Annotated in this window: 42 protein-coding genes (1 of these 42 only partly in view); 23 read left to right on the top strand and 19 right to left on the bottom strand. The window is 70.8% G+C overall.

Annotated features, from left to right (window positions below; genetic code table 11):
- From K8625_RS34290 to K8625_RS34275, 4 genes are all read left to right on the top strand, one after another.
- Positions 1 to 279, top strand: partial view of an aldehyde dehydrogenase family protein gene (locus tag K8625_RS34290; protein ID WP_223785058.1) — the 3' portion only. The gene continues 1,254 nt to the left of window position 1, outside the view; the window shows 279 of its 1,533 coding nt (coding positions 1,255-1,533); its start codon lies beyond the left edge, outside the window; the stop codon is at positions 277 to 279.
- 64 nt (positions 280 to 343) lie between these two features.
- Positions 344 to 958 (top strand): PH domain-containing protein, encoded by a 615-nt coding sequence (locus tag K8625_RS34285; RefSeq protein WP_223751539.1) that lies wholly within the window; start codon positions 344 to 346, stop codon positions 956 to 958.
- A gap of 210 nt (positions 959 to 1,168) precedes the next feature.
- Positions 1,169 to 1,447, top strand: a complete 279-nt coding sequence (locus K8625_RS34280; RefSeq protein WP_223785057.1) for a hypothetical protein — start codon at positions 1,169 to 1,171, stop codon at positions 1,445 to 1,447.
- A complete protein-coding gene (locus tag K8625_RS34275; RefSeq protein WP_223751538.1) occupies positions 1,444 to 2,322 on the top strand; it encodes a hypothetical protein in 879 nt (292 codons plus the stop codon). The genes K8625_RS34280 and K8625_RS34275 overlap by 4 nt, the downstream gene beginning before the upstream one ends.
- A gap of 49 nt (positions 2,323 to 2,371) precedes the next feature.
- Here K8625_RS34275 and K8625_RS34270 read toward each other — a convergent pair whose 3' ends face one another.
- The 4 genes from K8625_RS34270 to K8625_RS34255 form a co-directional block, all read right to left on the bottom strand.
- On the bottom strand, positions 2,372 to 3,808 hold the full coding sequence (locus tag K8625_RS34270; protein WP_223785056.1) for a glycoside hydrolase family 43 protein: 1,437 nt from the start codon (positions 3,806 to 3,808) through the stop codon (positions 2,372 to 2,374).
- Positions 3,809 to 3,905: 97 nt separating this feature from the next.
- Positions 3,906 to 4,178, bottom strand: a complete 273-nt coding sequence (locus tag K8625_RS34265) for a DUF2277 domain-containing protein (protein WP_046717748.1) — start codon at positions 4,176 to 4,178, stop codon at positions 3,906 to 3,908.
- Between the two features lie 149 nt (positions 4,179 to 4,327).
- Positions 4,328 to 5,599, bottom strand: a complete 1,272-nt coding sequence (locus tag K8625_RS34260) for an RNA polymerase sigma factor (protein WP_223785055.1) — start codon at positions 5,597 to 5,599, stop codon at positions 4,328 to 4,330.
- A 117-nt stretch (positions 5,600 to 5,716) separates the two neighbouring features.
- Entirely contained in the window at positions 5,717 to 7,051 is a 1,335-nt protein-coding gene (locus tag K8625_RS34255; RefSeq protein ID WP_223785054.1) for a replication-associated recombination protein A, read from the bottom strand.
- Positions 7,052 to 7,285: 234 nt separating this feature from the next.
- Here K8625_RS34255 and K8625_RS34250 point away from each other — a divergent pair, with 234 nt between their 5' ends.
- Both K8625_RS34250 and K8625_RS34245 read left to right on the top strand, forming a co-directional pair.
- The gene (locus K8625_RS34250) at positions 7,286 to 7,642 is read left to right on the top strand and encodes a YciI family protein (RefSeq protein WP_223751534.1); all 357 of its coding nucleotides are present in this window, start codon (positions 7,286 to 7,288) and stop codon (positions 7,640 to 7,642) included.
- Between the two features lie 115 nt (positions 7,643 to 7,757).
- Entirely contained in the window at positions 7,758 to 9,485 is a 1,728-nt protein-coding gene (locus K8625_RS34245; RefSeq protein WP_223785053.1) for a pyruvate dehydrogenase, read from the top strand.
- Positions 9,486 to 9,497: 12 nt separating this feature from the next.
- Here K8625_RS34245 and K8625_RS34240 read toward each other — a convergent pair whose 3' ends face one another.
- Positions 9,498 to 9,962 (bottom strand): cupin domain-containing protein, encoded by a 465-nt coding sequence (locus tag K8625_RS34240; protein ID WP_223785052.1) that lies wholly within the window; start codon positions 9,960 to 9,962, stop codon positions 9,498 to 9,500.
- Positions 9,963 to 10,065: 103 nt separating this feature from the next.
- Here K8625_RS34240 and K8625_RS34235 point away from each other — a divergent pair, with 103 nt between their 5' ends.
- Complete coding sequence (locus K8625_RS34235; RefSeq protein ID WP_223785051.1) at positions 10,066 to 11,493, top strand: PLP-dependent aminotransferase family protein; 1,428 nt, start codon at positions 10,066 to 10,068, stop codon at positions 11,491 to 11,493.
- Positions 11,494 to 11,499: 6 nt separating this feature from the next.
- On the opposite strand, the gene K8625_RS34230 is transcribed toward K8625_RS34235, so the two are convergent.
- Entirely contained in the window at positions 11,500 to 11,748 is a 249-nt protein-coding gene (locus K8625_RS34230; protein WP_223785050.1) for a VOC family protein, read from the bottom strand.
- A 240-nt stretch (positions 11,749 to 11,988) separates the two neighbouring features.
- Here K8625_RS34230 and K8625_RS34225 point away from each other — a divergent pair, with 240 nt between their 5' ends.
- The 4 genes from K8625_RS34225 to K8625_RS34210 all read left to right on the top strand — a co-directional run bounded on the left by K8625_RS34225 (position 11,989) and on the right by K8625_RS34210 (position 17,526).
- Positions 11,989 to 12,588 (top strand): DUF998 domain-containing protein, encoded by a 600-nt coding sequence (locus K8625_RS34225; RefSeq protein ID WP_223785049.1) that lies wholly within the window; start codon positions 11,989 to 11,991, stop codon positions 12,586 to 12,588.
- Between the two features lie 173 nt (positions 12,589 to 12,761).
- The gene (locus tag K8625_RS34220) at positions 12,762 to 14,102 is read left to right on the top strand and encodes a hydroxymethylglutaryl-CoA reductase, degradative (protein ID WP_223751528.1); all 1,341 of its coding nucleotides are present in this window, start codon (positions 12,762 to 12,764) and stop codon (positions 14,100 to 14,102) included.
- The gene (locus K8625_RS34215) at positions 14,099 to 16,330 is read left to right on the top strand and encodes an MMPL family transporter (RefSeq protein ID WP_223785048.1); all 2,232 of its coding nucleotides are present in this window, start codon (positions 14,099 to 14,101) and stop codon (positions 16,328 to 16,330) included. Before K8625_RS34220 ends, K8625_RS34215 begins: the two co-directional genes overlap by 4 nt.
- Positions 16,327 to 17,526 carry a glycosyltransferase family 2 protein gene (locus tag K8625_RS34210; protein ID WP_223751526.1) on the top strand — a complete coding sequence of 400 codons (1,200 nt, stop codon included), beginning with the start codon at positions 16,327 to 16,329 and terminating at the stop codon, positions 17,524 to 17,526. Before K8625_RS34215 ends, K8625_RS34210 begins: the two co-directional genes overlap by 4 nt.
- Here K8625_RS34210 and K8625_RS34205 read toward each other — a convergent pair.
- Positions 17,523 to 18,884 carry an NAD(P)/FAD-dependent oxidoreductase gene (locus tag K8625_RS34205; protein ID WP_223785047.1) on the bottom strand — a complete coding sequence of 454 codons (1,362 nt, stop codon included), beginning with the start codon at positions 18,882 to 18,884 and terminating at the stop codon, positions 17,523 to 17,525. The two genes, K8625_RS34210 and K8625_RS34205, sit on opposite strands and share 4 nt — an antisense overlap.
- A gap of 46 nt (positions 18,885 to 18,930) precedes the next feature.
- Between K8625_RS34205 and K8625_RS34200 the strand changes: the two genes are divergently transcribed.
- Together K8625_RS34200 and K8625_RS34195 are read left to right on the top strand one after the other, a co-directional pair.
- Complete coding sequence (locus K8625_RS34200; RefSeq protein ID WP_223785046.1) at positions 18,931 to 19,977, top strand: squalene/phytoene synthase family protein; 1,047 nt, start codon at positions 18,931 to 18,933, stop codon at positions 19,975 to 19,977.
- A complete protein-coding gene (locus tag K8625_RS34195) occupies positions 19,974 to 21,944 on the top strand; it encodes a 2,3-oxidosqualene cyclase (RefSeq protein ID WP_223785045.1) in 1,971 nt (656 codons plus the stop codon). The genes K8625_RS34200 and K8625_RS34195 overlap by 4 nt, the downstream gene beginning before the upstream one ends.
- A gap of 1 nt (position 21,945) precedes the next feature.
- Here K8625_RS34195 and K8625_RS34190 read toward each other — a convergent pair whose 3' ends face one another.
- The gene (locus K8625_RS34190) at positions 21,946 to 22,320 is read right to left on the bottom strand and encodes a hypothetical protein (RefSeq protein ID WP_223785044.1); all 375 of its coding nucleotides are present in this window, start codon (positions 22,318 to 22,320) and stop codon (positions 21,946 to 21,948) included.
- A gap of 182 nt (positions 22,321 to 22,502) precedes the next feature.
- On the opposite strand from K8625_RS34190, the gene K8625_RS34185 reads away from it, so the two are divergent.
- Positions 22,503 to 29,528 (top strand): RHS repeat-associated core domain-containing protein, encoded by a 7,026-nt coding sequence (locus K8625_RS34185; RefSeq protein WP_223785043.1) that lies wholly within the window; start codon positions 22,503 to 22,505, stop codon positions 29,526 to 29,528.
- Between the two features lie 33 nt (positions 29,529 to 29,561).
- On the opposite strand, the gene K8625_RS34180 is transcribed toward K8625_RS34185, so the two are convergent.
- On the bottom strand, positions 29,562 to 31,604 hold the full coding sequence (locus K8625_RS34180; protein WP_223785042.1) for a transthyretin-like family protein: 2,043 nt from the start codon (positions 31,602 to 31,604) through the stop codon (positions 29,562 to 29,564).
- Positions 31,605 to 31,834: 230 nt separating this feature from the next.
- Between K8625_RS34180 and K8625_RS34175 the strand changes: the two genes are divergently transcribed.
- The 4 genes from K8625_RS34175 (at position 31,835) to mxcH (ending at position 38,911) form a co-directional block, all read left to right on the top strand.
- A complete protein-coding gene (locus K8625_RS34175; protein ID WP_223785041.1) occupies positions 31,835 to 33,865 on the top strand; it encodes a lipoxygenase family protein in 2,031 nt (676 codons plus the stop codon).
- Positions 33,866 to 33,880: 15 nt separating this feature from the next.
- Positions 33,881 to 35,323 carry a cytochrome P450 gene (locus K8625_RS34170; protein ID WP_223751519.1) on the top strand — a complete coding sequence of 481 codons (1,443 nt, stop codon included), beginning with the start codon at positions 33,881 to 33,883 and terminating at the stop codon, positions 35,321 to 35,323.
- Complete coding sequence (locus K8625_RS34165; protein WP_223751518.1) at positions 35,320 to 36,165, top strand: fatty acid desaturase; 846 nt, start codon at positions 35,320 to 35,322, stop codon at positions 36,163 to 36,165. The genes K8625_RS34170 and K8625_RS34165 overlap by 4 nt, the downstream gene beginning before the upstream one ends.
- Positions 36,166 to 36,394: 229 nt before the next feature.
- Positions 36,395 to 38,911, top strand: coding sequence for a TonB-dependent siderophore myxochelin receptor MxcH (mxcH, locus tag K8625_RS34160; RefSeq protein WP_223785040.1), 2,517 nt, complete (start codon positions 36,395 to 36,397; stop codon positions 38,909 to 38,911).
- Positions 38,912 to 38,964: 53 nt separating this feature from the next.
- On the opposite strand, the gene K8625_RS34155 is transcribed toward mxcH, so the two are convergent.
- The 10 genes from K8625_RS34155 to K8625_RS34110 form a co-directional block, all read right to left on the bottom strand.
- Positions 38,965 to 40,194, bottom strand: coding sequence for an MxcI (locus K8625_RS34155; RefSeq protein ID WP_223751516.1), 1,230 nt, complete (start codon positions 40,192 to 40,194; stop codon positions 38,965 to 38,967).
- 36 nt (positions 40,195 to 40,230) lie between these two features.
- On the bottom strand, positions 40,231 to 41,781 hold the full coding sequence (locus K8625_RS34150) for a PepSY-associated TM helix domain-containing protein (protein WP_223785039.1): 1,551 nt from the start codon (positions 41,779 to 41,781) through the stop codon (positions 40,231 to 40,233).
- Positions 41,778 to 42,035, bottom strand: a complete 258-nt coding sequence (locus K8625_RS34145) for a hypothetical protein (protein WP_223751514.1) — start codon at positions 42,033 to 42,035, stop codon at positions 41,778 to 41,780. The genes K8625_RS34150 and K8625_RS34145 overlap by 4 nt, the downstream gene beginning before the upstream one ends.
- 2 nt (positions 42,036 to 42,037) lie before the next feature.
- Entirely contained in the window at positions 42,038 to 42,334 is a 297-nt protein-coding gene (locus K8625_RS34140) for a DUF3325 family protein (protein ID WP_141326279.1), read from the bottom strand.
- Between the two features lie 413 nt (positions 42,335 to 42,747).
- The gene (locus K8625_RS34135; RefSeq protein ID WP_223751513.1) at positions 42,748 to 44,034 is read right to left on the bottom strand and encodes a hypothetical protein; all 1,287 of its coding nucleotides are present in this window, start codon (positions 44,032 to 44,034) and stop codon (positions 42,748 to 42,750) included.
- A gap of 95 nt (positions 44,035 to 44,129) precedes the next feature.
- The gene (locus tag K8625_RS34130) at positions 44,130 to 46,220 is read right to left on the bottom strand and encodes an FUSC family protein (RefSeq protein ID WP_223785038.1); all 2,091 of its coding nucleotides are present in this window, start codon (positions 46,218 to 46,220) and stop codon (positions 44,130 to 44,132) included.
- A 156-nt stretch (positions 46,221 to 46,376) separates the two neighbouring features.
- Positions 46,377 to 47,057 (bottom strand): leucine-rich repeat domain-containing protein, encoded by a 681-nt coding sequence (locus K8625_RS34125; protein WP_223785037.1) that lies wholly within the window; start codon positions 47,055 to 47,057, stop codon positions 46,377 to 46,379.
- A gap of 48 nt (positions 47,058 to 47,105) precedes the next feature.
- On the bottom strand, positions 47,106 to 47,678 hold the full coding sequence (locus tag K8625_RS34120) for a hypothetical protein (protein ID WP_141332636.1): 573 nt from the start codon (positions 47,676 to 47,678) through the stop codon (positions 47,106 to 47,108).
- Positions 47,679 to 47,768: 90 nt separating this feature from the next.
- Entirely contained in the window at positions 47,769 to 49,583 is a 1,815-nt protein-coding gene (locus K8625_RS34115) for a hypothetical protein (protein ID WP_223785036.1), read from the bottom strand.
- A 96-nt stretch (positions 49,584 to 49,679) separates the two neighbouring features.
- A complete protein-coding gene (locus tag K8625_RS34110; RefSeq protein WP_223785035.1) occupies positions 49,680 to 51,221 on the bottom strand; it encodes an ELWxxDGT repeat protein in 1,542 nt (513 codons plus the stop codon).
- A 211-nt stretch (positions 51,222 to 51,432) separates the two neighbouring features.
- Between K8625_RS34110 and K8625_RS34105 the strand changes: the two genes are divergently transcribed.
- The 5 genes from K8625_RS34105 to K8625_RS34085 all read left to right on the top strand — a co-directional run bounded on the left by K8625_RS34105 (position 51,433) and on the right by K8625_RS34085 (position 57,518).
- Positions 51,433 to 52,923 (top strand): hypothetical protein, encoded by a 1,491-nt coding sequence (locus tag K8625_RS34105; RefSeq protein WP_223751508.1) that lies wholly within the window; start codon positions 51,433 to 51,435, stop codon positions 52,921 to 52,923.
- A gap of 436 nt (positions 52,924 to 53,359) precedes the next feature.
- Entirely contained in the window at positions 53,360 to 54,889 is a 1,530-nt protein-coding gene (locus tag K8625_RS34100; RefSeq protein ID WP_223785034.1) for a phage tail sheath subtilisin-like domain-containing protein, read from the top strand.
- Between the two features lie 15 nt (positions 54,890 to 54,904).
- A complete protein-coding gene (locus K8625_RS34095) occupies positions 54,905 to 55,432 on the top strand; it encodes a phage tail protein (RefSeq protein ID WP_046712457.1) in 528 nt (175 codons plus the stop codon).
- A gap of 14 nt (positions 55,433 to 55,446) precedes the next feature.
- Positions 55,447 to 56,175, top strand: coding sequence for a hypothetical protein (locus K8625_RS34090; RefSeq protein ID WP_223785033.1), 729 nt, complete (start codon positions 55,447 to 55,449; stop codon positions 56,173 to 56,175).
- A gap of 926 nt (positions 56,176 to 57,101) precedes the next feature.
- Complete coding sequence (locus tag K8625_RS34085; RefSeq protein ID WP_223751505.1) at positions 57,102 to 57,518, top strand: hypothetical protein; 417 nt, start codon at positions 57,102 to 57,104, stop codon at positions 57,516 to 57,518.
- The last annotated feature ends 153 nt before the right edge of the window (positions 57,519 to 57,671 follow it).

Here is a 57,671-nt window from a genome sequence, read left to right as displayed (position 1 = left end):
AACGGCGTGCCCCAGGGCCTGTCGTCATCGGTGTTCACCAAGGACCTGCAGGTCGCCGAGCGCTTCCTGTCCGCCTCCGGCTCCGACTGCGGCATCGCCAACGTCAACATCGGCACGTCCGGCGCGGAGATTGGCGGCGCCTTCGGGGGTGAAAAGGACACCGGCGGCGGCCGCGAGTCCGGCTCCGACGCGTGGAAGGCCTATATGCGGCGGCAGACCAACACGCTGAACTACTCGGACGCGCTGCCGCTGGCGCAAGGGATTCGCTTCGACCTGTGAGGGGCTCTCCCCTATGCTCCCGCCGGGCCTTGGGGGCCCGGCGGTACACACAGGGAGACACAGCATGTTCGGGAAGCTCGCCGCGGACGCACTCGGCCTCAGTGACGTCGGCTCGGTCATCGCTCCGGCCGACTACGACAAGGTCGACGCGGATGACTATGTGAATCACGAGGACCAGGAGAAGATCTACTTCCTCATCAAGTCCAAGTCCGACGAGTACTGTTTCACGAACCGGGCGCTCATCCACCTGGACGGCACCAGCGCCGCCAGCAAGAAGCGCATGCTGCGTCGCTTCACGTACGCCGCCAATCCCATCTCCAACGTCATGCTGGAGACGGCCGGCACCATCGACATGGACGTGGAGATCAAGTTCCGCCTGGGCAACCGCGACTACTCCATCGACGTGCACAAGAAGCAGCTGGAGCAGGTGAAGGACCTCTACAAGGCCCTGTTCCGCATCTCGGAGATGCAGCACGAGAACGAGCTGTCGCTCGCCCACGCCAAGACGAGCCTGGACGTCGCCTCCACCACGCTCGGCCGCGGCTCGTCCGGCGGCGCGCCCGTCGTCGAGTCCTTCAAGGAGCTCAACCAGGCCGCCTTCGCCTGGCTCACCGGCGCCCAGCAGAAGTACTGGGTGAAGGACTTCGGCGCCGTGTTCGAGCGCTACATCAAGGCCTGATACCCGTTGGATGAAGCCCGCCGCCGGCGCACCTGCTCGCCCGGCGGCCGGGCATGCTGCACGCCGCGTCAGCGGCCCCTACACCTGTCGTGGCGACAAAGACAGGGCCTCCCGGAATTCCTTGCGGAACGAGCGGCAATCGACGCGGGGGACGGACGGGCCTCTCGTATGTCTTGAGAAATCGCTCTAGCGTGTACCTCCCCAACAGGAGTGTTCGCGATTCTGAACCCGTCCTCCCAGACCGCCCCCGCCGGCTGGCACGACATCCTCGTGCGTCACCTCGAACCCCTGCTCGGAGGCTTCACCGCCAAGATGGCCATCCATACGGCCGCGTTGCGCGCCCTCAAGCGTCCGCCCGAGCAGGTCACCCCCCAGGACCTCCCGCAACTGCTCGAAGGCCTCAAGCCGATGCTCAACACCTTCATTGGCGCGCTGCACGCCAAGGTCATCCTCGCGGAAATCGCCACGTCGCTGGAGAAGGCGCGATGACGGCGTCCTCGCGTTCCTCGTCCGTGGCGCCCTGGTTCGGCGCCGTCGTGGTGCTCCAGGCCGCGCACCTGTTCGCGGTGGCCAGCTCCGAGCCCGCGAAGCTGGGGCTGGTGCACGACGTGGCCGGCTGGTTGAGCGGGCTGCTCGCCGTGGGCGGCACGCTCGCGGCGGCCAGCGCGTTCGTCTCCGGCGACTACCTGCGCAAGGTCTGGGGCGGGCTCACGGCGGGGGCCGTGCTGTCGCTGGTCAGCGCGGCGATGCGCAGCTACTGGCTGCACACCGTGCCGGACGTCCCCTTCACGGCGTCCCCCCTGCTGCCGTACCGGATGGTCGTCGTCGTGCTGGCCAACATCGCCACCACGTACGCGCTCGTGCTCCTGGCCATGACCTATCAGCAGTCCGGGCTGCAGCCTCCGTCCAGCCCGCGCTCGCGCGCGCTGTGGGCGGTGACGGCGCTGGCGGCGCTGGCCGTCGGCGTGCCGTCGCTGGTCACCGAGGTGCGCAACCTGCTGTCCGGCCAGAGCCCGGCGCCGTCGGTCGTCATCAGCCTGGCCTCCACGCTGGCGGACATGACGACCATCTTCCTGGTCGCCCCCATCCTGCGCGTCGCGTACATGCTGCGCGGCGGCAGGCTCGCCTGGGTGTGGTGGGCCATGGGCCTGTCGGGCGCCACGTGGCTGCTCTACGACGCGCGCGTGTGGCTGGCGGCGCTCCTGCCCGGTGACGAGGCGCTGGGCGCGGAGCTCTTGCGCACGCTGCGCACGTCCGGGCTCGTGTTGCTGGGGCTCGCCGGCTGGTTCCAGCGCTCCGCCCTGGGGCCGCAGAAGTTCGAGGCGCCGGAGCCCTCGCTCCAGGCGTCCACCGGAACGCCCTGACGTCCCCCGGGGGCACGGACAGACCCCGTGCCCCCGAGGACCTCACGCGCTACGGCCGGGGACGCGAGCCGGCCGAGGGCGCCTCCGGCACCGCGGGCCAGCCGTTGGGCCACGTGATGGCGTCCACCAGCATGACCCGCGCGGTGTGGGCGCTGTTCCAGGCGTGGTAGACCATGTACGTGTCTCCGCCCGGCCCGTTGACCACCGAGTTGTGGCCCGGCCCCACCCAGCCTCCGCCCGTCGCGAGAATCGGCGCGCCCGCCTTGGTGTACGGCCCCAGGGGGCTCGTGGCCCGCGCCACTCCGACAGCGTAGGTGCTGTTGTAGTACGCGTTACCACTGTAGAAGAGGTAGTAGTAGCCGCCGCGCGCGACGACCCACGGCGCCTCCACCACGCCGCCCTCCCAGCCCAGGTTGTTGGTGATGAGCGTGCGGCGCGTGCCCACCAGCGACAGGCCGTCCGCGGAGAGCGCCTGCCCGTAGATGGGCGTGGGCTGGCCCACCGCGTTGCCGTCCGCCTTCCACACCAGGTAGCCCGTCCCCGCGGCGTCCGCGAAGAACGTCGCGTCGATCATCCCCATGCCCGAATCCAGGATGAGGGGGCGGCCCAGGTCGGTGAAGGGACCGAGCGCGCTCGTGGCCGTGGCGGCGCCGATGGCCAGCTTCCCGCTGGAGTGCCGCGCCGTGTAGTACGCGACGAAGCGGCCGCCCACGCGGTGGATTTCGGGCGCCCAGAAGTCACCGGTGGCCCAGGACGGTCGCGTACCGGAGGGGAAGATGGAGCCGGCGCTCGTCCACGTCACCAGGTCCGTGGAGACTCGCAGCGGGAAGGCGCTGGCCGCGCCGCCGGAGGTGCACGCCGCCACGTAGCGCGTGCCGTCGTGGATGACGCCCGGGTCCGCGCAGTCCGTGGGGACGACGGGGTTCTGGTAGAGCCCGCCGCAGCCCGTGTAGCGGAAGGACATGCCGCAGGCGTTGGTGCCCGTGAAGTACGGCCCCCACCCGTTCGACAGCACCGCGTACGAGTTGGGCGACGCATTCACACAGGCGCGGTCCCAGAACACGCGCCCGCCGGTGTCATCGTGCTGGGCGGGGTGGTTCGCGGGGTGGATCCACGCCGGGCCGTAGGTGACGCGCGTCGCGCACGCGGAGGCGCCGGGACAGTCCGTGTCCAGCGCGAGCACGCAGGCGTTGTTGCCGGTGAAGTACGGCTTCCAGCCGTTGGAGAGCAGGGCGTAGGAGTTGGAGCCCTCGTTGATGCAGGCGCCGTCCCACGTCACCAGGTCCGAGGCCACGTCGTATTGGTTGGGATGGTTGGCGGGGTGGATCCACCGGTCGCCGTAGGTGATGCGCGTGGAGCAGGCCAGGGCCGCGCGGGATTGCTCCGGGGCCTGGGGGTCCTGGGGCGCTTCGGCGCCACAGCCCGCGCCGAGGGACAGGACCAAGGAGAGACAGCCAACGACGGACCACCACGGGGACCGCTTCATCGGACGACCTCCAGGGCACGACGGGCCACCTCGGCACCGCGCGCCGTGTGTGCACTGCGTGGGAACAGTCGGTCAGCGCTTCGGGGCGCCCGGGGCCTCAGCCCGCGTCGGCGGCCTTCTTGTAGCGCAGGCGCTTGAGTGCCTCGAACCGCACCCTGTCTCTGGGGGGCGTCGTGGCCACCAGCCCGTCCAGCATCCGCTTCGAGCTCTGGTAGATCTCCTCGACGGCGACGTCGAACGCGTCCGTGTTCTGCTTCGACGGCTTGCGGGTCCCGGCGATCTTCCGGACGAACTGGAGCGCCGCCGCGCGGATGTCGTCATCCGTGGCGGGCGGGGTGAAGTTGAAGAGGGGCTTGATGTTCCGGCACATGCGCCCAGGGTAGACCATCCCGGTGCGGGTCCACCCCGCACGCGTGCTCCAGGACGGCCTCCATCCCTCGCGGCGAGCACGGACGCTCGCTGGTCGACGCTTGCGCTGCATGGAGCGCGGAAGATTCCCGCGGGACTGCCGCCCCACGCTCACGCCCTGCGGCGGGAGCAGTCCTGGGCGCGCTCCAGGAGCAGCGCCTGCTCGCGGGCATTCCGGGTCAGCGAGGCCGCCCGCTCGAACTCCTTGCGTGCCTCGTCGAAGCGCCCCAGCTTGCGCAGCAGGTCTCCGCGCACGCTCGGCAGCAGGTGGTAGTTCGCGAGCGTGGGCTCCGACGTCAGCGTGTCGACCACCGCCAGGCCCGCCGCGGGGCCATAGGCCATGGACAGGGCCACCGCGCGGTTGAGCTCCACCACCGGCGAGGGCGACAGCCGCACCAGCACGCCATACAGCGACGCGATGCGCGCCCAGTCCGTCTCCTCCGCCGTGCGTGCCCGCGCGTGGCAGGCGGCGAGCGCGGCCTGCAGCGCGTACCGGCCCTGCGCGCCGCCCAGCTTCTCCGCCCGCTCCAGCGCCGCGAGCCCGCGGCGAATCAGCAGCTGGTCCCACAGGCCCCGGTTCTGCTCGAGCAGCAGCACCGGCTCCCCGGAGGGGCCCACGCGCGCCCGCGAGCGCGACGCCTGGATCTCCATCAGCGCGACCAGGCCGTGCACCTCCGGCTCCAGGGGCGCCAGCTCGGCGAGGATGCGCCCCAGCCGCAGCGCGTCCGCGCACAGCTCCGGCCGCATCCAGTCATCGCCCGCCGTCGCCGAGTAGCCCTCGTTGAAGATGAGGTAGATGACCTCCAGGACCGACGACAGCCGCGCCGCGAGCGCCTCGCCGTGGGGCAGCTCGAAGGGCACCTTCTCCTCGGACAGCGTGCGCTTGGCGCGCACGATGCGCTGCGCGACGGTGGGCCCGGGCACCAGGAACGCGCGGGCGATCTCCTCCGTCGTCAACCCACCGAGCAGCCGGAGCGTGAGCGCGACGCGCGCCTCCGTGGAGAGGATGGGGTGGCAGGCGATGAACATCAGCCGCAGCAGGTCATCGCCCACGTCGTTGTCGAGCGCCGTGTCCAGGTCCGGCTGCCCGTGGGCCTGGTCGGACTCGAGCTCGTGTCCCAGCTCCTCGTGCTTGCGCTCGACGCGCTTGCCCCGGCGCAGCTCGTCGATGGCGCGGCGCTTGGCGGTCGCCATCAGCCACGCGCCCGGGTTGTCCGGGATGCCGCTGTCGGGCCAGCGCTCCATCGCCGCGACCAGGGCATCCTGCGCGAGCTCCTCCGCGAGCCCGACGTCGCGCACCATGCGCGTCAGGCCCGCGATGAGGCGCGCGGATTCAATCCGCCACACGGCTTCGATGGCGCGGTGTCTCTCGGGGGACGTCACGGCGCCGGACTAGAGCACCCCCGCTTCACGATGCAAGGTCGATGCGCACGTCGCGTGTCGGCCGACGACGAGGATGTCGCCTGGGTGGAGGGGGAGGCCCACATGGGCCGGAGCGCCCTACTCGCCCTTGCTCGCCTTGTCCTCGCGCCACCAGTGCGTCATGCGCTCGTGGACCTCCGCCTCGTAGCCCTCCTTGCTCGGGCGGTAGAACACGGCGCGCTCCAGCGGCGGGGGCAGGTACGTCTGTCCCGGCGCGTAGTGGTCCTTGAAGTCCCACGGCGGCTGGTAGCCCTTGCCGTGCCCCAGCTCCTTGAGCAGGTCCGTGGGCGCGTTGCGCAGGTTCAACGGCGGCCCGACGTTGGGGTTCGCCTCCAGCGCCTCCAGCGCCGCGTTCATGGCGGCATAGGCGCGGTTGCTCTTGCGCGCCGTGGCCAGGGTGATGACGGCGTGCGCGACGAACAGCCGGCCCTCCGGCATGCCCGTGGAGTGGAAGCCCTCCTCGCACGCGCGGACGATGGTGATGGCCTCCGGCATGGCCATGCCCACGTCCTCCACCGCGATGACCTTGAGCCTGCGCCACAGCGACACCACGTCGCCGGTCTGCAAGAGCTTCGCCGCCCAGAAGATGGCGCCCTGCGCGTTGGAGCCCCGACAGGACTTCTGCAGCGCGCTGAGCAGGTCGAAGTGCTGGTCCCCGTCCTTGTCGTGGCGCGACAGGCCCACGCCCACCGACTCGCGCGCGACGTCCACGGTGATTTCGCCGCCGTCGGCCGTCAGCCCCGCCGCCATCTCCAGCGCGCCCAGCGCCTTGCGCACGTCCCCCGCGCCGCCCCGCGCGAGCAGCGCCAGGGCCTCCTCCCCCACCGTCAGCCGGCGCTTGCCCAGCCCGCGCTTCTCGTCGGTGAGCGCCCGGCGCAGCGCGCCCTGGATGTCCGCGAGCGTCAGCTCCTGGAGCTGGAAGACGCGACACCGGCTGACGAGCGCGGGCCGCACCTCGAAGCTGACGTTCTCCGTCGTGGCGCCCAGCAGGATGAACAGCCCGCTCTCCACGTGGGGCAGCGCCTGCTCCTGGACGTTCTTCGCCCAGCGGTGGATTTCGTCCACGAAGAGCACCGTGCGGCGCGAGTACTGGTTGCGCGCGCGCTCGGCCTCGGCCACCACCTCGCGGATGCGCGGGATTCCGTCCGACACGGCCGACAGGATGACCAGCTCCGCGTCGACGTTGGCCGCCAGCATCCGCGCCAGCGTCGTCTTGCCCACCCCGGGCGGCCCCCAGAAGAGGGAGGACACCAGCTGCTTGCGCTCCATCAGCCCGCGCAGCGGACCTCCGGGGCCCAGCAGGTGCGCCTGCCCGATGAACTCGTCGGGCGTGCGCGGCCGCATCCGCTCGGCGAGCGGCGCGAAGCGGTTCACATCCACGGAGGCGGAGAACAGGTCGGGGCCGGCGCTCATCGCACCGCAAGCTCCCCTCTCCGAAGCGCGCGGTCAACCCTCACCCATGGTGCGGAGCGCATTCCACAGCCGTCGGAAAGCGGACACGCCGCGCGCGCCCGTCCATCCGCGCGGAAATCACACCGTGGCGTTGGCTCGCGAGCGACCAGGACCGAGCAACTCCCACCCGGGCCCCCTCGACGGCGTGTCACGGCCGCGTCGTAGTATCGCCGTCCCCAAAAAGGAGGGAGCGCGATGTCTTTCATGCTGCTGATGATGGAGGCACCCGGGAAGCGACAGGAGCGGCCGCTCGAGGAGGGCCAGAAGGCCTACGCACGGATGATGGCCTTCCAGAAGACGCTCCAGGACAAGGGCGTGCTCGTCGCCGGAGAGGCCCTCAAGCCGGACGACAACGCCATCCGCATCGAGAGCATCAATGGGCGGCGGACCGTGAGCGATGGCCCCTTCACCGAGTCGAAGGAGATCATCGGCGGCTTCTTCCTGCTCAACTGCAAGAGCCGCGACGAGGCGCTCGAATATGCCCACATGTGTCCCATGAGCGACTGGGGCATCGTCGAGCTGCGCGAGATCGCGAACAGCTGTTTCGAGTAGCCCCCCGCGTCACCGGCGAGAGGGAGCACGCTCCCACGCCCCACACCCACGGGAGCGCCCGTCACCCCGCTCCCCTGGGTTGTCCCCCGCTGTCACCCCGCCCAGCTTTGAGCCCATGAGCTCTCTCACCGTGGCGGAAGCGCTCGTTCGTGTGCTCATCGAGGCGGGGGCCGAGCGCATCTACGGCGTCGTGGGCGACAGCCTCAACCCCATCACCGACGCCGTGCGGCGCAGCGACGGGAAGCTGCGGTGGGTCCACGTGCGCCACGAGGAGGCGGGGGCCTTCGCCGCGTCCGCCGAGGCGCAGCTGAGCGGCAAGCTGGCGGTGTGCGCGGGCAGCTGCGGCCCGGGCCACCTGCACCTCATCAATGGCCTCTACGACGCGCACCGCAGCTACGCGCCCGTGCTCGCGCTCGTCTCGCACATCCCCAGCGAGCAGATCGGCACGTCCTACTTCCAGGAGACGCACCCGGAGCTGCTCTTCCGCGAGTGCAGCCACTTCTGCGAGATGGTGGCCAACCCCAAGCAGGCCCCGCGCCTGTTCCGGCTCGCCGCGCAGACGGCGCTCGCGAAGGGCGGCGTGTCCGCGGTGGTGGTGCCCGGGGACGTGGCCGCGCTCGAGGCCGGCGAGGACGTGCCCTCCACCTTCGCCACCGAGCGCCCCGTGGTGCGCCCGGCCGACGCGGAGCTGGACCGGCTCGCCGAGCTGCTCAACTCCGCCTCGCGCGTGACGGTGTTCTGCGGCAGCGGCTGCCGGGGCGCCCACGCGGAGGTGCTCGCGCTGGCGAAGCGGCTCCAGTCGCCCGTGGGCCACGCGTACCGGGGCAAGGAGTGGGTGGCCTACGACAACCCCTACGACGTGGGCATGACGGGCCTGCTCGGCTTCGGCGCCGCGTACGAGGCCATGCACGCCTGCGACGTCCTGCTGCTGCTGGGCACCGACTTCCCCTACGACGCGTTCATGCCCGTCAAACCCCAGATTGCCCAGGTCGACGTGCGGCCGGAGCACCTGGGGCGCCGCTCGCGGTTGGACCTGGGCGTCTGCGGCGACGTGCGCGAGACGCTGCGCGCGCTGCTGCCCCGCCTGGAGCAGAAGGAGGACCGGCGGCATCTCGAGAGCGCGCTGGAGGAGCTGGCCAAGGCGCGGCGCAAGCTGGACACGCACGTGCGCAACGTCGGCTCGCACCGCCCGCTGCATCCGGAGCTGGTGGCGTCGGTGCTGGACGAGGTGGCCGCCGAGGACGCCGTCTTCACCGTGGACACGGGCATGTGCAACGTGTGGTCGGCGCGCTACCTCCACGCCACGGCCGAGCGGCGCATCATCGGCTCCTTCACCCACGGCTCCATGGCCAACGCGCTGCCCCAGGCCATCGGCGCGCAGCTCCTGTACCCGGGCCGGCAGGTCATCTCCATGTCCGGCGACGGCGGCTTCGCGATGCTGATGGGGGACTTCCTCACGCTGGCGCAGTACGAGCTGCCGGTGAAGGTCGTCATCTTCAACAACAGCTCGCTGGGCATGGTGAAGCTGGAGATGCAGGTGTCGGGCTACCCGGACACGCAGACGGACCTGGTGAACCCCAACTTCGCGAAGCTGGCGGAGGCGGTGGGCGTCATGGGCCAGCGCGTGGAGGCGCCCGAGGACCTCCGGGGCGCCTTCGAGCGCGCGCTCGCCCACCCGGGGCCAGCGCTGGTCGACGTGGTCACGGACCCGCACGCGCTCTCGCTCCCGCCTCGCGTCACCATCAAGCAGGCGGCGGGCTTCGCGCTGGCCATGACGAAGCTCGTCTTCAACGGCGACGGCGGCGAGGTGGTGGACACGGTGCAGGCCCACCTGCGGCACTGACAGGGCCCCCAGTCACTCCAGGGTGGCCAGGAACGGCTGGCCGTTCGCCTCGCACCACTGGCGGTAGGACTCCAGCCGGTCCGCGGGCGTGACGTGCCGCGAGACCTGGCCGTCCGCCGTCAGGTACTCCACGCCGCCGCGCGTGTGGATGAGCAGCACGAGCGGCTCGGGGCCCGTCACCCGCCAGCTGTCGACGTTGCCGGCCGGCTCGTAGACGTAGCCCCCCGGGCCAATCACCTCGCCCGTGTCCAGCAGCTCGCGGGAGCCGGAGAGGTTGAAGGCGTGCGACTCGCCGGTGTGGCGGTGCGGGGGGATGACGGTGCCGGGCTCCAGGCGAAAGAGGTACATCCAGCCCGCGCCGTCCTTGAAGAAGCGCAGCGGCTTGAAGGAGAGGCCCGGGGAGGTCATGGGAATCCAGGGCATGCGCTCGGCGTGGACCGGCTGCGAGGCGTACGAGGACGAAGGCGTGGGGCTCATGCGGTCTCCTTGAGGAAGTGCCGACAGGGTGCCCCGTCCCTGGCCCTCTCACGGTGCCAGGACCGACGAATCTCGTTGGGCCAATCCGTGGTAGGTCTGGGCCATGGACCTGCATGTCGACCTGACGGAGCGCAGGGACCTCGCGGGGCAGGTCTACCGGGGCCTGCGAGCGCGGGTCCTCGACGGACGGCTGCGGGACGGTGAGCAGGTGCCCCCCTCGCGGGAGCTGGCCCGGCGGCTGGGCATCTCCCGCAACACGGTGAGCGTGGCCTACGAGTGGTTGATGGCGGAGGGCCTGCTCGTGAGCCGGGGTCGCGCCGGGAGCTTCATCCAGAACGCACCTCGGGAGCGCGGCGCGCGCGCGAGGGCCTCCCAAGGCGTGGAGTTGCGGCCTCGCGCGGTCTGGCGCGGACTGCCCGCGCCCCCCGTGCCCGTCCCCGAGACGCCGTACGACTTCCGGGTGGGCTATCCGGATGCGTCGCTGTTCCCCTTCGACGCCTGGCGCCGGCTCATGGCCCGACAGTGGCGCGCCTCCGCGGCGGGCCCCGCGTACGCGGACCCGGCCGGCCATCCGGAGCTGCGCGAGGCGGTGGCCCGCCACGTGGGTGTCTCGCGAGGCGTCACCGCGGACGCGTCCGACGTGCTCATCACCCACGGCGCGCAGCAGGCCCTGGACCTGGTCGGCCGGGTGCTGCTCGAGCCCGGGGATTGCGTCGCCATGGAGGAGCCCGGCTATCCGCCCGCGCGCGCGTTGTTCCAGTCGCTCGGCGCGAGCGTGGTGCCGGTACCCGTGGACGCGGAGGGGCTCGACGTGAGCCGCCTGCCGGACGACACGCGCGCCGTCTACGTCACCCCGTCCCACCAGTTCCCGCTGGGCATCGTCATGTCCCCGGCGCGGCGCAAGGCGCTGCTCGACTGGGCCCGGCGCCGCGACGCGGTGGTCATCGAGGATGACTACGACAGCGAGTTCCGCTTCGGCGGCCGTCCGCTGGAGACGCTCCACGGCCTGGACCGCTCGGGCCGGGTGCTCTACGTCGGCTCGTTCTCCAAGGTGCTGCTGCCCTCGCTGCGGCTGGGCTTCCTCGTCGCGCCGCCCTCGCTCCGGCGGGAGCTGCGGCTGGCCAAGCAGGTGACGGACTGGCACAGCCAGCTCCCCGCGCAGGGGGCGCTCGCGCGCTTCATCGACACGGGCGCGCTGGCAAGGCACCTGCGCAAGACGCGGCGCGAGTACGAGCAGCGACACACCCGACTGGCCGAGGGCCTCGCGCGCCACTTCGCGGACACGCTCGAGCTGCTCCCCTCCGTCGCCGGTCTGCACCTGTGCGCCACCTTCACGCGGGGCGGCGCGCGGCTGGAGAAGGAGCTCACCGCCAGGGCTCACGCGGCGGGCGTCGGCGTGGAGTCGCTCTCGCGCTACTTCATGGGAGCCCCCACCCGCCATGGCTGGGTGCTGGGCTACGGCGGCGTGACGGTGGAGCGCATCGACGAGGGGCTCCGGCGCCTCCGGGCGCGGCTCCACGAAGGACGCTAGCCCGCCTCACGTCCAGGCGTTCGGCGGCGGACCTTCGTCGGGTTTGTCCATCTTCACGATGCAGAAGCGATGGCCCGTGGGCGCCTCCATGACCCACCAGCGCTTCACCCAGCCGATGCGCTTCGCTCCCAAGGCCTCCAGGCGCGCGGCCTCGGCGTCCTGGTCATCCGCCTCGATGTCCAGGTGGACACGGGAGGGGTGGGTGACCCGCTGCAGCCCGACGCTCAGCCCCGCGGCAGTGCCCTCGAGGCCCACGTACTCGGAGGTCTCCCCGACTTCGTGCCCCCCACCGGGAGCCCCAGCGCCTGGCTCCAGAAGGTGGCGGCGGAGAGCAGCTCCCCCGTCTCGCAATCGATGATGAGGCCCGAGAGACGACTGCGGTGCGCCATGACGCCCTCCGCTCGATGAGGTTCCCGCGCAATCTGACAACGCCCCAGGCACCGGTCTACCCCCGCCGGCTTTCGTCCGGGACGCCGCCGCCTTGATACTCCTTCAATGGTCCCGTGGATTCTCCCCAGCGCGTTGCTCGTCGTGGCTCTCGGCGTCCTGCCGCCCTTCTGGTTCGCGCGGAACAGGCCCGGCTACAGCCACGTGAGGAACACCATCAGCGAGCTGGGTGAGACGGGCGCCCCGGGGGCCGCCCGCGCGGGGTGGCTCGGCTTCGCGCCCGCGGGCCTGGCCGTCCTGGGTTTCTGCGCCCTGCTCCACGCGTACCTCACCGCCCAGGGCGAGGGGGGCACCGGGGCCGTGCTGCTGTCGCTGCTGGGCGTCAGCTACGTGGGCGCCGCCGTGTTCCCTTGTGACGCGGGCGCGCCGTTCTGGGGCACGTGGAAGAACCAGATGCACAACCTGGTAGCGGGCCTGGGCTACTTCGGCGCGGGCGGCGGCCTCATCGAAATGGAGCGCGTGTTCGAGGACGTGCCGGCGCTCACCTCGCTCTCCCCGGTGACGGGCGCGCTGGGCAAGCTCGTGCTGCTCGGCATGGTGGGCCTGTCCTTCGACTCCCCGGTGCGAGGGCTCCTCCAGCGCGCGGTGGAGGCGCTCGTGTTCGGATGGATGGTGGCCGTGGGAGTGTGGCTGATGCTCGCCCACTGAGCACGGCCATCGCCCCATGAGGAGGGGCAGGCGGGCGACGGGCGCGGCATCGCCCTCGCCACGCAAGTCCACTGCCGGATTCCACGCGGCCCCAAGGACTGGGTGCCCTGCCCAACCGCTCCGGTCGTCACCAGTTCCCATGGTGCTCGATGGCCGGAGCCACAGGGGGGGGCATGGGGGAAGTCAACGACGAGTCGGTGCAGGTGCCATCGGCGACGCGGTCTTCTCGCCTGCCGGGCTTCCACCAACGCAGCATGGAGGAGCGCTGGCGCGAGCTGGCGCTGCGCGGAGACCTCACGCCCGAGGAGCTGCGCGTGCTGTGCGCGCTGGACGCGCCGCACCTCGACGTCGTCAACCAGATGATCGAGAACGCCGTCGGCGTGTTCGCCCTGCCCCTGGGCCTGGGGCTGAACCTCACCGTCAACGGGCGCGACCACCTGGTGCCCATGGTCGTGGAGGAGCCGTCCGTCATCGCCGCGGTATCCCTCGCCTCGAAGCTGGTGCGCGACGCAGGCGGGTTCCTCGCCGAGGCGAACACCTCGATGATGATTGGCCAGGTGCAGCTGACCGGCTACGGCGACCCGGAGCTCGCTCGTGCCCGGCTGCTCGCGGGGAGGGAGCAGCTGCTCGCGCTCGCCAACAGCTTCCATCCCTCGCTCGTGAAGCGCGGCGGTGGCGCGTGTGACCTGCAGGTCCGCATCCTCCCCGCGCCCGAGGGCCCCCACGCGGAGCCGCTCCTCATCGTCCACCTGCTGGTGGACACCCAGGAGGCCATGGGCGCCAACCTCATCAACACCATGGCGGAGGGCATCGCGCCGCTCGTCGAGCAGCTCACGGGGGGACGGGTGTATCTGCGCATCCTCTCCAACCTCGCCGACCAGCGACTGGCGCGGGCCTCCTGCCGCCTCCCCGTGGCGTCGCTGTCGGGGCTGGGCATGTCCGGCGAGGACATCGCGGAGGGCATCCTCCAGGCGGGTCGCTTCGCCCGGGCCGACCCCTACCGCGCCGCGACGCACAACAAGGGCGTGATGAACGGCATCGACGCGGTGGCCATCGCCACGGGGCAGGACTGGCGCGCCATCGAAGCCGGCGCGCACGCCTATGCATGCCGGGAGGGCCACTACGGGCCCCTGACGAACTGGACGATGGAGGATGGGCACCTGGTGGGCCGCATCGAGCTGCCGCTGGCGCTGGGCCTGGTGGGGGGCCCCATCAAGGTGCACCCCGGCGCGCAGCTGGGGCTGAAGCTGCTGGGCGTGAGCACCGTGCGCGAGCTGGCCATGGTGTTCGCGGCGGTGGGCCTGGCACAGAACCTGGCGGCGGTGCGCGCGCTGGGCTCGGTGGGCATCCAGAAGGGCCACATGGCCATGCACGCCCGGTGCGTCGCGGTGACGGCGGGCGCTCGCGGCGCGGACGTGGAGAAGGTGGTCCGGCTGCTGATGGAGCGCGGCAACATCAAGGTGGAGACGGCGCGCGAAATCCTCGCCTCCCTCCAGGTCCCCTCGCCCCCATGAGCGCGGAGACGACGTCCCCCTCCCTGTTCGCCCGGCTCGCCCTGGGCGTGCATCGGCACCGGCGGGCGGTGCTGGTGGGCGCTGTCGTGTTCCTGCTCGCGGCCATCGGGGTGCTGAGCCGAGGCGGTCACCTCACCACGGGCACCATCGACGGCATCGAGGCCGCGCGCGCCGAGGCCCTGGCCCGGCCCGCCACGGCGGGCTCCACGGACCAGACGCTGGCCGTCATCTTCCACCACGACACCTGGACGGCGAAGCAGCCGCGCTTCACCCAGGCGATGACGGACGTGCTCGAGCGCGTGCGGCGGCTGCCGGAGGTGGAGTCGGTGGTGTCCCCGGTGGGCGCGCCCGAGGCGCTGGGCGCGCGCTTCGTGTCGGCCACGGGGCACGACGTGCTGGCGCTGGTGCGCTTGAAGGGCGGGGAGCGCGAGGCCGTGGCCGCGTTCCCCACCGTGCGCGCGGCCCTGGATGACCCGCGGCTGGAGACGACGCTGACGGGCAAGGTGGCCTTCCTCGCCGCGCTCAACCAACTGCTGGAGCACGACCTGCTGCGCGCGGAGCTCATCTCGTTCCCGCTGGCGCTGCTGGTGCTCCTGTGGGTGTTCCGCACGGTGGTGGCCGCGATGCTGCCGCTGGTGGTGGGCGGGCTCGCGGTGCTCTGCGGCGTGGCGGGGGTGCTGCTGCTCTCGCGCGTCACGAACATGGCGCAGTACACGCTCAACGTGGTGTCGCTCATCGGGCTGGGCGTGGCCATCGACTACTCGCTCTTCATCGTGAGCCGCTTCCGGGGCGAGCTCGCCGAGGGGCTGTCGACGCAGGCCGCGCTGGTGCGCACGCTGGACACGGCCGGGCGCGCGGTGGCGTTCTCGGGCCTGGCCGTCACGGTGGGCCTGGCGGGGCTGCTCTTCTTCCACGGCTCGTACCTGAGCGCCATGGGCCTGGGCGGCGCGCTCGTCGTGGCCTTCGCGGTGCTCTTCGCGCTCACCGTGCTGCCCGCGCTCTTGTCCTGGCTGGGGCCCCGGGTGGACAAGGGGCGGCTGCCCTTCGGGCGCGGCACGGGGCCCGTCGGCGTGTGGCACGCGCTGGCCACCTGGGTGATGAAGCATCCGTGGCTGGTGCTGCTGCCCACGCTCGCGCTGCTGCTCGCCATGGGGTTGCCCTTCCGACGTCTGGAGCTGGCCGCGACGGACATCACCGCGCTGCCTCCTGGCACCGAGGCCCGGCAGGGCGCGCAGACGCTGGCGCGGCTGTTCCCACGCGAGGCCGCCACGCGCGTGCTGGTGGCGGTGGAGTTCCCTTCCGGGGATGCGCTCACGCCCGAGCGAAGCGCCGCCCTCTTCGACGCGAGCCGGCGCATGGCCGCGCTGCCCGGCGTGGTGGGCGTGGAGAGCGCGGTGGACCTGTCGCCCGGCCTGGACAAGGCCACCTATCAGCAGATGGCCGCCGCGCCCCCGGAGCTGCTGCCCGCCGAGGTGCGCGCCGCTCGCGAGGCGTACCGCGCGGGCAGCGTCGCCGTGCTCCAGGTGCTCACGTCCGCGCCGCCCAGCAGCCACCAGGCGCGCGAGCTGGTCCGGGCGCTGCGCCAGGAGCGCACGGTGGGGGACGGGACGCTCCTCGTGGGCGGACAGACGGCCACGGACGTGGACGCGACGGAGTTCCTCAAGGAGAACACGCCGGCCGCGGTGGGCTTCGTGATGGGGATGACGTGCATCGTGCTCTTCGTGCTGCTGCGCTCCGTCGTGCTGCCGCTCAAGGCGCTGCTGATGAACCTGCTGTCGCTGGCGGGCTCGTTCGGCGCGCTGGTGTGGATATTCCAGGAGGGGCACCTGCACCGGCTCCTGCGCTTCGAGCCCGGGCCCATCGAGCCGTCGCTGCCCATCCTGTTGTTCTGCGCCTTGTTCGGGCTGTCCATGGACTACGAGGTGCTGCTGCTCAGCCGCATCCGCGAGGAGTGGCTGCGCACGGGTGACAACACCCACGCGGTGGCCGAGGGCCTGGAGCGCACCGGTGGGCTCATCACCAGCGCGGCGGCCATCATGGTGGCCGTCTTCGCGGCGTTCGCGCTGGCCTCGGTGGTGGTGGTGAAGGCGATGGGGTTGGGCATGGCCATCGCCGTGGCGCTGGATGCCACGCTGGTCCGGGTGCTCATCGTCCCCGCGATGATGCGGCTGATGGGGGACTGGAACTGGTGGGCGCCCGGAGCGAGGGGACGGGGGGAGAGGCGATGAGCGCACGGGACATCGCGTGGGTGGCGGCGGGAGCGGCGGCGCTGGGCGTGCTGGCCCACGGACACCGGGGACTGATGGCGGGCGTGCGACGGCGCCGCGCGCCCCCCACCGCCCCCTTCGAGCCACCGTCGGTGACGCTCATCCGTCCCATCCGGGGACTGGATGTGGAGGCGCGCGAGAACGTCCGCGCGTTGCTCGCCCTGGACTACCCGGGCGAGTGGGAGGTGCTCCTCGTCTTCGACAGCGCCGAGGACCCCGCCTTCGCCATCACCCAGGACGAGCTGGGTCGTCATCCGACGCGCGCGAAGCGGGTGGAGCTGCTCGTGGCGGGAGAGCCGCCGCCGGGGATGACGGGGAAGCTCAACGCCATGCAGCTGGGCGTGTCACGCGCCCGGGGCACGCTCTTGGCCTTCAGCGACTCCGACACGCGGCCCGAGCCGGGCGTGCTCACGGCGCTGGTGGGCGCGCTGCTGGAGGACGCGCGGACGGGCGCCACGTTCGCGCCCGTGTACGCGGCGGCCAGGGCACCCCTCGCGGGGGACGTGGGCTACGGGCTGCTGGTGAATGCCTGGTACGGCGCGTCCGTGGCGCGCGCGGCGGAGCCCGACGGCGCCCTGCCCTTCATCATGGGCCAGCTGATGGTGTTCCGTCGGGAGGCGCTCCAGGACATCGGCGGCGTGGGCTCGGCCGCCGGCCAGTTCGTGGATGACATGTACCTGGGGCGCAGGCTCCACGAGGCGGGGTGGAAGAACCGCGTCATCCACGCGCCCCTGCGCATCGTCACGGGGAACCTGGAGCTGAAGGCCTTCCTGCGCATCTTCCGGCGCTGGGTGCTCTTCTCGGAGGCGGGGCTCCCCTGGAGCTTCGCGCGCCCCAACTGGGTGCGCGGGGTGATGGGTTGGCTTTCGTGGGGGGGCCTGGCGGCGGCCGTCAGTCGTCGGGCCTGGGGACACGCGGCCGCGGCGGCGCTGCCCATCGGCTTCTCCGTGTGGAGCCAGCTGCGGCTGCAGCGGGCCTGCCATGGGCCGCGCGTCTCCCCCCGACACTACTGGGTGCCGGCGGTGCTGCCGCTGCTGGGCGCGGGCGTGGCGCTGTCCGCGAGGGTGTCACGCGACGTGGACTGGCGCGGCCGGAGCTACCGGCTGGACGCGCGAGCGGCCCTGGGTGGCGCGCTGCCCGCGCGGACGAGCCCCTAGGCGGAACGGCGGACGCGGCGATGCCACCAACTTCCCACCTGCTCCAGCGTACTCGCCACGGCGCCCCGCAGCGGTGGCCCGGCGGAGCGAAGCAGCGGCACGGCCGCGCGGGCACGGACGTCCCGCCGCCGCCCCGGCCGCAACGTCACCAGCGCGTGGCCGACGACGCAGAGGTATTCGCGCGCGAGCACCCGCATGCGCGACTCCTCGGACGAGAGCAGGGACATGGAGACGCGGGCACCTCGCGGGCTGTGCTCCCAGTAGCGCAGGAGCCCTCGCCGCAGGGCCCGCATGCCCGCGTCCTGCCCCGCGCAGGCGTCGTAGAGCGACGCGGCGAGCTGGACGCGGGTGCGCTGCGCGGGCCGCCGCTCGCAGGCATAGCGCTCCAGGGCCCGGGGGATGTCCTCGGGGTGGTGGCGCAGCGCCCGCTGGAGCGCTCGCGCGTCATCGAAGCACGAGGCCATGCCGCTCCCGGTGAGCGGGTGGCAGCAGGACGCGGCGTCGCCCACGAGCACGGCGCTCCCCTTCCACACCGTCCGCGACAACCGGTCGTCGTTGGAGGCCATGCGGGGTGTCGCGCTCGCGTCCAGCGCCCGTCGGACCTCCGCGCTCAGCGCGGATGGCAACGTGGCCAGCCATTCCGGGCGCTCCCGCAGGGTCTGGGCGGTGCTGCCCAGGGGGAGGTCCACCATCACCCGCGCCACGTCCGGCTGGATGGCATAGGCCAGCGCGTACAGCGGCCCTCCGACGAACTGATGTCCATGGTCGGGACGCGGCAGGCAGGCGCTGTCCACGGTGAGCCCCAGCATGGTGGAGATGCGCGTGAAGCGCTCGGAGATGCCCAGCATCCGCCGCACGGGCGACGCGCGCCCGTCCGCGGCCACCAGCATCCGGGCGCCCACCGCGTGCTCGACGCCTTCGTGGAGGAAGCGCAGCCGGACACCGCGCGCGTCGTTGTGCTCCACCGACGTCACGCGGGAGCGGGCCTGGACGGTGACGCCCGGCCGCCGGGCCACGGCCCGCAGCAGCGGCTCGGTGAGCTCGGCGTGCTCGAGCGACATGCCCGTGGCGCCCCGCGCATAGGGCAGGACGACGGTGCGGGCGGGCGCGGCGAAGAAGACGGCGAAGCCTCGCACGGGGCGCGACGTCCAGCCTTCGACGACGTCACCGAAGCCCAGCTCCCGCAGCGCGCTCACGGCGGTGGGGTGCAAGAGCTCCCCCGACAGTTGTCGGTGCCGGTCCACGCCCGCGTCCACCAGCAGGACGGACCGCCCCAGTTCGGCGAGCGCCGCCGCCGCCGCGCACCCCGCGGGGCCGCCGCCCACCACCACCACATCGAAGTCCCAAGGGCCTCCCATGACGCAACAACTGCGCATGGCCCCGGCCCGACGCAGAGGAGCAACCATGGTCGCCCATGAAGAGTCGTTCTGCCGAGCGGTGCTGCCCCGGGTCTCCCGGACGTTCGCGCTGAACATCCCCTTGCTACCTCCTCCCCTGGACCTCGTCGTCACGGTGGCCTACCTGCTCACCCGCATCGCGGACACGGTGGAGGATGAAATCCAACGGCCCCGGCAGGAGGAGCTGTTCGCCGCGCTGGCGGACCTGGTGCGCCTGGCGCCGGGCTGGGAGGCTCGCGCCCAGGCCTTCGCCCGCCTGGCGGGAGACGAGTTCCTGCCCGACGCGCCCGAAGCGGAGGTGGAGCTCATCGCGGGGACCTTCTCCGTGCTGAAGACCCTGGCCTCGCTCCCTCCCTGGGCCCAGGCCCCCCTGCGCCGCTGCGTGCGCATCATGACCCACGGGATGAGCCAGGTTCAGCGCAGGCACGGCGGCGGCGAGTCGGTGCTGGGGTTGCCCGACCTCCAGACGACGCTCGCCTACTGCTACTACGTGGCAGGCGTGGTGGGCGAGATGCTGACGGAGCTCTTCATCGCGCACGCCCCCACCCTCGACGAGCGTGCGCGGGCGCAGCTGCGCTCCAGGGCCATCATGTTCGGCGAGGCGCTGCAGCTCACCAACATCCTGAAGGACGTGCGCGAGGACCTGGACCAGGGGCGCTGCTGGCTGCCGCTGGACCGGATGGCGCTGCACGGCCTGGAGCCCGCGACGCTGGCCCGCCCCGAGCTGCGCGCCCAGGCGATGGCGCTGCACTCGGAGCTGGTGGTGATAGCGCGCAGGGCGTTGGACGAGGCGCTCGAGTACACGCTGGCGCTCCCGCAGAGCGAGCCGGGCCTCCGGCTGTTCTGCCTCTATCCCCTGTTCTTCGCGGTGACGACGCTCAACCTCGTGGATGGCAACCCCGCGGTGTTCGACACCACGCCCTTGAAGCTCAGCCGGGAGGTGGTGCTGCGGCTCATGCTGCTCACGCAGGAGCGGGTGGCCTCGGACTCGGCGCTGCGGGCGCTCTTCGCGGAGTGCTCGCGCGTGCCCTCGGAGGTGGAGGCGGCGAGATGACGCGACAGGCGCGCGAGGTGCTGATGCGGACCCAGGAGGCGGATGGCTCCTGGAAGGGTGACTACAGCGGCCCGCTGTTCCTGAGCCCGCTGTACATCATCGGCCTTTACGCGATGGAGCGGGCGCCCGACGCGCCGCTGGCAGACGGGCTGCTCTCCTACTTCCGAGCCCACCAGAACGAGGACGGTGGCTGGGGGCTCTCGCCGGAATCCCCGAGCCGGGTCTTCACGACGGTGCTCACCTACGTGGCGCAGCGACTGCTCGGCGTCGAAGCCGACGACCCGGACCTCGTGCGCGCGCGGGCCTGGCTCCTGCCTCGCGGCGGACCGCTGGGCAGCGGCTCCTGGGGCAAGGCCATCCTCGCGCTGCTGGGCCTCTACGAATACGAGGGGCTCACCCCCACCCCACCGGAGCTGTGGCTGCTGCCCAAGGCGCTGCCGTTCCATCCCTCCAGGATGTGGTGCCACTGCCGCATGGTGTACCTGCCCATGGGCTGGCTCTATGGACGCAAGGCGCGCGTGCGGCAGACGCCCCTGCTGGCCGAGCTCAAGCGCGAGCTGTACCCGGTGCCCTACGAGTCCGTGGACTGGAAGGCGGCGCGCCAGCGGGTGGCCGACACCGACGCGTACACCCCGCGCAGTCCCTGGCTGCGCGCCGCGAGCCGCGTGCTCGGGCTCTATGAGCGGCTGCACTCCAAGCGCCTGAGGGCCCGCGCGCTGGAGGAGTCGCTCGAGCAGATTCGCGGCGAGGACGTGGCCACGCACTTCATCTGCATCGCCCCCATCAACAAGGTGCTCGACACCGTGGTCTGGCATCTGGCCCGGCCCGACGGTCCGGAGGTGCGCGCCCATCTGGAGCGCCTGCCGGACTATCTGCAGCGCACCCCCGAGGGCGTGACGCTCAACGGCTACAACTCCTCCCAGCTCTGGGACACCGCGTTCGCCATCCAGGCGCTGGTGGCCTCGGGCGCGGACCACGCCCGCGAGACGCTCGCGCGCGCGAGCCGCTTCGTGGAGTCACAGCAGGTGCGCGAGGACTCGCCTCACCACGAGCGCTTCTACCGCCACCCGAGCCGCGGCGGTTGGCCCTTCAGCACGCGCGAGCACGGCTGGCCCATCAGCGACTGCACCGCCGAAGCCGTGAAGGCGTGCTTGCTGCTGGAGCCGCTGGGCCTCAACCGCGTGCCGCGCGAGCGACTGGCCCAGGCCGTGGAGCTCCTCCTCTCGCTGCAGAACCGCGACGGAGGCTGGGCCACCTATGAGCCGACGCGGGCGCCGCGCTGGCTCGAGCGCATCAACGCCTCGGACGTGTTCGCCAACACCATGGTGGACGTCAGCCACGTCGAGTGCACGTCCTCGTGTGTCCAGGCACTGGTCGCCTGGAAGAAGGTCCAGCCGGAGGCGCCCGTGGAGCAGGCCATCACCCGGGGCCTGGCGTACCTGCGGCGCACCCAGCGCGAGGACGGCAGCTGGGAGGGGGCATGGGGCGTGTGCTTCAGCTACGGCACCTGGTTCGGCGTGACGGCGCTCGTGGCCGCGGGGGCTCCGCCAGCAGACCCGGCGCTGCGCCGGGCCGTGCGCTTCCTGGAGGAGCACCAGCGCGAGGACGGCTCCTGGAGCGAGACCCTCCAGGGCTGCAGTGAGCGGCGCTGGGTGGACGGCCCCACCGGACACGCGGTGACGACGTCGTGGGCGCTCCTGGCGCTCTTCGCCTGCGGTGAGGCCGACTCGAGGGCCACCCGCCGGGGCGTGGCGTGGCTGCGCGCGCGGCAGGGCGCCGATGGCCGCTGGCCCCGGGAGCCGCTGGCGGGCGTCTACAACCGCACCGGCGGCATCCACTACGACACCTATCTGCGCACCTTCCCGCTGTGGGCCCTGTCGCTCGCGGAGCGCACGCAGCGCCGCGCCTTCCCGCCCATCCAGGTCCTCACCCTGCCGCCCCTGGAGGCGGGGGCCCTGACGCCCTAGCTCACAGGGGCTGGGCTTCGATGCCGGCGTCGTTCATCGCGTGGACCACGAAGAGCGTCAGGCCCGGGTTGAGGAACAGGGTGCGGAACTCATCGTCCGAGAGGGTGTGCACCGCCCAGCGCACCGCGGCCGCGTCGTGCCCGAGCGCCTGCGGCGAGGGGACGAACCGGAGCGCGTCGGTCGCCGTCTCCCGGCTCTGGAACACGGGGATGCCTCCCTTGGGGCCGGCCATCCACAGCCCGGCGCGCGCCCCCGCCTCGTTCTGCGCCTCCAGGACATGGTACGGCTGCCCCTCGGGAGGAAGGACGGAGTCCAGTCGCTTCATCCGGTCCACGAGGGACTCGGTGGCTTGCTTGTTCGGCGCATCTCCAGACATGGCGTCTCCCACTCACTGAGTCCATCGAGGCAGGTCCGTCGCCCCCCGCGCCCAGGACCCTACACCACCTGGATGACAGCCGAGCGAAGCGACGCGGGCGGGTGAGGGAGTTCGCCCCCCTTGCGCGTCATCTCCACACCCCCACCCCCCGGGGGCATGGAGACTTCTCGATGAGACACCCCTTGTTCCTCTTACCCGTGCTCCTGGCCGTCGGAGCGGCCAGCGCCAACGGCCCGGATGGGCACCTGAGTCAGACAGCCCCCACGGGCAACACCGGCGGAGCCCTGGCCGTGACGGCGACGGGCCAGGCCGTGACCTCCATCCCCCTCCAGGTCCCTCCTGGCATCGGGGCCCTGTCCCCCTCCCTCAGCGTCAACTACAGCAGCCACACCGAGAACGGAGAGCTCGGCGTGGGGTTCTCACTCGCCGCCACCTCGAGCATCAAGCGCTGTGGCCGCATCATGAGCGACGACGCCACGCTCCACCCCATCACCTTCCGGAACGAGGCGAACGAGAGCCCACCCCAGTTCCCGGCGGACTGGCTCTGCCTGGATGGCATGCGGCTCATCGGCTTGAAGAACAGCCTGAAGGTGGGCCGCGTCTACCGCAAGTACAACGACGACGGCAGCCGCGTCCTCGCGAAGGCCTCATCCGACGGGCTGCCCGGCTTCGAGCTGCAGCTGCCGGACGGCAGCAGCCACTTCTACGGCACGGACGACCCGAGCCGCGTCTACAGCTTCGACCTGGACCTCACGGGGGCGCCCATCAAGCTGCCGTACGAATGGAAGCTGACCCGGGTCCGGGACCCGCACGGCAACGTGATGACGTACCACTATGCCTTCACCGACAACTTCACCGACCCGCTGGGCACGCACTCGCGCCTGGACCACCGGTTGACTGAGATCCGGTACGTCAACAACACCCGCCGCGTCACCTTCCAGTACGAGCGCCTGCCGGAGCACGAGGTCTTCAACGGCTTCTTCTCGATGACCCGCTACCGTCACTCCTTCCGGCTCAAGGGCATCTCGACCTTCGCCCCCTCCGCCATCGCGACCGAGGGCCAGCGCCTGGTGAGACAGTATGTCTTCACCTACGCCAACAACACGTCGACGACGAAGCGCTCCCTGCTCCAGAGCCTCCAGGAGTGCGTCCAGGAGAGCGGCGCCGCGGTGTGCAAGCGCGCCACCGAGTTCACCTGGCAGGCCGGGGGCTTCTCCGGGAACATCCTCCTGGACGACAAGGCGGGCGACTTCGCCTTCGACCAGAAGCTCTTCCCCGTTCACGGCATCCCCGAGCAGGACCACGAGGCCGTCTTCCAGTTGCTCGAGCTCGACGGCAACCAGGACGGGACCACGGACATCCTGGTCGCCCCCTGGTGGGAGGGCGGCAACCAGGCCCAGAACTGGAGCTTCTGGGCCATCCGTCCGTCGCCCCAGGAGTCGAGCATCGTCGACACCGGCATCCCCGTGAGGGCCCCGCAGCCGATTCCGCAGACCCCGGTCGAGGTCTGTGATTACACCAAGAACTGCCGCACCTTCCTGCTGCCCGGAGATGCCCTCTCCAGCACGACCTTCGAGCTGGACGGCGACGACCGCACGGACGTCCTGGTGCCCATGGGTGAGCACGCGGACCTCCCCTTGAAGTGGGGCTTCGGCCAGGGGCTCCAGGTCCTTAAGCAGACCCCGGGACTGCCCCAGGGCTTCGCCACCGCGGGCGCGTACATCCCCTACCCCAACTCCGCTCTGCTGGTCGCCCCGGGCGACTTCAACGGCGACGGGCTCTCCGACCTGATGGTGTGCGCAGAGAACGAGGACCGCCATGGGTTCTTCGACCCCCAGAACGGCTCCAAGACGCTGCCCCCGGACCTGGAGGGTTCGAGCCTGTATCAGGGCCACTGGGTCTATCTGGAGAACAGGAGCTACCTCAATCCCTACACCTTCACGCCGCTGACGCTGACGGAGCACCCCTGCTCCGCCCTGGACAAGATCCACGTCATGGATTTCGACGGCGACGGCACGGACAACCTGCTGACCATCCGCGGCTATGACCGCAGCGGCGCCCACCAGGTCTCCCCGCCGGGCGACTGGCCTCCCCTGTGGGAGAACGGCTCCTGGTTCAGCCCGGCGCAGTTGCGAGGCAGGACCTACCAGGCCCTCATCTTCCACACGGGCCTCGGCGGGCACGCCCAGGAGTCGGACTTCTACACGCGCAACACGGGCCTGCCGTTCGACTACTACCAGCGCCTGCACGCGGGCAACGGCGGCAACCGCGCCTGCCTGGACCAGTACGGCGCGCTGTGCCGGGGCAATGGCTTCGGCGCCGACAAGGTCGGTGACGTCAACGGCGACGGGTTCCCGGACGTGGTCCGCTTCGAGTCCGAGGCCACGCTCGAGTCCAACGGGCTGAGCCCCTTCGTGACGCCGGGGAGCGACACGCTGCTGCCGGACGTGGGCGCGGCGTGGGCGGGGCGCATCGAGGTGTGGCTCAACATCGGCGGCTTCTTCGTGCGCAGCCATGACTGGATGCAGACGCTCGGCGCCACCTCGTTCCATGCGCAGTTCCTGTCCGCGCACCTCGTCGACTGGGACCGCGACGGCAGCGACGAGCTCTTGATTCGCAACGGCGTCCCGACGGACAGCAACGCCCAGCCCATGGTCATCAAGTATCCACGCCAGGGCGGAGGCACGCTCGAGTGGAGCATGACGACGCTGCCGCCCTTGCCCTGGTCGATGGACGAGCGCGGCCTGTCGCTCGGTGACTACAACGCCGACGGCCTGCTCGACGTGCTGGTGCGCACCCGCAACCCCGACAACGACGGCGACCCGCTCAACGACCCCTGGCTGCTCGACTTCCACGTCCGCCAGGGCGACGTGCCCGACCTGATGCAGCGCCTCACCAACGGCAACGGCGCGAGCTGGATGGCGCTCTACAAGCCCATGTCCGACCGGGACGTCTACCGCGAGGCCTTCGTCGCGTTCCCCGGACTGGAGGATGCCGTGGACAGCCGACGGGTCTTCGACACCCGTCCCCTGGTCTCGAGCCTGCTCTCCCCCACGGGCATCTCTCCGACGGTCGGCTCGCGCAAGACCGATTACTTCTACAAGAACGCGCAGCAGCTGCTCCAGGGACACCAGTTCCTGGGCTTCGAGCACCGCAACATCAAGAACGACGCGGCCACGGGCCCGGACGCGCCGCCCCTGGACTTCCTGGACCTGCGCCTCGAGACGTATTCGACGCGCAGCGCGAACATCAACCACAACGGCCGCGTCGCGCCCCATGCCGGCAAGCTGCTCCAATCCCTCTCCCTGCGCAAACTGAAAGACAGCCAGGACGGCGCGCTCGCGGTCCTCACCGAGAACCGCTACACGTTCGTCCCCCGAGCGGACTTCCATGGGGACCCGGACTGGCAGGTCGGCCCCGAATGGTTCGGCCCCTGCGGCTACCTGGTCAACCAGGGCATGTGCTCGTCCTACTTCTTCTCCTCCCTGACGCGCTCCACGGAGGTGCGGGCCTTCGAGCAGTTCAACTCCTGGCTCTGGACGTATGGCGGGCTGGAGTGGACGGCGCTGACGCCCGCGCAGTTCGCGGACATGGCCCACGCGGATGCCCTGCAAGGCATCCTCCCGCTGAAGCACACCCGGCGGGGCTACTCCACGTTCCCCGACGCCCAGGACCCTAACATCCATCACGACTATGACGAGCTGGGCTTCCCGACGCGCTTCTACTCGGAGGACGTGAGCTCCGGGGCGCGCTACGAGACCGACTTGAAGTACGACCACCGGCTCGGCGTCTGGCAGCTGGGCCTCGTGCTCGAGGAGAAGGTCACCCATCGGCTCCCCGGCGCCCTGCCAGAGGCCAGGACGCGCACGGTCCAGACCACGTACACCGCCACGGGCGAGCCCGACGTCGTCACGGTGGAGCCCACCCAGGCCGAGTACCGCTACACCACGCGCCATGGGTACGACACGTTCGGCAACGAGACGGCCCTCCAGGTGTCGGACGCCGAGGGCAATGACCGCAACCTCACCCTCCAATATGGCCCGGACGGCGTCTTCCCCATCTCCTTCACGAACGGGCTGGGGCACACCGCCACGCGCCGCTGGGAGCCGGGCATGGGGCTGGTCCTCTCCTCCACCTCACCCGATGGCGTGAAGTCCATCAGCGACTTCGACGGCTTCGGACGTCCGACGTTCAGCCAGGTCTGGAGCCAGAACACGGCGATGACGCCGGGCACGTCCATCACCTATGAGCCCCTGCCCTTCATGCCCCCCAGGGTCATCGTCGAGGCCCCCGGCCTGGGCATTTCGGAGACCACGTTCGACACGCTGGGCCGTCCGGTCCAGTCCGTCAGCAAGGGCTTCAAGGGCGGATACGAGGTCTTCAACTATGCCCAGTACGACGACCGCGGCCGCCTGGTGCGCGTCTCCCAGCCGGTGAAGACGGGCGAGTCCACCTTGTGGACCCACCTGACGTATGACGTCCGCAACCGCCTCATCGAGCGCTCCACGCCCGGCGACATCGAGGGCGTCATCACGACGCGCTGGATTCACGAGGGCCTGAAGACGACGCAGGTCGACCCCGACGGCAACCAGACGTGGCTGTTGTCCGACACGCGCGGCAACGTCGTGCGCTCGGCGGATGGCCACAGGCCAGACGCCCCGGGCACGGCGACGCAGATGTGCTACCGCTACGGCCACTTCGAGGGCCTGAACCGGCTGGAGCCCTGCACACCGACGCCCCTGCGCGCCCCGACCCAGTTCGTGCTGGACCTCTACAACCGGCGGCTGGCGATGAACGAGAAGCAGACGGGGTTGCAGACCTTCGACTACGACCCGCTCGGACAGCTGCGCAGCTCCATCGACGCGCAGGGCCAGACGCTGCAGTACGAGTACGACGCTCTGGGTCGCCCCATCGCCATCGTGGACTCGGGGGGCGGGAGCACGACGTGGGCCTACGACGTGAGCCGCCCGGGCTTCCTGCACCAGTCCGTCTCCCGCGACGGACACGCGAAGACCCACATGTACGACGTGTTCGGCAGGCCGAGCGCCACGGATTGGACCCTCAACGGCGAGGTCTTCCGGATGCAGACGTTCTACGACGCGTTCGGCAGGCCCCAGAGCCTGAGATACCCGACGGGCCTCACGGTGGGAATGCAGTACGACGACTTCGGCAACCTGCTGCGCCTCACGGGCTTCGACAACGCCAGCGTGGGCTTCCCCCTGTGGGAGCAGCTCCGGGCGGACCCCTACGGCGGCGTCCATGAGGCGCTCTTCGGCAACGGCATCGTCACCACGCGCACGTTCGATACGCACACGGGGAGGCTCGAGTCGATCCGCTCCGTCCTCCAACCCCAGGGCGCCGCCACCACGGTGCAGGACCTGCGGCTGGAGTGGACGAAGGCCCTGGACCTGCGCAAGCGGCTGGACGCCATCAACAACCAGAGCGAGTCCTTCCGGTACGACGCGAAGCACCAGCTCCTCGGCACCCAGGCCAAGAAGGGCGCCGTCACCCAGGACGCGACCTTCGTCTATGACGCCTTCGGCAACCTGCTGGACCGCCCGGACGTCGGCACCTACACCTATCAGGACGAGCGCCTGCAGACCGCCGGGACCACCGCGTTCTGGTACAACGACAACGGCGCGCTGATTGCCCGTTCGGTCAATGGCATCAACACGGCCCTGACGCATGACCCCCACGGCCGCGTCACGTCCATCTTCAGCCTGCCCACCTACGAGCTGAAGTTCGGCTACGACGCGGATGGCGAGCGGGTGCGCCGCTTCGACGCCCAGAGCGGGCTGGAGACACTCACTCTCGGCGGGTGGTACCGGCGCGAGCGGAACGTGAACACGCCGCTGACGCCGGCGCGGCACACGCACCTGGTCAAGGTCGGCGCCGAGACCATCGCGGAGCTGACGCGCACCTACAACGGCCAGGGCGGCGTCGTCACCTCGACCCAGCACTTCCTTCTGCCTGACGAGCTGGGGTCGACAGCGGTCGTGACGGACCACACGGGCGCGGTGGTGGAGCGGCGCAGCTACACCGCCTGGGGCCAGCCCAGGGACCCGCTCGACTGGACGCAGTCCACGCTGTTCAGCACCGCCTCCCTGGTCACCCAGGGCTTCACGGGCCATGAGGGCCGCGACGACGGCGGCTTCACGTTCATGCGAGGGCGGATGTACGACGCGTCGGTGGGGCGCTTCATCAGCCCCGACCCCATCGTCCAGGCGCCCTTCATGCTCGCGGACCTCAACCGCTACAGCTACGCCTGGAACAACCCGGTGAGCGTGACCGACCCCACGGGCCTGTGCGAGAAGGGCGGCGGTGACTGGAGCGGACCGGGCGTCTCCGGAGGCGCTGGGATTGCCGTCCCTTTCTCCATCCCCTGGGGGTGCGGCGCGGGCACCGGGAGCAGCGACCCCCTCATCCCCGAGCACGGCGGCGACGGCGGGCCCGGCTCGGGCGGCGGGGGTGGCGGCAACGGCCCGTCCTCGCTCACGCCGGGCAACCCCGAGCACGAGTACGCCGGGTCGAGCCCGAGCGTCGATTCGGTCCCCGTGCCCTCCGGAGAGGCGGCGGCGGGGCCGGTGCAGGTCCAGCGCGACACGTCGTCGTCCAAGCGCCAGCGGAAGGCCTCCGCGGCGCTGGCGCTGGCCCGGCGGGCATATGACCTGACCCGGAGCGTGTATGACCAATCCATCGCACAGGCGCGGCTGGAGCAATCCATGCGGGGGCTCACGCTCGACGTCGAGCGGTTCGACGAGCGCGTGCTCGAGCTCCAGGGCGCGGCCCATCAGCTCAGCGCCAGGGAGGAGAAAGCGAGGGAGGAGCGCGCCATCCGGCAGAAGGAGCGGGCCCGGGAGCGCCGACGGTTCAATCGCAAATTCGCGCACGGAACGCGCTGGCTGGGCCTGGGCCTGGGCCTCGCCAGCGTGGGCTCCGGAGGAGGGCTCCTGGCGCTCGGCTTCGGGCTCTCCAGCGTGGGGGTCGGCGTCGGGACGCAGATCATCACCGAGGATTCCAGTCCCCTCAGCACGGCGTCGAACCTCGCCGGTGGGGCTGGGACCCTCGCCGACGGGGTCGCCGATGCCATGGGTCGCCTCTCCCGATTCGGAGTGATGCTCGGGAGGTTCGGCGCCCGCATGACCATCTATGGCTACGTCCAGTTCGCGTCCGACGAGACCATGGAGTGGCTCACCCCCGACGAGTGAGCCGGACTGGCCACCCGCCCCGTCGGCGCCCGCTCAGATGTTGATGCGGGAGCTGACGGTGCGGATGTCCAGGCCCAGCGCGGCGAAGTCGGCGGCGTGCGCGCGCAACAGCTCCACGAAGCGCGGATGCACGTCCGCCTCCTCGTTCGACAGCAGGTAGCCGTAGCTCGTCTTGGACAGCATCCACGAAATCCACAGCATCTCCGTGGCCTCCTCGGGAGGCGGCGCCACGTCGTGGTCCGCCTCCGTCGACAGCGCGCCGTCCCTGCCCCAGCGCAGGCCCAGGCACGCGTAGAGCACCTCGCCCGCGTCGTCCCACTGGAGGTTGTTGGCCCACGCGTGGCGGAAGGTCGCGAAGAAGATGACGTAGCGGCACAGTTGCTGGAGCGCCTCCAGCTCGCCGGACTGGGGCGTGTCCGTGAGCGTCACCGGGCTGACGGCCTTCGCCACGGGCTCCGTGACCTTCGCGTCCAGGTCCATGCGCTCGGAGCGTACGAACCACGGCGCGCTCTTGCCCGGCACCGTCGCGCGCAGGTAGCGGCACACGAAGGCGGGGGCCGAGTGCGCCACCAGGTCGTCCGAGAAGCGCCGCACCTCGAGCCACTCGGCCGCGAGCGCCTGGGCATGCTCCGCGAAGAAGGCGCTCACGTGCTCGCCCAGCAAGCGCCAGAACAGGTTCGCCGCGCGGGCGTAGCGGTGTGACTCGCAGATGGGCGGCGCGGGCGCGAAGCCCTTCCAGTCATAGCTGCCCATCAGGTGCAGGAGCCGCGTCTCCACGCTCCGCTCGGTGAGCGCGCTGGCGCGGGTGATGTAACCCCGGGGTCCCACGAGGAAGCCATTGGCGGAGTGGTTGATGAGCACCACCTCCCGCAGGTGCGGCATCAAGAGCCAGCGCAGCGGGCTGCGCCGCAGGTTGCGATGCGCGGCGATGGCGTACTGCTCCACGTTGAAGTGGCACTGGCCCAGGTGGTTGCCCAGCTCCGTCTCCAGCGTCGCGCTCACCCGCGCCATCCGCTTCGCGGCCTCCCAGCCCGGGCCATCCGCGGGCGTGTAGCTCCGCCGCGTCACCGGCGCGCCCGCCTGCTTCACGCCCGGCTCACGCATGCCCAGGATGATGCGCGTGGGCAGAAGCCGCCCCTCCTCCAATCGCAGACGCACGTCCACGTCGGGGAGGCAGTGCTCGCCATCCTGCTCGTACGCGTTCCATGGGAAGTACAGCCGGAAGGCCGCCCTGTCCCCCGGCGCCTCCGGGTCTCCATCCATGAGCGTGGAGAACATGCCGTTGAGCAATCGCTCACCGAAGAACGCATCCGTGCGCGTGGAGCCCGGTGACTCGCGCTCCATCCGCACCGTCATCGCCTCCGGGTAGTCCGCCTGGATTTTGTCCAGCCCCGGCGCCTGTCCCAGCTTCCCCTGGAGCAGGTGGCGTCGCTTGACGAGCTCGATGGGCGCCACCGCCTTGAGCATCGCCAGCGCGCGGCCCGGCGCGTACGCCGTGGGCGGCGTGCCCTCCTCCGTGACGAGCAGCCGCGCCAGCGGCGTGGAGGTGTCGTATTCCCAGTACGGCAGCTTCAGCGTGCCGAAGTCGTGGTGGAGCCCACCATGGTCATCCGGCCCTTTCTCCGAGCCGATGCGCCGCCACGTCTCCACCACCTGCCCATCCGGACGGAAGCTGTGCTGGGGCTCGAAGAAACGCACCTCCAGGTCCGGCAGGTCCCCTTCGCCCGCGTCGGCCGGGTCATAACGCACACGGAAATACCCCTCCGGGTCCGTGAAGCCCTCGCCCAGGAAGTCATCCGGCGAGCCGAAGTCCCGATCCCACAGCTCCACCTTGATGTGGTGCAGGGCCTTGGGACCGCCGGGCCCCTCCTGCTCGAACACCAGACGCCCCACGGCGACCGCCGGGAGCGCGGCCTCATCCCGCGCGGGACGGCTCGCGCGCACGCGCGGGCCCAGCTCCCGGCTGATGGCCAGACGCTCCTCGAGCGCCAGCCCCGCGTACCACCGGGACAGCTCCTGGGCGTCGAGCACTTCGTTGCGTGGGCTCTCGCGTCCCTTGAATCCGAGAGAACCCATCCATCGGCGCAGCACCGCGAACATCATCCCCATCCCCATGTCACGGGCCCACGAGGCCACGTGTCTGTCATCAGCCCGACCTCTCCGGGAGTCGCTCGCACGCCCACTCGCCACACGCCCAGGACCATCCGTGCGCTGCGCGACGCCGGTTTCGTTCTCCAGGGAGGGTACCACTGCTTGAGCTCCTGCTTTACGCGTCCTACGGTCCTACCCGTTCCATAGGGGAGTTCATGACTGTCGAGTACAAGCTCAGGATTCGGACGAGCACGAAGCTCGGCGCGGGAACCGATGCGAACATCTCCGTCGTCCTGGTGGGCACGCGAGGTGAGAGTGGCCCGCACGTGCTGGACAAGCCCTTCCACAACGACTTCGAGGCGGGCGCGGAGGATGTCTATTCCGTGCAGGCCCCGGACGACGTGGGGGAGCTCGTGCTGCTGCGCTTCGGCAACACCGGAGGCATCGCGGCGGACTGGCTCTTGGACCACGCGTGGGTGACGGCCGGGGAGCGGCAGTGGAGCTTCCCCTTCTTCCGCTGGGTGCGGGGTGGGGCCACGGTGGACGTGCTGGAGGGCACCGCGAAGCTCGCGCGCCATGCGGGCTGTGAGCGGGAGACCGCGGCGAGGCGGGAGCTGCTGGAGGCGCGCAGGCGCATGTACCCGTGGCGTCCGGCGGAGGCGACCGAGGGGCTTCCGGGCGCGCTGGACCTCAGCGAGTCACGGCCCCTGCCGAAGGACGAGCTGTACCGGGGGCTGACGGAGGGCAGCTACGAGGTGGTCATCGCCAGGACGCTGGCCGCCATCAAGCTGCACCTGCCCCTGCTGTCCAAGGCCTGGAACGGGCTGGTGGACATCTTCGACTTCTTCAAGGGCCTGGAGGTGCCCCGGCTCGCCCCGCGCTGGCAGGACGACCTGGAGTTCGCGCGTCAGGCCGTGCAGGGCATCAACCCGCTCCACATCACCCTCATCCCCCAGCTGCCCCCGGGCATGCCGCTGACGGATGAGGACGTGAAGGGCATCCTGTCCCCCGACACCACGCTGGCCCGGGCGCTGGATTCCAAGCGCATCTTCCTGCTCGACTTCGACATCCTCGAGGACATCCCGATGTACCGGAAGGTCGACGAGGACGGCGTGGAGGAGCGCCGGTGGGCGCCCGCGGCGCGGTGCCTCTTGTACCTGGATGACCTGCGGCAGCTCAGGCCCCTGGCCATCCAGTTGGGGCGCGACGGCGGGAGGGACCCCGTCTTCACGCCGAACGACGACACGTACGACTGGCTCGCGGCGAAGATCTACCTGCGCTGCAGCGAGGGCAACACGCACCAGATGGTGGCGCACGCCCTGCGCACGCACTTCGTGGCGGAGCCCTTCGTGATGGCGACGATGCGCAACCTCCCGGACCCGCACCCCGTCTACAAGCTCCTGCGCCGGCACTTCCGCTACACGCTCGCCATCAACGAGGGCGCACGAAAGGGGCTGCTCGCCGCGGGCGGGGTGTTCGACGACTTCATCGCCACGGGCGGCCCCGACAAGGGACACCTGCAGCTGGGCAAGAAGGGCTACCAGCGCTGGAAGCTCACGGACAACCGGCCCCGTCAGGACCTCGAGCGCCGGGGTGTGCTGGACCCGGCGGTGCTCCCGTACTACCCCTACCGCGACGACGCGCTGCCCTTGTGGGATGCTCTGGAGGAATACGTCGGTGGGGTCCTCCGGTACTTCTACCCGACCGACGCCGACCTCGAGGGCGACACCGAGATGCAGCACTGGTGGAAGGACCTCACCGAGCACGGGCTGCCGGTGGACAAGCTGCCGTGCCGGGAGCTGTCGCGCGTCGACGACCTGGTCGACATCCTCACCACCGTCGTCTTCACCGTCAGCGTGCAGCACGCGGCGGTGAACTACCTGCAATACGAACACTACGCCTTCGTACCCAACGCGCCCCTGTGCATGCGCAGGGAGCCGCCCCGACAGAAGGGGACGCTGCGCGCCGAGGACATCCCCGAGATGATTCCCTCCAAGTCCCAGACGCTCTGGCAGGTCGCCATCGGCCGGGCGCTGTCCAGCTTCGGCGACGACGAGGAGTACCTGCTCCACGAGGGAGGCTGGCGGGAGGAGTACTTCCAGGAGCCCGAGGTGAAGGCCCTGCGCGAGCGGTTCGAGCAGCGCCTGCGCACCCAGCGCGACGTGGTGGCGGCGCGCAACGTGGGCGCCCAGGTGCCCTACACCGTGCTGAGTCCCGACCGGATTCCCTGCGGCATCACCGTCTGAGCCCTGGAGACGCGCGTGCCCAACCTGCTCTCCCGAGGTCTCTTCAACCTGTTCTTCGGCGGCCGCCGCGCGCCCCTGGCGAGCCTGCCCGGGCCGACGCCGGGCCTGCTGGGCAACCTGGGTGACTTCCTGGGCACCCAGCCCTGGGAGGTCTGCGCCCGCTATGCGCGCGAGTACGGCCCCGTCACCGTGGCGTGGTTGGGGCCGTCCCCCGCGCTCATCCTCAACGACGCGGATGTCATCCACGAGGTGATGGAGACGCGGCGGCTGGAGTTCGAGAAGGGCAACATCGGCGAGCAGATCCGCCACTCCACCACGGACGACACGCCCTTCATCGCCGAGCAGGGTGACGACTGGTCGCGCAAGCACGCCATGGACCCGCTGGCGCAGCCCTGGACGCCAGCGTGGCAGGCGGCCCAGGTGGAGCCGCTGCGCCGGGCGCTGCTCGAATCGGTGGAGGCCTGCTTCGCGCACCCGTCCGTCGACCTGACGCCCACGCTGCGCAAGATGACGTTCGACGCGTTCTGCGTGGCGACGGTGGGCGAGAAGCTGCCGGCGTCGTACTACGACGACTTCATGCTGCTGGCGGCGGGCGCGGACGCGCGCATCCAGGCGAAGCTGCCGCTGCGGTTCGTCTCGGCGCCCAAGGGCTTCGAGGCCGCCAAGGAGCGCTTCTACGGCGTGTTCGCCCGGAAGATCCACGAGGCCAGGCAGGCGCGCTCCTCCACCGCCGTGGATTTGATGTCGTGGACCCTGCGGGAGATGCCCCGACTCGACGACCAGGTGCACGCCCACCTGCTCGGCGGGTTCTTCTTCGGGGGTGTGTTCTCCTCGAGCACGACGCTCGTGGGTGCCTTCCATCAACTCAACAAGTACCCCGCCACCCTGGAACGGCTGGCGCTGGAGTCCGACGCGCTGGCCCAAGGCCCCTTGAGCCTGTCGCGGCTGGTGGCCGAGGCCCCGTGGGGCGAGGCCGTGGCGTACGAGGCCCTGCGCATCCTGCCCGCGGTGCGCGTCTTCATGCGCCGCTCGCCGCTGACGCCCTCGCGGCTGGCGGGCGTCACGCTGCCGCCGGGCACCACGCTCATGGTGTCCAACCAGCACCTGCACCGCGACCCGAGCCACTGGGCGAGCCCGGAGACGTTCGACCCGGAGCGCTGGCTCCACGGGGGCGCGGCGAGAGACCCGCTCGGCAGCGGGCACTTCTTCCCCTTCGGCCGGGGCCCCCGGGCCTGCGTGGCCGGGGACTTCGCCATGGTGTACCTGCGCACGGCACTGGCCACCTTGAGCGCCCGCGCGCGCATCCACGTCGATTCGACGGAGCCCTTCGAGGAGGGTTTCTTCTTCGGCGTGGTGCGTCCCCAGGGCGTCACGGGCAGAATCATCCCGCGAGAGCGGTCCACCCTTCACCCCGCTTCCCTGGAAGCCCCCCTCCCCCCGGCAGTGGAATCCGCATGACCTTGTTCCGACATCCCCGAGACCGCATCCCCGTCCTGTTGTTCACCCTGATGTTCGCCCTGGACCTGACGGTCTTCTTCACGGCGACGAGCTGGTGGTTGCCCATCCTCTGGCTCGGCCTCGGAGTCATCCCCAAAGGGTGGATCAGCGCCTGGAACCACCACCACCAGCACGTGACGATGTTCCGTCACGCGCTGCCCAACCGGCTGTTGGAGATCATGTTCGGTTTCCAGACGGGCGTGACGTCCCACGCGTGGTTCCTGCACCACGTGGTGGGCCACCACCGCAACTACCTGGACCAGACCAAGGACGAGGCCGGGTGGAAGCGCGCCGACGGCACCACCATGGGTGAGGTGGAGTTCTCCGTCCTCAACTGGCTCATGGCGTATCCGCGCGCGTACCGCGTGGGCCTGTCCCATCCGAAGGCGCTGCGCGTGTTCCTGGGCATGGGCGCGCTGCAGGTGGCGCTGCTGGGCGTGCTGTTCTGGCACAACTGGTACAACGCCCTCTTCGTGTTCCTGCTGCCGATGGCGGTGTCGCTCTACGTCACCGTCTGGGCCACCTACTTCCACCACGTGGGGCTGGACGTCACGGAGCACTCGCAGGCCTCGTACAACATCCTCCACAAGGGCTACAACCTGATGACCGGCAACCTGGGCTACCACACCGCGCACCACACCAAGCACGGGCTGCACTGGTCCCAGCTGCCCGAGCTCCACGCGCAGCTGGCCAAGGACATCCCGGCCACGCTCTACCGTCAGCCGGGCATCCCGTTCGTGTGGAGCGGCACCGAGGCGAAGATCGACCCGGCGGAGTCGGAGCTGGGCGCCATCGCGCAGTGACGACGTGCCGGGCCTCGGGCGAGGCCCCGAGGCTCCCCGCCGTGCCCGCTCCCTGCACAGGGGGGCGGGCATCCCGCGCAACCGCCAGCATCGCGACGGCTTGCGGCTGCCGAGCCTGGGGCTTCTGCCTTCTCCGCCGCGCGCCTTGACCGCCCCACCCCATATCCCTGATACCGGCTCCGGCGCTCGTTGAGATTGCGTCGCAGAACCAACTAGTCCGGGATTGCGGATGTTCTTGCCGGTCACCCCTCTCGCGCTGTTGCTCTCGGTGGCCTCGCCGCCTCCGGCCTCGTCTGCCTCATCGGAACAGGCGCCCGCCAGCGCCGAGGCGACTCAGGAAGCACCGCCCACGGACGAGGTCCAGGTCCCCCGCCGCATCGACAGCGTGGTGGTGCCCTATCCCCAGGCGGAGCAGGCGGCGCGGCGCGAGGGGGAGGTGGTGCTGCGGCTGACGCTGGATGAGACCGGCGTCGTCACCGACTCGGAGGTCGTCCGCTCGGCGGGCCCCGCCTTCGACGAGGCCGTGCGCACCGCGAGCCTCTCCTTCCGCTTCGAGCCCGCGCGCGTGCGCGGCGAGCCCGTGGCCTGTCAGATCGAGCTGGTCCACACCTTCCAGCTCGACACGCCGCCGCCCGTCGCCACTCCGGAGACACCGACGGAGGCGCCCACCGCGCCCGCCGAGGCCACGGCCACCGCGCCCGAGGAGAAGAAGCTGGAGACCACCGTGTCCGGACGCTCGGACGCGGAGCGCCAGCGGCAATCCGCCGAGGCGGTGAAGGTCGTGAGCGTGCAGCGCGCGCGTGCCCGCTCGGTGGACATGGGCCAGGTGCTGGCCGCGCAGGAGGGCGTCGAGGTGCGCCGCACGGGCGGGCTGGGCAGCTCCGCCTCCTTCACGCTCAACGGCCTCACCGACGACCAGGTCCGCTTCTTCCTCGACGGCGTGCCGCTGGACCTGTCTGGCTATCCGTTCGGCATCGCCAACGTCCCCGTCAACCTGGTGGACTCCATCCAGCTCTACCGGGGCGTCGTCCCCATCCGCTACGGCGCGGACGCGCTGGGCGGCGCGGTGAACCTCACCTCCACGCCGCTGGAGCCCGGCGCGCACGGCGCGGTGTCACTCCAGGGCGGCGCCTTCGGGACGCTCCGGCTCACGCTGGGCGGCGGCTACAAGCCCGCGCCGACGGGCTTCTACGCCCGCGCGCACTTCTTCGCCGATACGACGAAGAACAACTACGCCATCGACGTCGAGGCCGCGGATGACCGGGGCAACCTCCGCCCCGTCACCGTCAAGCGCTTCCACGACGGCTACGAAGCGCTCGGCGGCGGCGTCGAGGTGGGCTTCACCGAGCTGTCCTGGGCGGACCGCGTCGTCCTGCGCGCCTTCGGCTCCCGCAACGACAAGCAGCTGCAACACAACCTGGTGATGGCCGCGCCGTACGGTGAAGCCACGTACGACGCCGACTCCCTGGGCGCGCAGCTGCTCTACGCGAAGACGCTCTCGCCCACGGTGCGCCTGGACGCGCTGGCCGGCTACGCGTGGCAGGCCACCCGCCTGGTCGACATCGCCGAGTGGAGCTACGACTGGTTCGGCAACCGCGTCTTCCCGCGCGAGCTGCCCGGCGAGATTGGCGGCGGCGCCATCGACCAGACCGTCTGGCAGCAGACCGCCTATGGCCGCGTCAACGTGGGCTGGGACGTGGCGGCGTCACACACGCTGCGGCTCGCGCTCGCGCCCACCGTCACGACGCGCACGGGCGAGGAGCGCCGCCGGGCCAGCCCCAGCGACCCGGACAGCCTGGCGCCCCGGCGCACCCAGCTCACCTTCGTCACCGGGCTCGAGTACCAGGTCGACCTGCTCGACGACGCGCTGGAGGTCATCGTCTTCGGCAAGGACTACCTCTACCAGGGGCGCGCCCGGCAGCCCCTGGCCGTGGGCGGCTGGTTGGACAAGGACAAGGGCCTCCACCACCTGGGCGGCGGCGCGTCGATGCGCCTGCGCCTGGGCACCCCGCTCTACCTCAAGGCGAGCTACGAGCGCGCCACCCGGCTGCCGCGCGCGGACGAGGTCTTCGGCAATGGCGTGCTCGTGCTGGAGAACCTGGACCTGGAGCCCGAGCACAGCCACAACCTCAACCTGAGCCTGTCCACCGTGCCGCTGCGCACGCGCGCGGGCAGCTTCCGGGGCGAGGTCAACGGCTTCGCGCGCTTCGCCGACAACCTCATCCTGCTCACGGGGAGGGACCGCGACTGGAGCTACCAGAACGTGTACGGCGCCCGCATCCTCGGCGTCGAGCTGTCCGCGGGGTGGACGTCACCGGGCGGCCTGTTCAGCGTGGACGCCAACGCCACCGCGCAGGACCCGCGCAACGCGTCCAGCGAGGGGACGTTCGGCGACTTCGACGGCCGGCGCCTGCCGAACAGGCCCTGGCTCTTCGCCAACGCCACGGCCCGCCTGTCGCTGCGCGGACTGGCGCTCGCGGAGGACGAGCTGTCGCCCTTCTGGAGCACGCGCTACGTGCACGGCTTCTTCCGCAACTGGGAGGGCCTGGGGCTGGAGTCCACGAAGGACGACCTGGACGCGCAGTTCGTCCAGGCGGCGGGCGTGGGCTACCGCGTGCGCCGGGGCAAGCTCACCGTGGGGCTCACGGCGGAGCTGGAGAACCTCACCGACGCGAAGGTGTTCGACTACTACGGCGTCGAGCGGCCCGGCCGCGCGGGCTGGCTCAAGGGCACGCTCGAGTACTGACGGAAGTCACCCTCGCGCCCGCATGCCCCCGGGCGCGAGGAGGAAGCGACGCCTCAGCGCACCTGGAGGAACTGGTAGGCCCAGCCCTGCACCTCGAAGCGCTTCACCGGGGTGCCGCTGACGCCCAGCTCCCACACGGCCGTGCGGGCGTAGTCGGCGGTGGGCAGCAGCAGGAAGGTGCGGCCCTCGAGGGTGAAGGCGTAGTAGCCGCCCGCGATGAAGCCCAGCTCGTCGATGGGCGTCGCGGTGTTGCTCGCCAGGTTCACGCGCCAGAGCTTCCAGTGCAGGCCGCCGGTGATGACCCCGGGCGCCGTCGTCGGGGTGATGTCCACGTTCTCATGGTGGAAGACGGCGACCACGCCCACGTCGTTGCCCAGGTAGCGGAACGCCGCCGTCTGACGGCCGCCCACCAGCGAGGACAGCGAGCGCGTCCACGCGGCGTCGAGCTCCGTTTCGCCCGCCTTGATGCGCACCACGCACGTATCGGGCGCGCCGTCCTTGAGCAGGGGCGCCGCGCTGCTGAACACCCAGTTGCTGAAGTAGAGGTTGCCGGCCTCGTCCTGCGTCGCCACGTCGAGCCCCGGGCAGGGCGCGTCCAGCAGCTTCACCAGGCTGTCGTTCGCCTTCGAGTAGACGGCGATTTGAGACGTGGGCAGGAAGTCGAAGTAGTTGCCGTCGGTCCAGTAGAACGCCTGGAACACGTCGTTGCCGCGCGTGACGCGGGCGCGGTCGAAGCCGGTCTTCACCACCAGGCCCTCGCGCTCGCGCACCAGGCCCGGCGCGTCGGCGGTGCCGGAGATCTGCATCGTCGTGGGGTTCCACACCACGCGGCGCGACTCCTCCAGCGACATGTACGCGCGCGTCGAGTCCACGAACTGGTTCAGGTACAGCGGCGCCGAGGCGGTGAAGCCGTAGTTGGCGAAGCTGATGCGGCCCGCGGCCACCAGCGAGCCGTCATCGCCGACGGTGAAGCGGGAGATCTCCGGCTTCTCGCCGTCGCCCACGAAGAGCTGGCCCTCGACGGCGCCGATGGTGGCGTAGCCGGAGTGTTCGCTGGCCTTGGTGAGGTCCAGGCTGGTGATGTCCAGCGAGTCGAAGAGGCTCACGTACGTCACGGCGCCGTTCGTCTGGGAGACGGTCGTGGCCAGGCTGTAGGCGGGCTTCTCCGTGGGCGTCGGGTCCGGCGGCGTCTTGTCGTCGTCGTCACCGCAGCCCACCAGGGCGGAGGAGAGCAGCAGCGAGGTGGCGGCCGAGGCCGTGGCGAAACGGCGGAACGTACTCATGGGGACAACTCCGTCTTCGGGGGGGAGGGGTGAAGCTCAGGTCGGCACGGGGGCGGGGGCCTCCGGTTCGACCGGTGCGGTGGAAGGAAGGACCGGGGGCCGCTGGAGGCGGCGGATGACGCCCGCGGCGCCCACGAGCACCAGGACCAGGGCGAACAGGCCCAGCTCCGTCGCCAGCAGGTGCGCGGAGCCGGAGGCGAAGGGCAGCCGCCCGGTCCGCGCCGCGTCGAGGAGGGGGACGAGGAACAGCAGCACGCTCGCGCCCCAGAGCAGCCGGCGCGCGTGCCTCGCGGGCGAGGCGTCCAGCCAGGCACTGGCGATGGACAGGGCCCACGTGGCCAGGAAGACGGTGTGCTCCCAGAAGGGCCGCTCGGGCAGCTCCGCGGGCAGCAGCTGGTTGGCCACGAAGACGCCGCCCACCGCGAGCGCGAGCCCCGCGCAGAAGCCCGAGGTGAGCTTCGCGAGCGCGGTGTCGAAGCGGCCCTGCCCCTTCGCGCGCCGGCGCTCCAGCCACAAGAGGTTGCCCGCGAGGATGCCGAACGCGGAGACGAAGGCCAGCAGCGCGTAGAGCACCTTGGCGGGGAAGCGGGCCCAGGTGGCGAAGTGCAGGCCGTACAGGGGGTCCATCACCTGCGAGTACAGGGTCCCGCCCCCGGTCTCGCGCGCCCAGAGCAGCTCCCCCGTGCGGGCCACGCGCACGTGGGTGAAGGCGTGGAGCGTGCCCTCGCGCTCACCCGGCAGGTGGACGGTGCCGTTCTCGTCCCCCAGGTGGTCGAAGAAGAAATGGCTGTGCTCGGACTGGGGGAAGCGCTGCTTCGCCACGGCCAGCGCATGCGCCAGGTCCGGCGCGCCGGCATCGCGCCCCACGGCGGCGGGCGGCGTGGGCCAGTCCACGATGCGCTCACGCGCCTTCAGGTCGCCGTCCAGCGACGTCTTCACCACGGCGGGTTCGAACCAGTCGTCCAGCCAGAGGACGCCGCCGGTCACCGCGAAGACGAGCAGGAAGGGCGCGGTGATGACGCCAATCACCTTGTGCGCGTCCGACCAGATGACCCGCCGCGCGCCCTTGGGGCGGAACTGGACGAGCTCTCGCAGCATGCGGCCCAGTTGGAGCAGCAGCCCGGTGCCGATGAGCAGCACCAGCACCGCGGACGCGATGCCCGTCAGGTGCGCGCCGCCGGGGATGGGCTCCAGGAAGTGCATCGCGTTGAGGAACTCGCCCAGGTCGCTTCGCTCTCCGAGCTGACGCCCGGACACCGGGTCCACCCAGAGCGGCTTGATGGCCCCGTCCGGAGACATGCGCCACAGCCGCAGCCAGGGCTCCTCGGAGGTGGGCAGGGAGATGCCGAACCAGACGGGATGCGCCCGGGTCTCCGCCTCGGCCAGCTGCTGCGCCAGCTCCACGGCCCGCGCCTCCGTCACGGCCACGGGCGCGCGGAACGTGGGCTCCTGCCAGGGCGACAGCTCCTCCGCGAACAGGGCGAACGCGCCCAGGAAGAACGTCACGAACAGCACCAGCGACGACAGCACGCCCGCCCAGGCGTGCGCGTCCCAGAGAATCTCGTAGGCCCGGGGCGACAGCTTCACGTGAGCACCAACACGAGCGACGACAGGGCGCAGACCAGCGCGCAGCCGCCCCATGCGCGCGCGCCGCTCCGGGAGAGCAACGCCAGACACACGCCGGTGGCCACCGCGGGCAGGACGACGAGCAGCGCGAGCAACAACCGGACATCCTCCGCCACGGGCAGCACCGCCGGCAGCGCCAGGCTCGCCAGCACGGCGGCGGCGGGGGCCGCGGTGACGGCGGCGGAGATTCGCGCGGCTCCGTGCTGGTGCGCCATCCTCAGGCGCCTCCCAGCCACAGGCCCGCGAGCCCCAGCGCGCACACCGGCCAGACGAAGCGCGTCGCCCGGGGCCACAGCGGCACCGCCAGCGCCAGCACCGGCGCCACCAGCATGGCCAGCACCACCGCGCACGTCAGCCCCACGCCCCACCCCTGCGCCCTCACCGCGAACGCCACGGACGCCGCCACGCACAGCGCGCCCAGCGCCCTCGCTCGGTGGCGATGGAGTCCGTCCGGAAGCGCGACGCCACGGAGCACGGCGAGGCCCAGCACCATCAGCAGGGTCGATGTCGCCATGTCCTCCTCGGGGGCACGCGGAAACTTGAGAATGATTCGCAGTTGCGAATCGCGCGCAGTTCAACTGCACCCGGGAAGGGATGTCAAGGCGCGTCGGGGAGCCGTCCTGGAGGGTCTCCGTCTATGCCTGGAACACGGGTTTCCGGCGCTGGGATTGGACGCCGGACGCCTGGAATCCAGGGGTCATCCGGAGCAGAGGAGCAGGCTCGGCCGCGCGCATCCGGCCACGCGTCTTGCGCCAACCCGGAGCGTTGCTGGAGCGTCCCCCTGCGAGAAGACGCGTCGCCCCCGGCACAGCCCGTGACGACGAGGACGATGCCGAGGAGCCAGAGGCCAGGACGCATTCCACACCGCCACGCCTTCCAGGGTGGAAGGCACGTGGCGGGAATGCTGTCACTGGCGTCTGACGCGCCTCAGGGCGCGTTGAAGAGGCTCGGGTCGCTCTGGCGGGAGCGGAACAGGTCGACGATGTAGTTCATGCGCTGGTCGAACTTCGACCAGTCATTGGCCGACGAGCCCCTCAGCGAGTTGGGCGTCTTGTCGTACTGGCCCAGCAGCCGGTTGAGGTCGCCGCTCTCAATCGTGCGCAGGTGCTCGGGGAAGGCGCCCTGGTTGCCCGGCGTGATGTCATCCCCCAGGCTGAGCGAGCCATTGGGCAGGCCAATCTTCATCATGTGCTCGGTCGCGAACTGGCGGAACTGGCCGGCCAGCGCGTCCACCACGCTGTCGATGGCCTTGTCCACCAGGCCCGTCGCCTCCGCGCCCTTGTAGGCGAGGTTGCCGGGGAACGGCAGCGCGTTGCCGAACCCATCCACGATGCCCTCGGCGATGGGGCGGAAGGTCTCCTTGAGCGGCGCGTTGAGCGCGCGGTCCACCTCGCCCTGGATGAGCGACTGCTCGTGCACGCCCACGCGGTTGTTGGCGGCCAGCATCAGCTCCGCCTTCTTGTTCGGGTCGCTCTCGAACATCGCCTTGGCGTAGTCGGCGAAGGCCGCCTTGAGGTTCTCCTTCCCGGGCGGGAAGGCCGCCAGGTACTTCTCCACCTTCGCCGCGTCGTACTTCGTGTCGCCCTTGAAGGTCTCCGTGAAGCGCTGGAACTCCGGGGCGATGTCCTGGAACAGCTTCTTGTTGCCGTCCGCGATGGCGTCACTGACGCGGTTGAGCGCGTCCCGGATGGGGACCTTCAGCCCCTCCACCAGCAGCGGCGCCACGGGGCTGAGCACCGACAGCGCGCCCGCCGTCAGGCCACTGGCCCAGGCGTTGCTGTTCTTGAGCTGGTCCATGAAGACCTTGGGCAGGTCCTCCTGCCGGATGCTCACCCCGGCCTGCTTGGATGCCCAGACACCGAAGGTGGCCCAGTTGGCGTTCTCCTTGCCGAGCAGCCCCGCCATGTCATTGGACAGCTGGAAGTAGCCCTCCGTGATGGCCTGGTTGCGCGCCACCGGGTCCGTCATGTTGGAGATGGCCTCGATGTCCAGCCGGCCGCCCTTGGGCGGCGTCGCGGGGCTCTCCGCCAACGTCCGCTGCGGGTTGAGCTCCAGCCGAGGCTTCGCGCCCGGCGCCTCGAACAGGGACTCGTCCCGCAGCACGCGGTTCGGCGCGGCCGGCTTCGCCTGGGCGGGCGTCTTCTCCGCCGGCGGCGGCTCCGGCGGACGGACGACGGGCTGGCGACGGCGGTTCAGTTCGTTGATGGGGCTCATGTCTGGATTATCGGAGGCCGCGAACCCGGGTTGCCACCGAACCGTCCCTCACGACCCACCGGAAACAATCACTGGCGGAAACCCCTTACGCGGAATCATCCGACAGTGAGCTTCTCCACCGCGCCATGGAGGATTTCCAACTGCCGAGGCACCCGCTCCACCAGCTTCCCCGACACCGGGTCATTCGCGATGCGTCGCAAGGGGAGCTCGGGCATCGGCGGCGGCGTCTGTCCCTTGCGCAGGGACTCCGCCAGCACATCCAGCGTGCCGCTCGCCCTGTGCGCGACCACGTCCAGCACCTCCGAGGAGGCAATCACGCCCTTCTGCTCCCCCAACGCCGTCACCGAGGCGGCCAGCCTGCGCGAGTACGTCAACAGCGCCATCGCGGGCTCCAGCCGGTGCGCGGGGCCCCGGTACTCGGCCATCAGCCGCTCGAACGAGGCCTCCGCGTCGAGCAGCGCCAGGCCCAAATCCCTCCGCGCCGCGCTCACCCGGGGCTCGCGTCCATCGCGGCTCGCCGCCACCTGGCGGAAGTAGTTCCCATCCGCGAGCAGCACCGTCGCCGCCGCGTCCGGGAAGCGCCGCCGCTCCGGGTAGGGCCACAAGAGCCACACCCCCGCCAAGGCCAGCACACACGCCAGCAGCACCCCGAGCGCGCGGTTCTCCGCCACCGTCCAGTCCCCCGCGCTCAGCGTCGCGAGCAGGAGGAAGTCCGGGGTGAGCAGAATCTGGAAGGCGCCGAAGTTGAGGGGCAACAGCGACACGGAGGTGGCCGTCAGCACCCCAATCACCACGATGAGCACCAGCGGCGAGCCCACCTGCGTGGCAATCACCGCCGCGAGCGTCCCGCCCAATAGCGTGCCCGTGACGCGCTGGAGCGCGCGCTCCTCCGTGTTCGCCGAGTAGGGCTGCAGGATGCCGATGGTGGAGAGCACCACCCAGTACGCCTCGCCCAGCCCCAACGCGCGCGTGAGCATCAGCGCCACGGCGGCCACCGTCCCCGCGCGCAGCGCATGGCGCAGCACCACCGAGCGCGAGTGCAGGTTCGCGCGCAAGGGCTGCAGCAGCGGCCGTCGCTCGTCGGAGGGCAGCAGCGACCGGGCGTTCTCCAGCGACACCGGGTCCCCGCGCCGCATGGCCATGGCCGCCCGCTGCGCCGCCACACAGTGGCCCCGCAGGCGCGCGAGCAATTCCGTCACCGAGACGGGGACCACCCGCAGCCACGAATCGTGTCGCCCCAGCTCCTCGCTGTTGGTGGGGAACAGGGGCCAGTAGACGGCCGCCGCCTCCGGGGAGAGCGACACCTTGGCCACCCGCTCCGAGATGTCCGCGGACCAGTCACACACCCGCGCCACCTCCTCGCGCACCGGCCCCAGCCCGCGCTCGGGGCTCGCCACCTCCATCGCCTGCTCCAGGGCGAACAGCACGCCGAGCAGCTGCTCGCTCAGCTCCAACAGCACGAGCAGGTGCTCTCCGCGCAGCGTCTCGTCCGCGCGCCCCACCCGCGTGGTCGCCAGCGTCTGGCGCGCCTTCTCTATCTTCGCGCGCAGGGGCAGGTGCCGCGCCGTGGCCACCGCCCACGTGTCCGCCGAGGCGCCCTCACGCGACAGCGTCGCCAGGTCTCTCGCTCCCGCCGCCAGCGACAGGTACACGTCCGCGATGGCCCGGCGCGAGGGCCGGTACGGATGCACCGGCCACAGCACCAGCGACTGGAGCATCGCCCAGCCGCCGCCCAACAGCAGCGCGCCTCCGCGCGTCAGCGCCGCGTCCAGCTCCACAGCGTGCGCCCCCAGCGACGCCACGAAGATGACCGCGAGCTTCTCCCCCACCGAGCCCGCCGTGTCGCCGTAGCACCGCGCGAAGGTCATCACGAAGACGCCCACGAGAATCAGCGTGGCGTCCAGCCACAACCGCCCGCCCGCCAGCGCCGCCACGGTGCCCACCAGCGCGCCGAGCATCGCCACGGCCCCCATCACCCTCGCCCGCCCCTGGTACGCGCCGCCCGGGTTCGCCAGCGTCACCAGCAATCCCGTGAGCCCCGTCCATCCGGCGTCCTTGAGGCCCAGCAACGTGGCGAGCGAGTACGGAATCGTCACGGCCAGCGCCGCGCGAATCCCCAACGCCCAGGCGGGCCGGCCCGGCTGGAGACGAAAGAATCTCCGGAGGTGACGCCACAGACGGTGCATCCCCACGACCTCCCCAGTCAGCGGTGAATGTCCTCATGTGGCCATGACCCGCCGCGTCGGTAAGCGTCGCGGGCGCGCGGGGACGCTCGACAGGTGTCAGGCGCCCGGGATGCCCGCGGGCGACCTCATGCCTCCTCGCACGCCACCAGGGGCGCCTCAGTACCCCACGTGCAGGCGCCCTGGGGGCAGCGCGGCCTCCAGTCGACGCACCTCGGACTCGGGCGCCTTGTCCATGCCCAGCTTGAACTGCTGGAGGCGGGCGAGCGGCGACAGGTCCTCCGGCAGCTGCCCCAGCTCGCCTTGCAGGAACCCCGCGTGGGTGAGCCTGGGCATGCGGCCCAGGCCGTCGACGAGGGCGCGCAGCTTCTCCGGCGGCGTGCCGAAGAAGCGCCACCACCAGAGCTTCTTGAGCTTCGGCAGCCGGGTGAGCACCTCGGGGAAGGTCTCCAGCCCCTTCGCGTCGAGGTACAGCTCCTCCAGGGACTCCAGGCCGGCGAACGACTCCGGCAGGCGCGTGAGGTGCTTGCAGTAGCGCAGGCTGAGCTTTCTGAGGGCGGTCAGCTGGCCCAGCTCCTCGGGCAGGGACGTCACCGGCAGGTCCTCGAGGCTGAGCGAGCGCAGCGCCTTGAGCTCACCGATGCGCGGTGGCACGACGTCGATGGGGTTGAAGTCCAGCGTGAGCCCCTCGAGCGCGGTGAGGGAGAAGACCTCGTCGGGAATCACCTTCAGCTTCTTCTGCGCGAGCGAGAGCCTGGGCGCCTTCTCCCCGCGCGCCACCTTCTCCCGCACGGCCGCGAGCGCCTTCTCCACCGGCCCGAGCTTCGTGTCGGCCAGCACGGGCTGCCCCGCGCGCAACATCGCCCGCAGGCGATGACCGCGGTGTCTTCAGTCCGGCGAGGCGGTGAGTCGTGGGAGACTTCCCAGCTTGAAGAGCTGGAAGGCGGCGAGCACCCCCGCGAGCAGGACGGCGGCCCCGACGAGCGCATTGCCTCCCCCGAACAGCTGAAGCAGCCCCATGCCGAGGTCGATGACACACAGCACCCAGCCCACCGTGGCACTGCGAGACCTCGCGAACAGCAAGGTGAGGGCGATGATGGGCGACATCAGACACAGGCTGCCCAACAGCATCACGCCACGGGGCGCACCCAGCGCGAGGGACGTGCTGAACAGGGCCTCGAGGATGAGGATGGCGATGACGCCCACCTGCACCCGGGTCAGGTCTCGAAGGAGCGCCGTCCGGACAGCCTCTGGCGCCTTGTCGCGGGCAAGGCAGTCCGCGCAGTGCGTCCGCTCCACCACGAGCAAGTCCGGCAGACAGGCTTCGCAGAAGAACCCGCCGCAGCGAGGACAGGGCTGGGCATCCTCCACCTCGGGGTGCCGCGGGCAGCGAGGGCCATCCAGCGCCGGCAACGGCTCTTGGGGTGACTCCACGCGGTCTGTCGGAACAGTCTTCTCCATGCTCGACAGACAACAGCACCCGGGCGCGGAATGCCACGGACAAACAACCCCTGTCGAGAGGGAGTGTCCCGTTCGCGCATGCGGGCAAGGCTATTTGTGGCCCTTGCCCCTGCCCTTCTTCCCCTGCTGCTTCTTCGGCGCCTTGGCCTTGCCCTTCTTGGATTGGCTCTTCGCGGCAGGCTCGTCCTCGCCGGAATCCAGCTGCGCGCCCTCGTCCTCCACGGACCTGGAGCCCTCGACGAGCCTGGCCAGGAAGGCCCTCGCGGCCGCCGCGCCATCCACCGCGCCCTGGTCCTTTCCCGCGACTCCCGCGTCGGGCTCCTCGCCCATCGACGGCACAGAGACGGGCCTCGGCGCCTTGGGCGCCTCCGGATAATCGAATCGCTCCCAATCGCCTTCTTCGGACAGCGTGTCCTCGTAGGCCTGCGTCCACGCATGAGGGTAGGACTTCAGGAACTGGTCGATGTAGTCGATGCGCGCACGCGCGTCCCCGCGGCCCTCCGCCCGGGCCTGCGCCACATTCAGGTCCGAGCGCGCCTGCAGCTGCGTGAAGTGGTCCTGTGGCGACGGGATGTGCTCCGGCTCGGGCGCGGGCTCCTGGAATCCTGTCGCCTCCTCGACCAAGGCTTCATAGGCCTCCCGATAGTGGGGCGCATACAGGCGGCGGAACTCCTGGTCATACGCCTCGCGTGACGGAACGTCCTTCAACCTCGTCACGGCCTCCCGAGGGATTCCCGCCAGCACGATCTCCCGGTTGCGCAGGACGGTCTCGTTCGCGCGGTCGACCTCCCACCTCAAGGCACCCGGGACGTGGTCCTTCCCGAGCAGGCCCGCCAGCGCCCCCGCATCGAAGCCGCCTTCGGCGTAGTGGTGGAAAATCCACTCGGGGGGGACGCGGGCGAGGTCTATCGTCACTTCACCGAACCCGGAGAACCCCTTGCCCGCGTTGGACGTGATGGGCTTCTTCGTGGACCTGGCGGACAGCAACTTCCCCACCCCCTTGCGCGTCTGGAGGAAGGACAACAACTGCTCGTCGTCCTCGAAGGACTCCAGCTCGTCGTTGAAGTGGCTTTGGGCCCACTCCAGGTCCGTCTGCCGCTCCTTGTCGTCGTCCCCGGGTTGAGGCTTGCGAGAACGCTCCTTCGCCACTCCGGACTCCTTGAACGTGTAGCCCATCTGTCCCTGCACGCGCGCGTCAGGTCCGTCGTTGAGCGGCCGCAGCGCCTCACCCTCCTGATAGGCCTTGCGCTCCGGAGGCGTGATTCCACGGTAGGCCATGCGTCGCAGATAGGCGCCATGGACCCTCACGTAATCCTTCCCGCTCAGCCCCTCCAGGGTGTGCTTCTTGTAGACGGGTTGCGCGAGCCCCTCTTCTTCGACCTCCTCATAGGCGTCATCCCCCGTGAGCAGGCTCGCCACGGCGATGCCCCCATGAGAGATGAGCCCGTCCTCGCCGCGAGTGAAGCCCTCGCCGAGCGCGCCCATCAGCCCTTCGGAGGTCAGCTCCGCGGCCGCCAGCGCCTGGCTGTAGACGGTCTGCGCCCCGTGGTCGCCTTCGTGCCCGGTGAAGGCGGCCCGCGCCATCTGCTTCTGATTGCGGACCTGCTCCTTGTAGGCCGCATAGGCGGCGGTGAGCCTGACGAGCCCTTCCGAGCCGTCGGCGCCTTCCGCGGGACGAAGCCCGAACTTCGGCCCGCCCACCCGCTGGATGGGGGCGGACGCATCACGCCCCGACAGGCTCGCGGACAACTTTGCCTGCGCCACCACGCGCGGCGACTGGTTGAGCCGGGCCTCCATCCGTTGGAGCGCGGCCTCGCGGGAGGTCGGCGCCGCGGGGACAGGGGCGACTCGACCCTCTGTCTTTTCAGATGAGAGCACCGCGCGCCGCGACTCGAAGCTCTTCATGAGGCACTCCTCGCGTCAGGCCTTGGAGCGTAGCCACCGGCCCTGACGTGTCCCACGCCCCCAACCTGGCGCGAGGAGTGACTGCGTTCCGCGAGCCTACGGCTGGGATTGCGGCGCGAAGCACGCGTCGGTCAGCTGCGTGGACCAGAGCTGTCCCGCCTCGGTGTCGTCATACGCGCTGAAGTACACCCGCGAGCCCAGCCGGAAGTACTCACGAGGGTAGGACGAGGTCGAGAGGGCCGTGTTCGCGATGTCCCGCAGCTTGCGCGTGCCGGACGGCGTGCCGTTGCTCACCCACGGCTCGATGCCACCTCCGTCGGCCTCGTAGGCGCTGAAGAAGACCAGGTCGTCCGACACGGCATACACGGGCGAGGCGTACTCGTCCGAGAGGCTCAGCGGCCGGCGCAGCCGCACCGTTCCGCCCGCGGTGCCATCCGTCACCCAGAGCTGCGAGTCGCGCGGCGCGGGGCCATTGCTGCCGATGATGACGGAGAAGAACAGCTTCGAGCCTCCCGGGGGGATGCTGACGCTGTCGATGGAGGGGAACGCCTCGCCCAGCGAGGTGTAGTCATTGGGCAGGCTGACCATGGACGTCGGGGTGCCGCCCGCCAGAGGCACCTGGTAGAGGACCATGTACTGCGTCGTCAGGGACGTGGTGGTGACATAGACGGTCGACCCCAGCGCGCCCAGCAGGCGCACGTCCCGGGTGGCGCCGAAGGACGCCAGGCGCAGCGTGCCGCCCGACGTGCCGTCCGTCTTCCACAGCTCCTGGAGCCCCGAGTCCTGACGCAGGATGAAGAGCGTGAGCCCATCCTGGGTCCGCGCGTCCTTGATGAAGGCATTGGGCCCCGACGTGAGCCGCTTGACCTGGACGGTGCCCGCCGACGTGCCGTCCGTCTTCCAGAGGCTGGTGCCGCCGGACAAGTCCCGCACGAAGAAGCGCAGCGTGTTGTTCGACGCGCCAGACAGGTAGCTCACCTCCGCGTCGGCGCCGAAGTCACGCACGCGTGACGTGCCGCCGGCCGAGCCATCCGACGCCCACAGCTCGTAGCGCACGCGCGTGGAGCCCGACTCGTAGCGCTCCAGGAAGAACACCACCGAGCCGCTGCCGGTGGCCGTCATGTGCGTCGGATACGAGCTGGCCGTCCCCGGCGTCAGGTCCTCCACCATGCGGGTGCCGCCCGAGGTGCCGTCGCTCACCCACAGCTCCGTGCCGTGCACGACGTCCGCCGCCCGGAAGAACAGCAGGGACGAGGTGGGCGTGAGCCCCCCGAGCGGCGGCGTGAAGTTCCCCTCCGTCGCGGGGAGGCTCTTGATTTCAGTGGTCCCCGCCGCGGCGCCGTTGCTGCGCCACAGCGCCCGCTTCCCATCCTCGTAGTTCACCGCGAAGTGCAGCTGGCCCTTGAAGCGCACGAAGTCACTGGGGCTCGCCGCGTAGCGCGGAATCCCGATGTCCGAGGGCGGGAGGATGGTCTTCACACGCTGGGTGGAATCCTCCGTCGGCAGGCAATAGGAACCATCCAACCGCTCCTCTGCCTCCTCGGCGGGGGCGGGCACCTCCTCCCCGGGAAGCGCACCGCCACAACCCGCCCCCAACACCAGCAACGACGACACCATCCACCCACCGCGCCACGACATGCTGCCCCCTACTGAAGAGACTGGGAGGGAGGGTGTGTCGTGTCATTCCCCGTGCAAAGTGCCCCCAGGACCTACCCTGCTCGGCTGCCTGGACTGACAAGGCGTGTGGTGGGACATGTGCACCAGTTCGGTCTCGTGAGATGTGCCAGGGCGTTCAGCGCATCCCGCGGCCTCTCTAAGCTCGTGGCTCCGTCCAGGGAGCGTGATGCCCATGAAGGTCCACGAGCGGCCGCGCAACACCACGCACCACGCCGAAGCACACAAGCCTCGCGCCACCGCTGGCGACAGCCTGGAGTCTGCCTCGGGCGCACGCCAACGCACGCTGCAGCGGATGTTGGACCACCGGCCCGCGGTCCAGTCGCTGCTCCAGCGACAGCGCGACGCGGACCAGGGCGCGCGCGCGAGGACGTCGACCGCGCGGCCCGGCGGCGTGGTCCAGCGCTTCACCGAGGAGGCGGGCTATCGCATCTCCGCGAACCGCGCGTTCGCGCTGCCCGCCGAGAACGAGACGCAGCGGTTCTTCGCCACGCCCGCCCTCATCGAGCGGTCCAACCGCATCCTCGAGGCGATGGGCTCGCGCGTGAGGCTCCTCGCGGGAGACGACGCCCCCGAAGCACTGGCGGGAATGCAGTCCGTGACGCCCAGGGCGGTCGTCGCCGAGCAGCCCCTCTTCGACGTCCACGAGTGCATCGATGTGGCGGACCGCGTGACGAACTCGGGGCAGACCCACGCCCTCTACCAGGGCCCCGATGACGCCGACCTGGCCTTGCGCAGACAGAACCCCTACCCGGGGGCCGTCGGGGAGCTCAACCTCATCGCCCGGGAACTGACGAACCAGGAGGCGCCCACCCCTCAGGGTGTCGTCGCCGCCCAGGAAGCGCGCTTCGGAGAGGACGACTTGGAATCATTCCGCTTCACCTACGGGGACGGCCTCGAGGTCGAGACCAGCTCGCTGCAAGAGGCCTCCACGCTGCTGGAGGACGCCATCCCCAGCCAACCGCTGCGCCGGGCCTTGCTCAAGAACATCATGAAGGACCGGTATGAGTACCAGCCAGGCTTCCAGCAGTTCGCCGTGGAGGTGCTCACCCCGCTCATCCAGGCGGGCCATGTCGGGGAGGAGCTCGAGACCCAGGCGGGCTGGGCCACCCGGCTCGCCCAGCACCTCGATGCCCGCTTGGCGGACGACAGGAACGCCACGACGACGGCCTACCGGGAACTGCCCGAGCAGACGATGAGCGAGAGGAGCCGACGGATTGGCGTCAACGCCCACGCACGTCCCGAGGTCGGAGAGTCCTACGCCATCGTCGGCACCCGCGAGCGCACCGCCGAGGACCCACAGCAACTCTGGAGCTTCCACTTCGCGGCGGTGATCGCACGCGACGGCGAGGACAGCCTCACGCTCGAGAACTTCAACCGGGAGGATGACGCCGAGGGAACCTCACGGTGGTACTTCGACATGCAGGGCCCCGAGGCCCAGTCCTTCCACGCGAAGCACCAGGCCACCGTCGCGGGCGCGCTCACGCTGCGGATGGGCGCCCCCGCGACCGAGGAGCTCCGAGCGCAGGCCCTGGACCGACTCCCCGAAGGCACCTCCGAGGAGCTCACCGCGCGAATCCAGGAGGCCCGCACGCGCGCGGGGCTCGCCGCCATCCTCGCGGACGCGACAGGCACAGCGGACTCGGACGCCACCGACGAAACGTGACGCACCGCCACGCCCCCGCTGAAACGACTTTCGAAGGAATCTCTCCGCCGTCGTTCGTACAACGGTGGCCATGAATGAAGCCGTGTAACACACCGCATCCAATGTCTTGGATTGGTCCGGCGCACCCGACCCGTGACACATCCAAGCACCATAAGTAGAAACCACTACGACGGAATGAATGACTTTCCGTCGTGTTTCTGGCAGAGTCCCGAGACGTCGCCGAGCAGTGAGCCAGGATTCCGAGACCAGGGGGGTCGCGCGGTTTTCACGCGATAGGAATTGCCACGACGGCATGGATTGCCGCAACCCCTCCAGCTGAATGTGTCACCCGACGTGCGGGGTGCTCCCTGGGGACTGGGAGCACGCCGCGCGTAGCAGGGCTCTTGCCTCGTGAGTCGGGGCGGAGTCGACGAACCCGCAGAGGGAGGAGTCGTCCATGCCGGCAGCTCTCAGTTATCCGGGCGTCTATATCGAGGAGATTCCCAGTGGGGTCCGCACCATCACCGGGGTGCCCACGTCGATTACCGCCTTCGTCGGACGCGCGCTGCGCGGGCCGGTGAACGAGCCGGTGGTCTGCAACGGCTACGGTGACTTCGAGCGGAGCTTCGGAGGTCTGTGGGAGGACGGAGCGATGAGCTTCGCCGTCCGCGACTTCTTCCTCAATGGAGGCGGCCAGGCCGTCGTCGTCCGCCTGGACAACGGCTCGGAGACCGCGGACCTGAGCATCACCACCACCGAAGGCCCGCTGGTGCTGGAGGCGGCGAGCCCCGGCGCCTGGGGCGGCAAGCTCAGCGTGGTGGTGGACCACAACACCAAGAAGACGGGCGTTCCGGCCGTCGACGACCTGCTCTTCAACCTGACCGTCACCGACACGGGCACCCAGGTGACGGAGAAGTTCATCAACCTCTCCATCGACGCGGCCAGCGCGCGCTACTACCCGACGGTGCTCGCGCAGGGCTCCACGCTCCTGCGGGTGAGGACCCTGCCCGCCACCGCGGCCCGGCCTCCGGCGGGCACCTACACGCCCGCCGCGGCCGACGCGGGCACCAACGGCAGCGCGCTCACCCGCACCCACTTCACCCAGGCCGCGGGCCTGCGCGCGGACAAGAAGGGGCTGTTCGCGCTGGAGAAGGTGGATGTCTTCAACCTGCTGTGCATCGCGCCCCACACGCTGGGCGGCGACATCGAGCCGGAGCTGGCCACGGACGCGGCGGCCTACTGCGAGGAGCGCCGCGCCATCTTCATCGCCGACCCGCCGGCGGCCTGGGACAGCGTGGCGGACGCCGTCTCCGGCTTCAACGCCAGCAGCCTGCGCAGCAAGAACGCGGCGCTCTACTTCCCCCGGCTGGTGCAGGCCAACCCCCTGCGGGAGGGCCAGCTGGACACCTTCGCGCCCTGCGGCGCGGTGGCCGGCGTCATCGCCCGCACGGACACCCAGCGCGGCGTGTGGAAGGCGCCCGCGGGCCTGGACGCGCTGCTCACCGGCGTGCCCAAGCTGAGCGTGCCGCTCACGGACCCGGAGAACGGCCAGCTCAACCCGCTGGGCGTCAACTGCCTGCGCTCGCTGCCGGCCGCGGGCCGGGTGGTGTGGGGCGCGCGCACCACGCGCGGCAACGATTTGCTCGCCGACGAGTGGAAGTACCTGCCGGTGCGCCGGCTGGCGCTCAACATCGAGGAGAGCCTCTTCCGGGGCCTCCAGTGGGTGGTGTTCGAGCCCAACGACGAGCCGTTGTGGGCGCAGATCCGCCTCAACGTGGGCGCCTTCATGCAGAACCTCTTCCGGCAGGGCGCCTTCCAGGGCCAGACGCCGCGGGACGCGTACTTCGTCAAGTGCGACAAGGAGACGACGACGCAGAACGACATCAACCTCGGCGTGGTGAACATCGTCGTGGGCTTCGCGCCGCTCAAGCCGGCCGAGTTCGTGGTCCTCAAGCTCCAGCAGATGGCCGGCCAGGTCGCGGCGTAAAGGGAGACCCATTCCATGGCTCAGTTCAGCGTCAACGCGCAGCGTTTCGACCCGTACAAGAACTTCAAGTTCCGGGTGAAGTGGGATGGCCGCTACGTGGCGGGCATCAGCAAGGTGGGCGCGCTCAAGCGCACCACGGAGGTGGTGAAGCACCGCGAGGGCGGCGACCCCAGCAGCAGCCGCAAGTCCCCGGGCCGCAGCGAGTACGAGGCCATTACGCTGGAGCGCGGCGTCACCCACGACACCGAGTTCGAGCGCTGGGCGAACAAGGTCTGGAACTACGGCTCCGGGCTGGGCGCCGAGGTGTCCCTCAAGGACTTCAGGAAGGACATCATCCTGGAGGTCTACAACGAGGCCGGACAGCTGGCCATCTCCTACAAGCTCTACCGCTGCTGGGTGTCGGAGTACCAGGCGATGCCGGACCTGGACGCCAACGCCAACGCGGTGGCCATCCAGACGCTGAAGCTGGAGAACGAGGGCTGGGAGCGTGACTACGACGTCACCGAGCCCACCGAGCCCACCTTCAACGAGCCCAATCCCTGACGCACCGAGGCCCCATGCGCTCGCTGACGGCTTCGGAGCTGCTGGGCGCGTGGGAGGCGGGCTACCCGCACCCGTCCGCGGGGCGCGCGCTCGCGCTGCTGGGCGCGGCCTTCCCGGAGCGGAGCCTGGGCGAGCTGGCGCGGCTGCCGGTGGGGGCCCGGGACGCGCTGCTGCTGTCGTTGCGGGAGGGGACGTTCGGCGGGGCCATCTGGGGGCTGGTGGCGTGTCCGCGGTGCGCAGAGCAGGTGGAGCTGGCGTTCGAGGTGGGGGACATCCGCGTCCCCACGGCGGCGGCGCCGGAGGTGCTGGAGGTGGAGCGGGCGGGCCACGTGGTGCGGTTCCGGCTGCCGGACAGTCGGGACCTGGCGGCGCTGGCGGCGGGGCGGGAGCCGGCGGGGCCCGGGCAGATGCTGGCGCGGTGCGTGGTGGAGGCCCGTCGAGAGGGGGCGCACGTGGAGGTGCGGGAGCTGCCGGAGGACGTGGTGGGTGCCATCAGCTCGGCGATGGAGGCCGCGGATCCGCAGGCCCGCGTGGAGCTGGCCACGACGTGTCCCGGCTGTGGCCATGGCTGGGCGGCGGGGTTCGACATCGCGGAGTTCCTGTGGCGCGAGGTGGAGGCGTGGGCGCAGCGGCTGCTGCGTGACGTGCACACGCTGGCGAGCCTGTATGGCTGGTCCGAGGAGCACATCCTCGCGATGAGCCCCTGGAAGCGGCAGCGCTACCTGGAGCTGGTGGGGCGATGAGCGACTACTTGAGCCATCTGGTGGCCCGGCAGGTCCGTCCCACGGAGGGAGTCCGGCCTCGGAGTGCGTCGTACTTCGCGCCCGAGACGCGGGGCGTGGTGAGGGAGTTGGAGGAGACGTCAGGTGAAGCATCGCGTGCCCCGCTCGGCCAGGTCCGGCCTCACCGCGAACCTTGGAGCGCGGTGGGCCAGGTGCTCGCCGAGCCCCTGGGCACGCAGGCCCCCAGGTCCGGAGAGGCTCGGGACGGGGTGGGTCCGCTGCTCGGCGAGCCTCGGAGCCGTGGAGGCCCTGGCGTCGGTGAGGGGCACTTCGGACGCGGGCCCGAATCGACGGAGGCCGCGTCGAGGGGTGAGAGCTCCCGTGAGCGCGCGGAGGCCCTGGTGAGCGAGGGCCCCGCGCGACACCCCGGTCCGCGCGTGTCGACGGCTTCGGCCCTGGGCCCGCGCGCCGATGAGGGACGGGCCTCGGATTCGAGGGACCGCGACACCGCGACGGGGCTCAAGCAGTCGTCATGGAGCGCGGCGGGCACGCCACACGAGGGGCGCAAAGACGAGGCTCGGCATCAGCCGGGGTCCGCGTGGAACAGCGCGGACGGTGCCTTCACGCGTGAACCGCGTACGAGGACACCGGGTGCCGAGGGCGCCTTCACGCACGCACGCACGTCAGGGGAGGCGGGCGTCGCCCCGCGTGCAGGGACGTATGGGGAGTCAGGCGTCGTCCCGCGGGTGAGGACGTCGGGGGACGGGGGCCTTGCCTCGCGTGCGAGGTCGGCGCCGGGCGCGGAGGAGACCGACGCCGGGTCACCGCTCGCCCGCTCGACGGAGCATTCCGACGGTTCGGCGGCGTCCCCGTCTCGTCACGCGCGGCGAGCCGGGGAGCTCACGCCTCGCACGGAGCACGAGTCCTCGCGCGGCGAGGGGAGCATCATGCCTCGGGATGAGCCACTTCGCGCGGCACCTGGCGCGCACGAGGCGACTCGCGGGGGCATCACGGCCCTCGGGTTGTCCGTCGCGCTGGAGACGACGCGGGGCCTGGCTCGCGATTCGCTCGCGGAGGAGCAGGACCGCACGATGCGCCCCGCCTCGCCCGTTCGTCAGGCGCGCGCGCTCGCCGCGGCGCTCGAATCGGGCGAGGGCGACAGGGCGCGAGGCGGACAGGAGCCCCGCGCCGCACCGCCCTCCATGACGCAGGCACCGGAGGCCCCGGTCATCAACGTCACCATCGGTCGCATCGAGGTGCGCGCGGTGGCGCCCGCCGCGCCTCCTCGGGGCGTACCCGCGCGCCCCTCTGCGTCTCCGTCGCTGGAGGACTACCTCGCGCGCCGCAACGGAGGGGGCCGATGAACCGCCTCCCTCGCCGGACGATGGCCGCGCGCCACGCATTGTGCCTCGCACCGCGACGGGCGGCCTCACGCTGCGCGCACCCGACCTCATCCACGCGTCATGCGTCACGGGGGGCGTCCGGGCAGGCGAAGAGTCATCTCCTCCGACCCGGGA

It is taken from the genome of Myxococcus sp. AS-1-15 (genome assembly GCF_020037055.1).
GTDB classification, from domain to species: Bacteria; Myxococcota; Myxococcia; order Myxococcales; family Myxococcaceae; genus Myxococcus; species Myxococcus fulvus.
Note: the sequence above shows the minus strand (reverse complement) of the source record. Positions and strands in the feature narration are given on the sequence as shown.

Bases quoted from the DNA above. Each gene is read 5' to 3' on its own strand.
- K8625_RS34265 (WP_046717748.1), bottom strand. From the start codon at position 4,178: ATGTGCCGGAACATCAAGCCCCTCTTCAACTTCACCCCGCCCGCCACG.
- K8625_RS34245 (WP_223785053.1), top strand. From the start codon at position 7,758: ATGAGCTCTCTCACCGTGGCGGAAGCGCTCGTTCGTGTGCTCATCGAG.
- K8625_RS34120 (WP_141332636.1), bottom strand. From the start codon at position 47,678: ATGGAGAAGACTGTTCCGACAGACCGCGTGGAGTCACCCCAAGAGCCG.
- K8625_RS34205 (WP_223785047.1), bottom strand. From the start codon at position 18,884: ATGGGAGGCCCTTGGGACTTCGATGTGGTGGTGGTGGGCGGCGGCCCC.
- K8625_RS34250 (WP_223751534.1), top strand. From the start codon at position 7,286: ATGTCTTTCATGCTGCTGATGATGGAGGCACCCGGGAAGCGACAGGAG.
- K8625_RS34255 (WP_223785054.1), bottom strand. From the start codon at position 7,051: ATGAGCGCCGGCCCCGACCTGTTCTCCGCCTCCGTGGATGTGAACCGC.
- K8625_RS34200 (WP_223785046.1), top strand. From the start codon at position 18,931: ATGGTCGCCCATGAAGAGTCGTTCTGCCGAGCGGTGCTGCCCCGGGTC.
- K8625_RS34175 (WP_223785041.1), top strand. From the start codon at position 31,835: ATGACTGTCGAGTACAAGCTCAGGATTCGGACGAGCACGAAGCTCGGC.
- K8625_RS34210 (WP_223751526.1), top strand. From the start codon at position 16,327: ATGAGCGCACGGGACATCGCGTGGGTGGCGGCGGGAGCGGCGGCGCTG.
- K8625_RS34240 (WP_223785052.1), bottom strand. From the start codon at position 9,962: ATGAGCCCCACGCCTTCGTCCTCGTACGCCTCGCAGCCGGTCCACGCC.
- K8625_RS34275 (WP_223751538.1), top strand. From the start codon at position 1,444: ATGACGGCGTCCTCGCGTTCCTCGTCCGTGGCGCCCTGGTTCGGCGCC.
- K8625_RS34190 (WP_223785044.1), bottom strand. From the start codon at position 22,320: ATGTCTGGAGATGCGCCGAACAAGCAAGCCACCGAGTCCCTCGTGGAC.
- K8625_RS34285 (WP_223751539.1), top strand. From the start codon at position 344: ATGTTCGGGAAGCTCGCCGCGGACGCACTCGGCCTCAGTGACGTCGGC.
- K8625_RS34145 (WP_223751514.1), bottom strand. From the start codon at position 42,035: ATGGCGCACCAGCACGGAGCCGCGCGAATCTCCGCCGCCGTCACCGCG.
- K8625_RS34100 (WP_223785034.1), top strand. From the start codon at position 53,360: ATGCCGGCAGCTCTCAGTTATCCGGGCGTCTATATCGAGGAGATTCCC.
- K8625_RS34165 (WP_223751518.1), top strand. From the start codon at position 35,320: ATGACCTTGTTCCGACATCCCCGAGACCGCATCCCCGTCCTGTTGTTC.
- K8625_RS34095 (WP_046712457.1), top strand. From the start codon at position 54,905: ATGGCTCAGTTCAGCGTCAACGCGCAGCGTTTCGACCCGTACAAGAAC.
- K8625_RS34195 (WP_223785045.1), top strand. From the start codon at position 19,974: ATGACGCGACAGGCGCGCGAGGTGCTGATGCGGACCCAGGAGGCGGAT.
- K8625_RS34155 (WP_223751516.1), bottom strand. From the start codon at position 40,194: ATGAGTACGTTCCGCCGTTTCGCCACGGCCTCGGCCGCCACCTCGCTG.
- K8625_RS34235 (WP_223785051.1), top strand. From the start codon at position 10,066: ATGGACCTGCATGTCGACCTGACGGAGCGCAGGGACCTCGCGGGGCAG.
- K8625_RS34180 (WP_223785042.1), bottom strand. From the start codon at position 31,604: ATGGGTTCTCTCGGATTCAAGGGACGCGAGAGCCCACGCAACGAAGTG.
- K8625_RS34220 (WP_223751528.1), top strand. From the start codon at position 12,762: ATGGGGGAAGTCAACGACGAGTCGGTGCAGGTGCCATCGGCGACGCGG.
- mxcH (WP_223785040.1), top strand. From the start codon at position 36,395: ATGTTCTTGCCGGTCACCCCTCTCGCGCTGTTGCTCTCGGTGGCCTCG.
- K8625_RS34090 (WP_223785033.1), top strand. From the start codon at position 55,447: ATGCGCTCGCTGACGGCTTCGGAGCTGCTGGGCGCGTGGGAGGCGGGC.
- K8625_RS34110 (WP_223785035.1), bottom strand. From the start codon at position 51,221: ATGTCGTGGCGCGGTGGGTGGATGGTGTCGTCGTTGCTGGTGTTGGGG.
- K8625_RS34135 (WP_223751513.1), bottom strand. From the start codon at position 44,034: ATGAGCCCCATCAACGAACTGAACCGCCGTCGCCAGCCCGTCGTCCGT.
- K8625_RS34270 (WP_223785056.1), bottom strand. From the start codon at position 3,808: ATGAAGCGGTCCCCGTGGTGGTCCGTCGTTGGCTGTCTCTCCTTGGTC.
- K8625_RS34105 (WP_223751508.1), top strand. From the start codon at position 51,433: ATGAAGGTCCACGAGCGGCCGCGCAACACCACGCACCACGCCGAAGCA.
- K8625_RS34215 (WP_223785048.1), top strand. From the start codon at position 14,099: ATGAGCGCGGAGACGACGTCCCCCTCCCTGTTCGCCCGGCTCGCCCTG.
- K8625_RS34225 (WP_223785049.1), top strand. From the start codon at position 11,989: ATGGTCCCGTGGATTCTCCCCAGCGCGTTGCTCGTCGTGGCTCTCGGC.
- K8625_RS34130 (WP_223785038.1), bottom strand. From the start codon at position 46,220: ATGCACCGTCTGTGGCGTCACCTCCGGAGATTCTTTCGTCTCCAGCCG.
- K8625_RS34140 (WP_141326279.1), bottom strand. From the start codon at position 42,334: ATGGCGACATCGACCCTGCTGATGGTGCTGGGCCTCGCCGTGCTCCGT.
- K8625_RS34085 (WP_223751505.1), top strand. From the start codon at position 57,102: ATGCCTCGGGATGAGCCACTTCGCGCGGCACCTGGCGCGCACGAGGCG.
- K8625_RS34115 (WP_223785036.1), bottom strand. From the start codon at position 49,583: ATGAAGAGCTTCGAGTCGCGGCGCGCGGTGCTCTCATCTGAAAAGACA.